The sequence below is a fragment of the Pseudomonas sp. 2995-3 genome, assembly GCF_002742565.1.
GTDB classification, from domain to species: Bacteria; Pseudomonadota; Gammaproteobacteria; order Pseudomonadales; family Pseudomonadaceae; genus Aquipseudomonas; species Aquipseudomonas edaphica.
The window spans coordinates 115,344-171,848 of sequence record NZ_LJSB01000204.1; the positions used below are offsets into that span (position 1 = coordinate 115,344).

At 59.6% G+C, this 56,505-nt stretch carries 53 protein-coding genes and 1 tRNA gene (1 of these 54 cut by a window edge); 33 read left to right on the forward strand and 21 right to left on the reverse strand.

What is annotated here, in order from left to right; translation table 11 throughout:
• Positions 1-131: 131 nt before the first annotated feature.
• Positions 132-1,655 carry a fumarate hydratase gene (locus AOA62_RS18445; RefSeq protein WP_010208051.1) on the reverse strand — a complete coding sequence of 508 codons (1,524 nt, stop codon included), beginning with the start codon at positions 1,653-1,655 and terminating at the stop codon, positions 132-134.
• Positions 1,656-1,872: 217 nt separating this feature from the next.
• On the opposite strand from AOA62_RS18445, the gene AOA62_RS18450 reads away from it, so the two are divergent.
• Both AOA62_RS18450 and AOA62_RS18455 read left to right on the forward strand, forming a co-directional pair.
• Positions 1,873-2,805, forward strand: coding sequence for an iron-sulfur-binding ferredoxin reductase (locus AOA62_RS18450; protein ID WP_099549378.1), 933 nt, complete (start codon positions 1,873-1,875; stop codon positions 2,803-2,805).
• A gap of 30 nt (positions 2,806-2,835) precedes the next feature.
• Complete coding sequence (locus AOA62_RS18455) at positions 2,836-3,585, forward strand: enoyl-CoA hydratase-related protein (RefSeq protein ID WP_099549379.1); 750 nt, start codon at positions 2,836-2,838, stop codon at positions 3,583-3,585.
• Between the two features lie 161 nt (positions 3,586-3,746).
• Here the strand turns inward: AOA62_RS18455 and pyk are convergent, their stop codons facing one another.
• Positions 3,747-5,198: a pyruvate kinase gene (gene pyk / locus AOA62_RS18460; protein ID WP_017139781.1), complete on the reverse strand. Its 1,452-nt coding sequence runs from the start codon at positions 5,196-5,198 to the stop codon at positions 3,747-3,749.
• A 175-nt stretch (positions 5,199-5,373) separates the two neighbouring features.
• On the opposite strand from pyk, the gene AOA62_RS18465 reads away from it, so the two are divergent.
• Together AOA62_RS18465 and AOA62_RS18470 are read left to right on the forward strand one after the other, a co-directional pair.
• Positions 5,374-5,748, forward strand: coding sequence for a tol-pal system YbgF family protein (locus AOA62_RS18465; RefSeq protein ID WP_017139782.1), 375 nt, complete (start codon positions 5,374-5,376; stop codon positions 5,746-5,748).
• A 226-nt stretch (positions 5,749-5,974) separates the two neighbouring features.
• Complete coding sequence (locus AOA62_RS18470; RefSeq protein ID WP_026013902.1) at positions 5,975-6,334, forward strand: PilZ domain-containing protein; 360 nt, start codon at positions 5,975-5,977, stop codon at positions 6,332-6,334.
• A 62-nt stretch (positions 6,335-6,396) separates the two neighbouring features.
• Here the strand turns inward: AOA62_RS18470 and AOA62_RS18475 are convergent, their stop codons facing one another.
• The 6 genes from AOA62_RS18475 to AOA62_RS18500 are packed head-to-tail and all read right to left on the reverse strand — an operon-like array spanning position 6,397 to position 13,064.
• Positions 6,397-7,728 (reverse strand): DUF58 domain-containing protein, encoded by a 1,332-nt coding sequence (locus AOA62_RS18475; protein WP_099549380.1) that lies wholly within the window; start codon positions 7,726-7,728, stop codon positions 6,397-6,399.
• Positions 7,729-7,735: 7 nt separating this feature from the next.
• Complete coding sequence (locus AOA62_RS18480) at positions 7,736-8,731, reverse strand: MoxR family ATPase (protein WP_099549381.1); 996 nt, start codon at positions 8,729-8,731, stop codon at positions 7,736-7,738.
• Positions 8,728-9,885, reverse strand: a complete 1,158-nt coding sequence (locus AOA62_RS18485) for a DUF4350 domain-containing protein (protein ID WP_099549382.1) — start codon at positions 9,883-9,885, stop codon at positions 8,728-8,730. The genes AOA62_RS18480 and AOA62_RS18485 overlap by 4 nt, the downstream gene beginning before the upstream one ends.
• Positions 9,882-11,408 (reverse strand): DUF4129 domain-containing protein, encoded by a 1,527-nt coding sequence (locus tag AOA62_RS18490; RefSeq protein ID WP_099549383.1) that lies wholly within the window; start codon positions 11,406-11,408, stop codon positions 9,882-9,884. The genes AOA62_RS18485 and AOA62_RS18490 overlap by 4 nt, the downstream gene beginning before the upstream one ends.
• Entirely contained in the window at positions 11,395-12,375 is a 981-nt protein-coding gene (locus tag AOA62_RS18495) for a stage II sporulation protein M (protein ID WP_099549384.1), read from the reverse strand. Before AOA62_RS18495 ends, AOA62_RS18490 begins: the two co-directional genes overlap by 14 nt.
• On the reverse strand, positions 12,372-13,064 hold the full coding sequence (locus tag AOA62_RS18500) for an RDD family protein (RefSeq protein ID WP_017139789.1): 693 nt from the start codon (positions 13,062-13,064) through the stop codon (positions 12,372-12,374). Before AOA62_RS18500 ends, AOA62_RS18495 begins: the two co-directional genes overlap by 4 nt.
• A gap of 165 nt (positions 13,065-13,229) precedes the next feature.
• Between AOA62_RS18500 and sbcB the strand changes: the two genes are divergently transcribed.
• Positions 13,230-14,657, forward strand: a complete 1,428-nt coding sequence (gene sbcB, locus AOA62_RS18505; RefSeq protein WP_099549385.1) for an exodeoxyribonuclease I — start codon at positions 13,230-13,232, stop codon at positions 14,655-14,657.
• Positions 14,658-14,747: 90 nt separating this feature from the next.
• Here the strand turns inward: sbcB and mvaT are convergent, their stop codons facing one another.
• Positions 14,748-15,122, reverse strand: coding sequence for a histone-like nucleoid-structuring protein MvaT (mvaT, locus tag AOA62_RS18510; protein ID WP_005790963.1), 375 nt, complete (start codon positions 15,120-15,122; stop codon positions 14,748-14,750).
• Positions 15,123-15,468: 346 nt separating this feature from the next.
• Between mvaT and purU the strand changes: the two genes are divergently transcribed.
• Both purU and AOA62_RS32050 read left to right on the forward strand, forming a co-directional pair.
• Positions 15,469-16,317: a formyltetrahydrofolate deformylase gene (gene purU, locus AOA62_RS18520; RefSeq protein WP_099549387.1), complete on the forward strand. Its 849-nt coding sequence runs from the start codon at positions 15,469-15,471 to the stop codon at positions 16,315-16,317.
• 84 nt (positions 16,318-16,401) lie between these two features.
• The gene (locus AOA62_RS32050) at positions 16,402-16,572 is read left to right on the forward strand and encodes a hypothetical protein (RefSeq protein WP_176991499.1); all 171 of its coding nucleotides are present in this window, start codon (positions 16,402-16,404) and stop codon (positions 16,570-16,572) included.
• A gap of 35 nt (positions 16,573-16,607) precedes the next feature.
• Here AOA62_RS32050 and AOA62_RS18525 read toward each other — a convergent pair whose 3' ends face one another.
• Positions 16,608-18,497 carry a methyl-accepting chemotaxis protein gene (locus AOA62_RS18525; RefSeq protein WP_017139793.1) on the reverse strand — a complete coding sequence of 630 codons (1,890 nt, stop codon included), beginning with the start codon at positions 18,495-18,497 and terminating at the stop codon, positions 16,608-16,610.
• Between the two features lie 204 nt (positions 18,498-18,701).
• Here AOA62_RS18525 and AOA62_RS18530 point away from each other — a divergent pair, with 204 nt between their 5' ends.
• Positions 18,702-20,180: a helicase HerA-like domain-containing protein gene (locus AOA62_RS18530; RefSeq protein WP_017139794.1), complete on the forward strand. Its 1,479-nt coding sequence runs from the start codon at positions 18,702-18,704 to the stop codon at positions 20,178-20,180.
• Between the two features lie 4 nt (positions 20,181-20,184).
• Here AOA62_RS18530 and AOA62_RS18535 read toward each other — a convergent pair whose 3' ends face one another.
• Complete coding sequence (locus tag AOA62_RS18535) at positions 20,185-20,640, reverse strand: DUF721 domain-containing protein (protein WP_017139795.1); 456 nt, start codon at positions 20,638-20,640, stop codon at positions 20,185-20,187.
• A gap of 305 nt (positions 20,641-20,945) precedes the next feature.
• Here AOA62_RS18535 and secA point away from each other — a divergent pair, with 305 nt between their 5' ends.
• From secA to AOA62_RS18550, 3 genes are all read left to right on the forward strand, one after another.
• A complete protein-coding gene (gene secA / locus AOA62_RS18540) occupies positions 20,946-23,681 on the forward strand; it encodes a preprotein translocase subunit SecA (protein WP_017139796.1) in 2,736 nt (911 codons plus the stop codon).
• A gap of 124 nt (positions 23,682-23,805) precedes the next feature.
• Positions 23,806-25,023, forward strand: a complete 1,218-nt coding sequence (argJ, locus tag AOA62_RS18545; RefSeq protein ID WP_099549388.1) for a bifunctional glutamate N-acetyltransferase/amino-acid acetyltransferase ArgJ — start codon at positions 23,806-23,808, stop codon at positions 25,021-25,023.
• A gap of 19 nt (positions 25,024-25,042) precedes the next feature.
• Positions 25,043-25,987 (forward strand): Nudix family hydrolase, encoded by a 945-nt coding sequence (locus tag AOA62_RS18550; RefSeq protein WP_099549389.1) that lies wholly within the window; start codon positions 25,043-25,045, stop codon positions 25,985-25,987.
• Between the two features lie 108 nt (positions 25,988-26,095).
• Here the strand turns inward: AOA62_RS18550 and AOA62_RS18560 are convergent, their stop codons facing one another.
• From AOA62_RS18560 to AOA62_RS18570, 3 genes are read right to left on the reverse strand one after another with little or no spacing between them, the layout of a single operon-like run.
• Positions 26,096-26,674, reverse strand: a complete 579-nt coding sequence (locus AOA62_RS18560) for a cob(I)yrinic acid a,c-diamide adenosyltransferase (protein ID WP_017139799.1) — start codon at positions 26,672-26,674, stop codon at positions 26,096-26,098.
• A gap of 2 nt (positions 26,675-26,676) precedes the next feature.
• Complete coding sequence (locus AOA62_RS18565; protein ID WP_017139800.1) at positions 26,677-28,713, reverse strand: ATP-binding protein; 2,037 nt, start codon at positions 28,711-28,713, stop codon at positions 26,677-26,679.
• Positions 28,714-28,759: 46 nt separating this feature from the next.
• A complete protein-coding gene (locus tag AOA62_RS18570) occupies positions 28,760-29,677 on the reverse strand; it encodes a putative 2-dehydropantoate 2-reductase (protein ID WP_099549391.1) in 918 nt (305 codons plus the stop codon).
• Positions 29,678-29,800: 123 nt separating this feature from the next.
• Here AOA62_RS18570 and AOA62_RS18575 point away from each other — a divergent pair, with 123 nt between their 5' ends.
• Positions 29,801-30,286 (forward strand): YajQ family cyclic di-GMP-binding protein, encoded by a 486-nt coding sequence (locus AOA62_RS18575; protein WP_003209785.1) that lies wholly within the window; start codon positions 29,801-29,803, stop codon positions 30,284-30,286.
• Between the two features lie 136 nt (positions 30,287-30,422).
• Positions 30,423-31,265: a mechanosensitive ion channel family protein gene (locus AOA62_RS18580; protein ID WP_099549392.1), complete on the forward strand. Its 843-nt coding sequence runs from the start codon at positions 30,423-30,425 to the stop codon at positions 31,263-31,265.
• Positions 31,266-31,455: 190 nt separating this feature from the next.
• Here the strand turns inward: AOA62_RS18580 and AOA62_RS18585 are convergent, their stop codons facing one another.
• Positions 31,456-32,727 (reverse strand): OprD family porin, encoded by a 1,272-nt coding sequence (locus AOA62_RS18585; protein ID WP_099549393.1) that lies wholly within the window; start codon positions 32,725-32,727, stop codon positions 31,456-31,458.
• Between the two features lie 741 nt (positions 32,728-33,468).
• Between AOA62_RS18585 and AOA62_RS18590 the strand changes: the two genes are divergently transcribed.
• On the forward strand, positions 33,469-33,894 hold the full coding sequence (locus tag AOA62_RS18590) for an HIT domain-containing protein (RefSeq protein ID WP_017139804.1): 426 nt from the start codon (positions 33,469-33,471) through the stop codon (positions 33,892-33,894).
• Between the two features lie 3 nt (positions 33,895-33,897).
• Positions 33,898-34,104, forward strand: a complete 207-nt coding sequence (locus AOA62_RS18595) for a SlyX family protein (RefSeq protein ID WP_017139805.1) — start codon at positions 33,898-33,900, stop codon at positions 34,102-34,104.
• A gap of 85 nt (positions 34,105-34,189) precedes the next feature.
• Here AOA62_RS18595 and AOA62_RS32590 read toward each other — a convergent pair whose 3' ends face one another.
• Positions 34,190-34,792 (reverse strand): cold-shock protein, encoded by a 603-nt coding sequence (locus AOA62_RS32590; protein WP_003193875.1) that lies wholly within the window; start codon positions 34,790-34,792, stop codon positions 34,190-34,192.
• Between the two features lie 432 nt (positions 34,793-35,224).
• Here AOA62_RS32590 and AOA62_RS18605 point away from each other — a divergent pair, with 432 nt between their 5' ends.
• From AOA62_RS18605 to AOA62_RS18690, 18 genes are all read left to right on the forward strand, one after another.
• Positions 35,225-35,698, forward strand: coding sequence for a Dps family protein (locus AOA62_RS18605; RefSeq protein WP_003193874.1), 474 nt, complete (start codon positions 35,225-35,227; stop codon positions 35,696-35,698).
• A gap of 181 nt (positions 35,699-35,879) precedes the next feature.
• The gene (locus AOA62_RS18610; protein WP_099549394.1) at positions 35,880-36,221 is read left to right on the forward strand and encodes a ribbon-helix-helix domain-containing protein; all 342 of its coding nucleotides are present in this window, start codon (positions 35,880-35,882) and stop codon (positions 36,219-36,221) included.
• A gap of 168 nt (positions 36,222-36,389) precedes the next feature.
• Positions 36,390-36,611: an FmdB family zinc ribbon protein gene (locus AOA62_RS18615; protein WP_017139808.1), complete on the forward strand. Its 222-nt coding sequence runs from the start codon at positions 36,390-36,392 to the stop codon at positions 36,609-36,611.
• 107 nt (positions 36,612-36,718) lie between these two features.
• Positions 36,719-38,494, forward strand: coding sequence for an aspartate--tRNA ligase (aspS, locus tag AOA62_RS18620; RefSeq protein WP_099549395.1), 1,776 nt, complete (start codon positions 36,719-36,721; stop codon positions 38,492-38,494).
• 136 nt (positions 38,495-38,630) lie between these two features.
• Complete coding sequence (locus AOA62_RS18625; RefSeq protein ID WP_017139810.1) at positions 38,631-39,377, forward strand: YebC/PmpR family DNA-binding transcriptional regulator; 747 nt, start codon at positions 38,631-38,633, stop codon at positions 39,375-39,377.
• Positions 39,378-39,532: 155 nt separating this feature from the next.
• Positions 39,533-40,057, forward strand: a complete 525-nt coding sequence (ruvC, locus tag AOA62_RS18630) for a crossover junction endodeoxyribonuclease RuvC (protein WP_024077147.1) — start codon at positions 39,533-39,535, stop codon at positions 40,055-40,057.
• A 67-nt stretch (positions 40,058-40,124) separates the two neighbouring features.
• A complete protein-coding gene (ruvA, locus tag AOA62_RS18635; protein WP_017139813.1) occupies positions 40,125-40,736 on the forward strand; it encodes a Holliday junction branch migration protein RuvA in 612 nt (203 codons plus the stop codon).
• Positions 40,737-41,795 carry a Holliday junction branch migration DNA helicase RuvB gene (gene ruvB, locus AOA62_RS18640; protein WP_017139814.1) on the forward strand — a complete coding sequence of 353 codons (1,059 nt, stop codon included), beginning with the start codon at positions 40,737-40,739 and terminating at the stop codon, positions 41,793-41,795.
• Between the two features lie 139 nt (positions 41,796-41,934).
• Positions 41,935-42,390, forward strand: a complete 456-nt coding sequence (gene ybgC, locus AOA62_RS18645; RefSeq protein WP_015885610.1) for a tol-pal system-associated acyl-CoA thioesterase — start codon at positions 41,935-41,937, stop codon at positions 42,388-42,390.
• A 1-nt stretch (position 42,391) separates the two neighbouring features.
• Entirely contained in the window at positions 42,392-43,087 is a 696-nt protein-coding gene (gene tolQ / locus AOA62_RS18650; protein ID WP_003209819.1) for a protein TolQ, read from the forward strand.
• A 23-nt stretch (positions 43,088-43,110) separates the two neighbouring features.
• Entirely contained in the window at positions 43,111-43,563 is a 453-nt protein-coding gene (gene tolR, locus AOA62_RS18655) for a protein TolR (RefSeq protein WP_161630238.1), read from the forward strand.
• On the forward strand, positions 43,563-44,636 hold the full coding sequence (gene tolA, locus AOA62_RS18660; protein ID WP_017139816.1) for a cell envelope integrity protein TolA: 1,074 nt from the start codon (positions 43,563-43,565) through the stop codon (positions 44,634-44,636). The genes tolR and tolA overlap by 1 nt, the downstream gene beginning before the upstream one ends.
• A gap of 17 nt (positions 44,637-44,653) precedes the next feature.
• Entirely contained in the window at positions 44,654-45,934 is a 1,281-nt protein-coding gene (gene tolB / locus AOA62_RS18665; RefSeq protein ID WP_032865998.1) for a Tol-Pal system beta propeller repeat protein TolB, read from the forward strand.
• Between the two features lie 55 nt (positions 45,935-45,989).
• A complete protein-coding gene (gene pal / locus AOA62_RS18670; protein ID WP_003193861.1) occupies positions 45,990-46,490 on the forward strand; it encodes a peptidoglycan-associated lipoprotein Pal in 501 nt (166 codons plus the stop codon).
• A gap of 6 nt (positions 46,491-46,496) precedes the next feature.
• Complete coding sequence (gene ybgF, locus AOA62_RS18675; protein WP_017139818.1) at positions 46,497-47,330, forward strand: tol-pal system protein YbgF; 834 nt, start codon at positions 46,497-46,499, stop codon at positions 47,328-47,330.
• A 164-nt stretch (positions 47,331-47,494) separates the two neighbouring features.
• The gene (gene queE / locus AOA62_RS18680; protein WP_017139819.1) at positions 47,495-48,142 is read left to right on the forward strand and encodes a 7-carboxy-7-deazaguanine synthase QueE; all 648 of its coding nucleotides are present in this window, start codon (positions 47,495-47,497) and stop codon (positions 48,140-48,142) included.
• Position 48,143: 1 nt separating this feature from the next.
• Positions 48,144-48,821 (forward strand): 7-cyano-7-deazaguanine synthase QueC, encoded by a 678-nt coding sequence (gene queC, locus AOA62_RS18685; protein WP_099549396.1) that lies wholly within the window; start codon positions 48,144-48,146, stop codon positions 48,819-48,821.
• 63 nt (positions 48,822-48,884) lie between these two features.
• A tRNA-Lys gene (locus AOA62_RS18690) sits at positions 48,885-48,960 on the forward strand.
• 118 nt (positions 48,961-49,078) lie between these two features.
• On the opposite strand, the gene pstB is transcribed toward AOA62_RS18690, so the two are convergent.
• From pstB to AOA62_RS18715, 5 genes are all read right to left on the reverse strand, one after another.
• Positions 49,079-49,858 carry a phosphate ABC transporter ATP-binding protein PstB gene (gene pstB / locus AOA62_RS18695; RefSeq protein WP_017139133.1) on the reverse strand — a complete coding sequence of 260 codons (780 nt, stop codon included), beginning with the start codon at positions 49,856-49,858 and terminating at the stop codon, positions 49,079-49,081.
• Positions 49,858-50,730: a phosphate ABC transporter permease PstA gene (pstA, locus tag AOA62_RS18700; RefSeq protein WP_017139134.1), complete on the reverse strand. Its 873-nt coding sequence runs from the start codon at positions 50,728-50,730 to the stop codon at positions 49,858-49,860. Before pstA ends, pstB begins: the two co-directional genes overlap by 1 nt.
• Positions 50,727-51,722 (reverse strand): phosphate ABC transporter permease subunit PstC, encoded by a 996-nt coding sequence (gene pstC / locus AOA62_RS18705; RefSeq protein WP_017139135.1) that lies wholly within the window; start codon positions 51,720-51,722, stop codon positions 50,727-50,729. Before pstC ends, pstA begins: the two co-directional genes overlap by 4 nt.
• Positions 51,723-51,777: 55 nt before the next feature.
• Positions 51,778-52,794: a phosphate ABC transporter substrate-binding protein PstS gene (pstS, locus tag AOA62_RS18710; protein ID WP_017139136.1), complete on the reverse strand. Its 1,017-nt coding sequence runs from the start codon at positions 52,792-52,794 to the stop codon at positions 51,778-51,780.
• Between the two features lie 172 nt (positions 52,795-52,966).
• Positions 52,967-56,505 carry the 3' portion of a hemagglutinin repeat-containing protein gene (locus tag AOA62_RS18715; protein WP_099549397.1) on the reverse strand. The gene runs 1,381 nt beyond the window's last position, so the window shows 3,539 of its 4,920 coding nt (coding positions 1,382-4,920); its start codon lies beyond the right edge, outside the window; it ends in the stop codon at positions 52,967-52,969.

Sequence of the window (56,505 nt, forward strand, 5' to 3'; positions counted from 1 at the left end):
GCCGCCGCAAACTTGTGGCACGTGGAATTTCTGTGGGAGCAGGCAAGCCAGCTCCCACATGACCGAGTTCGCCATAAAAAAGGCGACTGGGCCGTGGGGCCGCAGTCGCCTTTTTCCTTGCGGGGAAGTGCTTACTGCACTTCGACCGCCAGGCTTTCACTGATCTTCTTCTGCCAGATGGCAGGACCGGTGATGTGTACGGATTCGCCCTTGCTGTCCACCGCAACGGTGACCGGCATGTCTTTGACGTCGAACTCGTAGATCGCTTCCATGCCCAGTTCGGCAAATGCGACAACGCGCGACTTCTTGATGGCTTGCGCCACCAGGTAAGCAGCGCCGCCCACGGCCATCAGGTATACGGCCTTGTGGTCCTTGATCGCTTCGATCGCAGTCGGGCCGCGCTCGGATTTGCCGATCATACCCAACAGGCCGGTTTGCTCGAGGATCTGACGGGTGAACTTGTCCATCCGCGTGGCCGTGGTCGGGCCAGCCGGGCCAACCACTTCTTCGCGCACCGGATCAACCGGGCCGACGTAGTAGATGAAGCGACCCTTGAGGTCCACCGGCAGGGTTTCGCCCTTGTTGAGCATCTCGACCATACGCTTGTGAGCTGCGTCGCGGCCGGTGAGCATCTTGCCGTTGAGCAACACGGTTTCGCCCGGCTTCCAGCTTTGTACTTCTTCCGGGGTCAGGGTGTCGAGGTTGACGCGGCGGGCCGACGGGCCGGCTTCCCAGACGATTTCCGGGTAGGCGTCCAGCGGTGGTGCCTCCAGCGACGCCGGGCCTGAACCATCGAGCACAAAGTGTGCATGACGGGTGGCGGCGCAGTTGGGGATCATGCACACCGGCAGCGAGGCTGCGTGGGTCGGGTAGTCCATGATTTTCACGTCGAGCACGGTGGTCAGGCCACCCAGGCCCTGGGCGCCGATGCCCAGTTGGTTGACCTTCTCGAACAGCTCCAGGCGCATCTCTTCGATACGGTTCTGCGGGCCGCGCTTTTTCAGCTCGTGAATGTCGATGGACTCCATCAACACTTCCTTGGCCATTACCGCAGCTTTCTCGGCGGTGCCGCCGATGCCGATGCCGAGCATGCCCGGTGGGCACCAGCCGGCGCCCATGGTCGGAACGGTCTTGAGCACCCAGTCGACGATCGAGTCGGACGGGTTGAGCATGGCCATTTTCGACTTGTTCTCGGAACCGCCGCCCTTGGCTGCCACGTCCACTTCCACGGTGTTACCCGGGACGATGGAGTAGTGGATTACGGCCGGAGTGTTGTCCTTGGTGTTTTTACGCGCACCGGCCGGGTCGGCCAGGATGGAAGCACGCAGGACGTTTTCCGGCAGGTTGTAGGCGCGACGCACGCCTTCGTTGATCATGTCGTCCAGGCCCATGGTGGCGCCGTCCCAACGCACGTCCATGCCCACGCGCACGAACACGGTAACAATACCGGTGTCCTGGCAGATTGGGCGATGGCCGGTGGCGCACATGCGCGAGTTGATCAGGATCTGGGCGATGGAGTCACGGGCTGCCGGCGATTCTTCACGCAGGTAGGCTTCGTGCATGGCCTGGATGAAGTCAACGGGGTGGTAGTAGGAAATGAATTGCAGGGCGTCGGCAACGCTCTGAATCAGGTCGTCTTGCTTGATCACGGTCATGAGTCGCGCTCCTCTATAAGGGAACATTCAATAAAGGTGGCTTCAGTGTTGCATCGGTCGGCTGAAACCACCTTTCCAAGGCACGCCACAGTGGTGCAAGGCGCGACGCTAAAAAGGCGCGGCAGTATAACCCGACGCGGTGGCCGATACACCCGACTATGGTCAAACTGTCGCAGGCATGATTCCCTGTGCCGGTCCCTTCTGATTGAGCCTTTATATGCCTGAACTGCACGTCGGCGAACGCCACTGGTCGGTAGCCACCGGCAGCAACCTGCTGGATGCCTTGAATCTGGCGGGTGTGGCTGTGCCCTACAGTTGCCGGGCGGGCAGTTGCCATGCGTGCCTGGTGCGTTGCCGGGGTGAGGTCGATGATAAGCAACCCGATGCCCTGAGCCCGGCGCAGCGCCAGGACGGTTGGCGTTTGGCTTGCCAGTGTGAAGTTGTCGCAGATTTACAGGTTGAAGCATTTGACCCACTGCACGATGGTTTGCCCGCGCAAGTGGTGGGCGTCGACTGGTTGAGCCCCGAGGTACTGCGCCTGCGCCTGCAACCCGAACGTGGCTTGCGTTATCGGGCCGGGCAACATCTGGTGCTGTGGGCAGGTCAGGTAGCGCGCCCGTATTCGTTGGCCAGCTTGCCGCAGGAAGACCCGTTTTTGGAGTTTCACCTCGATTGCCGCCTGCCCGGCGAATTCAGCGATATTGCTCGGCAATTACAGGTGGGCGACAGCCTGCGCCTCGGCGAATTACGTGGCGGGGCACTGCAATACGATCCTGACTGGCAATCGCGGCCGCTGTGGCTGCTGGCATCCGGCACGGGGCTTGGGCCGTTATGGGGCGTGCTGCGCGAGGCACTGCGCCAGGATCACCAAGGCGCCATCCGCCTGATTCACCTGGCCCATGATGCCGATGGGCATTATCTGGCCGAACCCTTGGCGCAATTGGCCGCGCTGTACGCGAACCTGACTGTGGAGCTGTGGACGGCGGCTGAGTCGGCCCAGGCATTGGCGCAACTGCGGCTTGTTTCGCGGCAAACTCTGGCCTTACTCTGCGGGCACCCCGCCAATGTCGAAGCGTTTTCCAAACGCCTGTTCCTGGCGGGGTTGCCGCGCAATCAACTGCTGGCTGATATGTTCCTGCCGCGTGGTTGAGCGCTGACTTTTCCAGCCGCGAGATTCGCCATGACCGACGCCATCCTGCTGCAACGCGAAGGCGGGCTGCTGACCCTGCAGCTCAATCGCCCCGACAAGAAAAACGCCCTGACCCGCGCCATGTACACCCAACTGGCCGAGGCGTTGGAGCAGGCTGATGCGGACTCAGGTATCCGTGCGGTGCTGATCCAGGGCAGCAATGAGTGTTTTACCGCCGGCAACGACATCGCCGACTTCCTCGAACAGCCGCCCAGTGATCTGGACAGCCCGCCGTTTCACTTCATGAAAAGCCTGCTCAACTGCCGCAAGCCGGTGATCGCGGCGGTGGCGGGTGCGGCGGTCGGCATCGGTACGACCCTGTTGCTGCATTGCGATCTCGTCTATATCAGTCGCGATGCGCGCTTGCGCATGCCTTTCGTCAACCTGGGGCTGTGCCCGGAGTTTGGCTCCAGCCTGATCCTGCCTCGGCTGCTGGGGCATGCGAAAGCGGCTGAACTGTTGCTGTTGGGCGAAGGCTTTACTGGCGAGCAGGCGGCGGCGTGGGGCATTGCTACTGAGGCGATGGGTAGCGGTGAAGCGGCGCTGGTCAAGGCGCGGGAAGTTGCGCAGCGCTTTGAAACCCTGGCGCCGGGAGCGGTGCAGGTCAGCAAACAGTTGATGAAAAGTGTCGACCGTGAACAGTTGCGGCAGGTGATTGAGGTCGAGGGGGCGTTGTTTGTGCAGCGTTTGAAGTCACCGGAGGCGATTGCGGCGTTGTCGGGGTTTATTGCCCGGCGTTGATGACGCCATCGCAGGCAAGCCAGCTCCCACATTGGAATGCGGTCAACTGTGGGAGCTGGCTTGCCTGCGATGAGGCCCTTTAATTCAACAGATCTCCAGGCCTTTAAATACAAAAAACCCCGCCATTCACATGGCGGGGCTTTTGTTTTTCAGCGTGTCACTCAGAACTGCGGGTCGCCCACGTGCAGGATCTTCATGCCATTGGTGCCACCGGTGGTGTGGTAGCTGTCGCCCTTGGTCAGGATGACCCAGTCACCTTTCTCTACGACGCCACGCTTGACCAGTTCGTCGATTGCCTTCTGGCTCACTTCGTTAGGGGCCAACGAAGCTGGATCGAACGGAATGGTGTACACGCCACGGAACAATGCCGCACGGGCCTGGGCTTCGCGGTGTGGGGTGAACGCGTAGATCGGTACCGACGAACGGATACGCGACATGATCAGCGGGGTGTAGCCACTTTCGGTCAGGGCAATGATCGCCTTGACGCCCGGGAAGTGGTTGGCGGTGTACATGGCCGCCAGGGCGATGCTCTGGTCGCAGCTTTCGAACACTTTGCCGATGCGGTGGCTGGAGGTCTTGCTGGTCGGGTGCTTTTCGGCACCGACGCAGATACGCGCCATGGCCTGTACGGCTTCCAGCGGGTAAGGGCCGGCAGCACTTTCAGCCGAGAGCATCACGGCGTCGGTGTAGTCGAGCACGGCGTTGGCCACGTCGGACACTTCGGCACGGGTTGGCATCGGGTTCTGGATCATCGACTCCATCATCTGGGTCGCTACGATCACGGCCTTGTTGTGACGGCGTGCGTGCAGGATGATCTTCTTCTGGATACCGATCAGCTCGGCGTCACCGATTTCCACGCCCAGGTCGCCACGGGCAACCATCACAGCGTCGGATGCATTGATCAGGGCATCGAGGGTTTCGTCATCGGCCACGGCTTCGGCACGTTCGATCTTCGCCACCAGCCAGGCAGTACCGCCGGCTTCGTCGCGCAGCTTACGGGCATATTCCATGTCGGCAGCGTCGCGTGGGAAGGACACGGCGAGGTAGTCCACTTCCATTTCGGCGGCGAGCTTGATGTCGGCCTTGTCTTTCTCAGTCAGGGCCGGCGCCGTCAGGCCACCGCCGCGACGGTTGATGCCTTTGTGATCGGACAACGGGCCACCGATGATCACGGTGCAGTTCAGCTCCGTCGAGGTGGCCGTGTCGACGCGCATCACCACGCGGCCGTCGTCCAGCAGCAGTTCGTCGCCGACGCCACAGTCCTTGACCAGATCCGGGTAGTCGATACCGACGACTTCCTGGTTGCCTTCGGTCAGCGAATGGCTGGTGGAGAAGGTGAACTTGTCACCGATCTTCAGCTCAATGCGCTTGTTGGCGAATTTGGCGATACGAATTTTCGGGCCTTGCAGGTCACCCAGCAGTGCCACAAAGCGGCCGTGCTTGGCGGCCAGGTCACGCACCAGCTTGGCGCGAGCCTTGTGCTCGTCCGGGGTGCCGTGGGAGAAGTTCAGACGGGCAACGTCCAAACCAGCCAGAATCAGCTGTTCGAGGACTTCCGGCGAGTTACTGGCCGGGCCAAGGGTGGCGACGATTTTGGTACGACGGACGGACATGCACAGACTCCTGAGTTCAAGCGCTGGGGAAGGCTACTATGCTCTTTGGTTGTAGTCATTGTTCGTTTGCACTACTTATCGAAGATTCGCTTGTTTTCGCTCCAATTGAATAGATGAACATCCTTGAAGATTTTCGACGCGGGGTCGATACACTGCTCAAGACAGGAGAACCCCCATGCGAATTTTGCTCATTGCTGCCCTGGCCGTCAGTGTTGTCGGCTGTACCCGCTGGTCGATGGACCATCATTTGAACAACGCTTACCGCGCCTATGGGGTGGGTGACTGCGAGCGTGTCACCCTGGAGTTGTCCCAGGTAGACCGCGAGAGCCGTACCCGTCGGTATGTGCAACCGGAAGTTTCGATGCTGCGCGGGCAATGCCTGGAGCGCCAGAAGCTGTTCGTCGATGCGGTGCAAACCTACCAGTTCATCATCAATCAGTACCCGTCCAGCGAGTACGCCTATCGTGCCCGTGCTCGGCTCGACACCCTGCAGCAACTGGGCCATTACTCCGGCGCGAGTGTCGCGCAGCCACGGCCCGCATCACTTTGATGATATTTGTCATTCCATAGCTGGCCCGTCGCCAGTCTTAAGCTATTCTTTGAATGTCTGTTTGTACAAGTTTATGTTCAATCGGATGGATTGCTTGGGATTGGCAGTTGTAAGGCGATCAAGCGCACGCTGGATTCGCACCAATTTCCAGGGAGAGCGAACATTCAGTGTTCGTTCCGAATAACTGGCGCGGCCACTGATCTGGCCAATGGATGGCGATTTCATCATGTTTACCGACCGAAGGATTGAGCGGCATCAGCTGTCTGGTTTCTTGAAAGTGTTCAACCGGCTGACGGATAAGCCTATTGGCTACTTGGGGAACGTGTCCGAAGATGGGCTGATGTTGATCAGCCAATTACCCATGATGGTTGACGTGGCGTTTGAACTGCGTTTGAAAATCCCTCTGGCAGACGGTGATTTCCAGGCAATTGACCTCACAGCGATGTGCTTGTGGAGCCACGAAGATGTTAACCCGCAGCACTATGACTCAGGGTTTCGCGTGGTCGAAGCGCCTGAGGCATACGGGCACTTGATAAGTGCCTTGTATCATTACTTCACCTTTGATCCTCTGCAGGCTTCCGCCTAGGCGTTGCGCGCTGTCGACCCGGCTCGGACGTGGTTAGCCGAGCTTGTGGTCGTGTGCTTGAGTCATAAAACACCGGCCTTTTTCCAGCCCAGATAGCGCGTCACCAGTGCAGCCCCCAGCCCCGAAGGTGGCGTATCCAGCACCGACAAACCGTGGGCACTCAAGCGCTCATGCAGATCGTTTCTCTTGTTGAGATAGTCGACAGTCCCGCTGTAGGCCAGCGCTTCAGGCAAGGTTTGTACCGGGGCCTGGCGCAGTTGGTCGAGTATGTCTTCGCGCAGGCTGGCGACCAGCACCCGATGTTGCCGGCTGATGCGCTTAACGGCTGCGAGTAACTCCTCATCATCTTCATCGCGAAGATTGGTCACCACGATCACTAATGCCCGACGTTTCTGTCGGGCCAGTAATTGGCTGGCGGCGGCTGCATAATCGGCAGTGCGTCGGGTGGTGTCGAGGTCGTAAACGGCATTGAGTAATACGTTCAGTTGGCCGCTGCCTTTGACGGGTGCCAGGTAGCGTGGCTGGTCACAGGCAAAGGTGCACAGACCCACCGCATCGCCTTGGCGCAAGGCGACGTAACTGAGTAACAGGCAGGCATTGAGGGCGTGGTCGAAGTGAGCGAGCTCCGCGTCCTGGCTGCGCATGCGCCGGCCGCAATCGAGCATGAGCACTATCTGCTGGTCGCGTTCGTCCTGATATTCCCGGGCGATGGGCGTGCGCTGGCGCGCGGTGGCCTTCCAGTCGATCTGTCGCAGGCTGTCGCCTTCGCGAAACTCGCGCAACTGATGAAACTCCAGCCCCAACCCGCGTCGTGGGTGCTGGCGAACCCCTAATTGGCTCAACCAACTGTCCACGCCCAGCAGTTGTGCGCCGTACAAACGGGCAAAGTCAGGGTAGACCCGCGTTGTATCCCGGGCTGCAACAAAACGCCTCGCAGACCACAACCCGAAAGGGCTGGGCAGGTGAATCTCACTGCGACAGAAACTGAAGTGGCCGCGCCGCAAGGGCCGCACTCGATAGCCCAGTTCGCTTCGCTGGCCCGGGAGAAGCTCGACGGACTGCGGCATATTCTCCACGCTCAGGCCGTCAGGTGCGTGGTCAAATACTTGCACGGTCAGCGGCTGCGGGTAGTCATGTTCAAGGGTCAGGCGTACCTCACCCCAGCGGCCCAGGGCCAGGCTGCCGGGCATCTGCCGTTGCACCCGTGGGCAGGGAAGGCGCCGCAGGCGCAGGGCGTCCAGCAGTGCCAATAGAAACAGCGCCAGCAGCAGGCCCCACGCCTCTGAATGCAGCGTGTCGGGCACTTTGAGCTGGAGCGCCGTAGCCGCGCCCAAGAGGATGTTCAAACCCGAGAGGACGCCGAGCCAGATCAGCAGCAGACGAGTTGGCTTCATGGTCGGGTCATTGCCGAGGTGCCGAAATCTGGTCCAGCAGTTGCTTGAGCACCTGATCCACTTCCAGCCCGTCAATGTCCAATTCGGGGGCAATACGCACGCGATGGCGCAGCACCGCCAAGGCGCAGCCCTTGATATCGTCCGGGGTAACAAACTCGCCGCCGCGTAGCAAGGCCCGGGCGCGGGCGCCGCGAACCAGGGCGATGGAGGCACGCGGGCCTGCACCGATGGTCAGCCCCGGCCAACTGCGAGTGGCGCGGGCCAGGCGCACGGCGTAGTCGAGTACTTGCTCATCCAGCGGCAGTTCGCTGGCAATTTGCTGCAACTGCAACACGTCCTCTGCCTGCAGCACCGTGCGCAGTGGCTGCACATCCAGCATGTCGGCCCTGGAGGAGCGGGTGACTTCGCGGACCATCTCCAGCTCCTGCTGCGCATCGGGGTAGTCCATGCGTACTTTGAGCATGAACCGGTCCAGCTCGGCCTCGGGCAGGGGGTACGTGCCTTCCTGTTCGATGGGGTTCTGGGTCGCGAGCACCATGAACGGTTGGCCAATGGGCAGCGCTTCGCCCTCGAGGGTGACTTGGCGTTCCTGCATGGCCTCAAGCAGGGCGGCCTGGGTCTTGGCGGGGGCGCGATTGATTTCATCGGCCAGCAACAGGTGGGTGAACAGCGGCCCCTTGCGCAGCTTGAACTGCTCACTGTGCAGGTCGTACACCGCGTGGCCGGTGACATCGCTGGGCATCAGGTCCGGGGTGAACTGAATACGTGCAAAGTCGCCACCAAAACAGCGTGCCAACGCGCGAACCAACAGGGTTTTGCCTAGGCCCGGTACACCTTCGAGCAGTATGTGGCCACCTGCGATCAATGCGGTCAGCACATCGTCGATCACCTGGTCCTGGCCAATCACCGCCTTACGCAGTTCAACACGCAGAGCCTGTGCCTGCTGGCTGGCCTTTTGAAGGCTTTCGGCAGTCGGGGCGGTGGCTGATGGAAATTCGCTCATAGGGCATTCCTGAGGGTTTGCAGGCTCGCCACCTGACGGCTGAAATCGGCGCTGGTGAGCCGTTTTGCCGGGAGTGGGTCGAGGGCCTGGCGGATGACGTGGGAGGGTTGGCGCGTCAGGCGTTCGAGGACCTGCCATTGTTCGTCGCTGTCGAGGTGTTCAAAGCCTGGGTGGCGTCGTCGTGCAGCCCGCTGGATATCACGCTGCAAGGCGTGCAGCAGCGTGCCTTGGCCACTGCGGCGCAGCAGGAAGTCGGCACTGGCCTTCAAATGTTCCTGTAACTGGCGACGTGCCTTTGGCGCGGGCGCCTGGGTCGGCCCCTGGCGCATGCCGGCGTGCCAGAGTGCCAGGGCAATCAGTGCGCAGAGCGCCACTAACGCCTGGGGGAAGTTGCGCATTAGCAGGGTGAGCAGATCGTCTACGTCGCTGTTGAACAGCAGTGTTACATCCGTCCCCCGGTTGAGATACCACAACAGCCAGGCGTTATCGTGTTTGCCGATGCCTGGGGTTTTCCACAAGTCGCTGTCGGTTACAACCGTTACGGTGCCTTGACCGAAGTTGCGTTGCATCAAATGGCTGGACTTGCCGCTGTTGGCGGAGAACTGCGCCAGGTGTCTGGGGTCGGTGAGGTTGAAGTCGGTATCGAAGCTGAAATAGGCCGGGGCGGTCTCATTGTCGACGTAGAGCTTGGTCAGGTCCGGTACTTTCTTTTTGCGTGGGGAAGCAGGCTCGTCAAGGCCCTCGCTGAGTGTCTGGTGGAAGCCCAGCTGATCCAGCAGCAGGTCGCCGCTTTTACCGGTTTCCTCATCCCAAAGCGCTTCGGCAACCAGCAGCAAATGGCCACCGGATTTTGCCCAGTCCAGCAGTTGCTCAGCCTGGCGCGGGGTCATGTTGCTGCGCTCGCCCAGCAATACCAGGCTATGCCCCTTGGCTGGCTGGTCGGCCAGGTGCTCAAGGCTGTTGGCGTGTTCCACGGCCAGGCCCTGCTGGCGCAGGAAGTATTCAGCCGCCAGGTAGGGGTTGGCGATGGCTTGTGGCGATGGGCCGCGATCGACTATTTCGTCGTAGGGGATCGCCTTGTGCCAAACATAAAGCCCACCTGCTCCAAGCACACAGGCCAGCAGCAGGCCGACCCACAGCATGGGGCGGTTCATTGGGCGGCTCCCGTACTGAACAGGGCGCGCCAATCGCGGCACAGTTGCTGTTGTACCAAAGCCGGCGGCAGGCGGTGGCCATAGGCGAGGTTTTGCCAGTGGTGTGTCAGTGCATCACTGAAGGCCAGCAGTTGTGGCTGTTGCAGTTGGTGGATGCGCTCCAGGACCTGGCCTTCGGTATCGGCGCTTTTCAGGGGCAGGTTGAAGTCGTGCAGCAGTCGGTTGAGCAGGCCGCGATACAGCAGGCCGAGAGCTTCCCTGGGGTGGGTGGACCACAGCTGTTCGGCGGTGTTGGCAATGTCGTCAGGCAAGGTCTCGCTGCCCAACGCCAGGCCGAACAATTGTGCAGGGGCCGCTTTGGCGGTTTTGGCTTTGGCTGGCCCGCGTCGACTGACGAAGGTGTGCAGCCACTCCCGATAGCGCCAGACAACTAGCGCGAGGCCAGTCGCCAGCAGGCCCCAGAGCAGTACCTCCAGGCCGAGGGCGGCGTTTTTGAAGGTATTGCTGTTGAATCTGTCCAGTAGCGCCTGAAGCCAGGCCGGAAGTTTACCGTCACCCTTTACCTTGTGTTGCGCGGCGTTTTTTTCGTCGCCAAAACGGTAGCGAGTGACGGTTTCCGGGTGCTTGAACGGGGGGCTGTCCAGCAGCGCCTTGATCGATTGGCTGGCGGCCTGGGTGGTGACTTGTTTGGCCGGTCCGGGCTCGTCCGCCATGACGGGGCGGCTGAATGGCACGAGCATCAGCCCAGCCACCAGCAGCAACGTTGCGACGCTGCTCAGGCGTTGGCGTAACCGGCGGAACACCAGTTCAAGGTCCCAGGCTTCCAGCACGGTGCGGCGGTTGAGGTACAGGCTGAAGCCGCAAGCGACATAAATGGGCTCCCAGAACACCAGAATCAGTGCGTAGAAGGCGTTACTCAAATGCTCCAGCCACAACCCTTCCGAGCCGCTTGCCAGTGCCAGCCGTTGCCAGTCCCAATCGAGTTCCAGTTGCTGCGGGATGAACAGGTAAAACAGTGCCATGCAACCGAACCACAGGCCGATTTCCATATGCACGCCAATGGTGGTCAGCCAGCGTGCGGCGCCGGCGTTGCGTTGCAGCAGCACCCCCAGGCGTATTTGACGGGCATTGCCATCCAGGCCTTCAAGCTGGCTCACCGGCATCACAAAGCTGCGGCTCAGGCTCAGTCGCCTCCAGGTCAGGCTGGCCAGCAGTTGGCCTTTGAGCAGGCGCGGCCACTGGCGCACAGCCTGCTTGAGGCTGGGTGTCTCGCCAAACAAGGCCTTGGAGAGGATGTACAGTGGCAAGCGGTCAAAGGCCGGTTTTAACCACCAGAACACAAACATGGCCATGGACGGGTATCGCCACAGCAGCACGGTCAGCAAAATGAATATCGGCAACGTCACCATTGCCCAACTGCTCATTAACAGCAGTCGATGTTCCTGGGCCATCAGTACGCCCAGGTCCATGGCTTCCCAGGAGGTGCGGGGCCGAATTACCACGCTGGCCTCACTCAGGCGCATGGTGAGTACGTCCAGCAAGCGTGAGGTAGGCGGCAACCAGCAGCCACAGCCCGGCGCCCGTTGAGTATTTGATCCAGGGCGCGATCGTGGTGGAGGAAGACCAATAGGCTTCAATAAACGCCGCGATCAGCAGCAATAGCATGACGCCGCAGAGCATCCGCACGCTTGTGCGTGCCGCCAGCCCCAGGGATTCGCCGCGTGTCAGGTGCCCCGGAGCAATCACCGCCCAGCCCAATTGCAAGCCGGCAGCCCCGGCCAGGGCGATGGCCGTGAGTTCGAAAGCACCGTGGCCGATGACAAACGACCAGAAGGTCTGGCCATAGCCGATCTCGGTGAGGTGGCCGGAGATGGCGCCGATGATCAGGCCGTTGAAAATCAGAAAGAACACGCTGCCCAAACCAAATAGCAAACCGGCGGCAAAGGTCTGGAAGGCAATCCCGATGTTGTGCATCACGTAGTAGCCGAACATCATCCAGTCTTCACTGGAAGCGCGGTCGGCGGCACGCCCCAGGTGGCCAGCATCCGGGTCATACATGCTGTGCATTTCGGCGACCTGCGCGGGGCTCACGATGCTGTAGATAAGGTCTGGAAACAGGTAGACCAGCAACGCAACGCCCACCAGGCTGCCGAAGAACAGCACGCCGGCGATTAACACGAAACGCCATTGTTCGCGCACCAGGCGCGGGAAGCCCGCCAGGATGAAACCCAGTACATTCGCGCCCAATTGGCTGCGGTGGCGATACAACTGCTGGTGGCCCCGCAGCGCCAGTTGTTGCAGGGGATCTATCAGATAGCTGCTGTAGCCACGCTCCTGGGCCAGGGCGAGGTGCTGGCACAGGCGTCGATAATGGTGGGGGAAGTCAGACATATCGCTGGCCTTGGCCTTGCCTTGCTCCAACTGTATGAGTTGTGCGGTGAAGGCTTGCCACTGCGGCTGATGGCGGCTCTCGAACAGGCTCTGCTTCATGCTGGCCCCACTAAGCCGCGCGCCACGCCATTGAGTTGTTCTACCGCGCGAGCCGGCGATACGTGTAACGGCGTTGCCAGGATGGACGCCAGTTCGTGCACCCGATCGGCGGACAACTCACTTTGGCGTTCAGCGAAACCCAGTATGGCGCGTTGTTCGCTCAGCTCCAGCGTGAAGGGCAGGCGCAGGGCGGCGGCTTGAGGCACCTTGGGGCGCGCCAGTGGCTGTTCGCGGTAGACCACCAGGGTGCCCGCAGCGAGGTCGCCGAGCCGTTTGAAGTGAGGGTGTTGCAGGCAACTGATGGCGCCGAGGAAGTAGCCCAAAGGCAGCATGTCGACAAAGCGCAGCAGGTTGCGGATGAGTGAAGCTGGCCAGCCAATGGGGGTGCCGTCGTCCTGAATGACGCGCAAGCCCATGACCTGCTTGCCCGGAGAGCAGCCCTGGTTAAGGACTTCGAACAGCACCATGTACCACCAACTGATCAGGAACAGCAGCAGCGAGCCCAAGCCAATACCGATATTGCCAAGCAACGCCAGCGGCACGAGCAGGATACCCATGATCAGGCCGCGCAGTCCCAGGTCGAAAGCAAAAGCCAGTGCGCGTGGCATCAGGCCGGCCGGGCGCAAGGGCAAGTCTATGCCCTCGGGGGTCTCGATCGGGTAGTGGGTATCCAATGGAACTGATGGCATCGCGATCCTTGGCAGTGCGGGCGGCTTGAAGACACGGATGCTAGCAGTGTCGACGGTGGAAGCAACCTTTCAAGGTTTTGCTGGATGTTTGTACAGTAATCTATCGCTGGCCCCGAGTGCCTTGCAGCGCCTAGACTTTGTCGATCTTCAGCACAGGAACAGCCCGTGACTACCATTTTCTGGTACGACTATGAAACTACCGGCATCAACCCCCGCAGCGATCGCCCGTTGCAGGTTGCCGGTATTCGTACCGACCTCGAGCTCAACGAGGTCGGCCCGCCGGTCAACCTTTATTGCCAGCCAAGCGACGATATCCTGCCGCACCCGGCTGCCTGCGCCATAACCGGTATCACCCCTGGCATTCTGGCGGAAAAAGGCCTGGCCGAAGCCGACTTCATGACCCGCGTGCACGCCGAGCTGGCTGCGCCTGGAACCTGTGGTGCCGGTTACAACACGTTGCGCTTTGACGATGAAATGACGCGCTACAGCCTGTACCGCAACTTTTTTGATCCGTATGCCCGTGAGTGGCAGGGGGGCAATAGTCGTTGGGACTTGATCGATGTGGTTCGTACGGCTTACGCACTGCGCCCCGAAGGCATTGAGTGGCCGCAGCAGGACGGGCGTGTCACCCTCAAGCTGGAGCGTTTGACCCAAGCCAATGGCATCGACCATGGCCATGCTCACGATGCCCTGTCGGACGTGCGAGCCACCATAGCCCTGGCGCGGCTGATCCGCGACAAGCAGCCAAAGTTGTATGACTGGCTGTTTCAACTGCGCAGCAAGCAGCGGGTGATGGATCAGATCCGCCTGTTGCAGCCCATGGTGCATATTTCCGGGCGTTTCTCCGCCGAGCGTCATTACCTGGGTGTGGTACTGCCCCTGGCCTGGCACCCGCGCAATCGCAATGCGTTGATTGTCTGTGACCTTGGTCTCGACCCGCAGGGTTTGCTCGACCTGGACGCCGAAACCTTACGCCAGCGGCTTTACACGCGCCGTGATGAGTTGGCGCAAGGTGAGTTGCCAGTGCCGCTCAAGTTGTTGCATATCAACCGCTGCCCGGTGGTCGCGCCATTGAATGTGCTGCGCGCACAGGATCGCGAACGCCTGAACTTCGATATGGACGTGTGCCAGGCGCGGGCGCTGCGACTAACTGACGCACAGGAAGTTTGGCGCGACAAGTTGGCAGCCATTTATGCCGAGGAAGACTTTGCACCGAGCACAGACCCGGAGCAGCAGCTCTATGACGGTTTTATCGGTGACCGCGACCGACGGTTATGCGAACAAGTCCGTGTGGCTGAACCGTCACAGTTGGCACGTCAGCAGTGGCCTTTCGATGATCATCGATTGCCGGAATTATTATTCCGTTACCGTGCGCGTAACTTTCCTGACACCTTGGACAACGATGAGCAACAACGCTGGAAACTTTTCTGTCAGCAACGTTTGTCGAGCCCGGAGTGGGGCGCACCCAATACCCTGTTGGCATTTAAGCAGGCACGTGAGGAGTTGGCTGTTAGTGCTACAGCGTTTCAGCGCCAGGTGCTCGATGAATGGCAAGAGTATGCCGACTCTTTAGCCGCTCGCCTGGGCTTGTAGTCAGGCACTTGCAAAATATTCGGACAATAAAAAACGCCAGCAAGCTGGCGTTTTTATTGTGTTGCATATCAGGCAGAAGCCCGATCAGGCTTAGCCCAGCAGGGTAGCCCAACCTTCTACCACGTCGCCGCCCCACTTGGCTTTCCACTCTTTCAGAGTCTTGTGGTTGCCACCTTTGGTTTCAATCACTTCGCCGTTGTGCGGGTTTTTGTACTGCTTGACCTTGCGAGCACGCTTGGTGCCGGTAGTTTTCACAGCGCCACGTGGTGCTTTAACTTTGGATTCCGGATCCAGCAGCGCGATGATGTCACGCAGGGATTTGGAGTACTCACCCATCAGGGTGCGCAGTTTGCCTTCGAATTCCAGCTCGGTTTGCAGCTTGTCGTCTTGTGACAGGTTCTTCAAACGGGCTTGCAGTTCTTTGATAGCTTCTTCGGTGGCGCGGTATTCGTTGATCAGGGACATGTGGACTACCTTATGTAGAGCGCTGATTGACAGTGAGTGGCCTAATAATAGTCAGGCAATTTCCCCAAGTAAACATTTAAGAAGGCATTTATGTGAATTACGTTGAATGTTTGTGGCAATGCTATGCAATCGAGTTAATTAATAGGTGGTAGGTGTAAAAATAATTCTGTTTATTTTGCATAACTGTCTGAGCCTCGGAAGGGCGTTCATATAGCGGCGGTAAAACCTTACGCTATTAAGGGGTGTCGCCAGGACCGGGCGACAGAATAAGGTGCAAGGAGTACTGCAGTTTTTCTGCGTAATCGCTAGAATGGCGGCCTTTGCGAAGTTCTGGAGTTTCCCCCTAATGCGCACTTTTCGGCTGGTGATTGCTTGCCCGGACCGGGTTGGTATCGTTGCCAAAGTCAGTAACTTTCTGGCCTCCCACAACGGCTGGATCACCGAGGCGAGCCATCACTCGGACGATCTCAGTGGTTGGTTTTTCATGCGTCATGAGATACGTGCCGACACGCTGCCCTTCGGCCTCGAAGCGTTTCGCGAGGCGTTTGCGCCGATCGCTGAAGAGTTTTCGATGACCTGGCATATCACCGACACCGAGCAGAAAAAACGTGTCGTGCTGATGGCCAGCCGTGAATCCCACTGCCTGGCCGACTTGCTGCACCGTTGGCACAGCGATGAGCTGGACTGTGAGATCGCCTGTGTGATTTCCAACCATGATGACCTGCGCAGCATGGTCGAATGGCATGGCATCCCGTACTACCACGTGCCGGTCAACCCACAGGACAAGGAACCGGCATTCGCCGAAGTCTCCCGCCTGGTCAAGCAGCACGAAGCCGATGTAGTCGTGCTGGCGCGTTACATGCAAATCCTGCCGCCGGAACTGTGCAGCGAATATGCCGGTCGAGTGATCAACATTCACCACAGCTTCCTGCCATCGTTTGTGGGTGCCAAGCCGTATCACCAGGCCTCCCTGCGCGGTGTGAAGTTGATTGGCGCAACGTGCCACTATGTCACCGAGGAACTCGACGCCGGCCCGATCATCGAGCAGGACGTAGTGCGCGTCAGCCACCGCGACAGCATTGAAGACATGGTGCGTTTCGGCCGTGACGTCGAGAAGATGGTGCTGGCCCGTGGCCTGCGTTACCACTTGGAAGATCGCGTGCTGGTACACGGCAACAAGACTGTGGTGTTCTGACAGCCGCGTTTAAGTTGAAGAAAAAAGGGCCTGGGCGTTAAATCGTCCCAGGCCCTTTTTTTGTCCGCCATGAAGGATTAAGCGATGAGCGATCCACTCGATAAAGCCACCTCCAAGGCCCCAGCGACGCTGGGCGAAGGGTGTTTGAGCCGTTTTGACCCGGATGACCTGGACGCGGAGGATGGCACCGAGTTTCCCGGTGCCGCCGAGCTGTGGCGGCAGGAGCACACTAAAAACGATCCCGAGCAAGCCTAGCGGTCCGCCGCCTTAACGCTCGGCGGGCGCAGGGATCAGATCCGGAAGCTGCCCACCAGCTGTTTCAAGCGTGCGGCCTGTTGTTCCAGGTCGGTACAGGCGCGCAGGGTTGATTGCAGGTTTTCCACACCTTCCTGGTTGAGGGTGTTGATCTCGGTGATGTCCATGTTGATCGACTCCACCACCGAAGTCTGTTCCTCGGTGGCGGTGGCCACGGACTGGTTCATCCCGTCGATCTCGCCAATGCGTTGGGTCACGCTGTTGAGACGCTCGCCGGCCAGGTTGGCGATCTCGACGCTCTCCAGGCTATGGCGTTGGCTTTCACTCATGGTGCTGACCGAATCCCGGGCGCCGACCTGCAACTCTTCAATCATCTTTTGCACTTGTTGCGCCGATTCCTGAGTGCGATGTGCCAGGTTGCGCACCTCATCGGCCACCACCGCAAACCCGCGACCAGCTTCACCTGCACGTGCCGCTTCGATGGCGGCGTTCAGCGCCAGCAGGTTGGTTTGCTGGGAGATGCTGGTGATCACTTCCAGAATCTGCCCGATGTTCACGGTCTTGCTGTTGAGCGCTTCGATATTGCTGCTGGAGGCGCTGATCATCTCGGACAGTTGGTTCATTGCCTTGATATTACGCTCGACCACTTGCTGGCCGTCCTCGGCCAAGTGCCGGGCATCGCTGGCCTGATGGGAAGCCTGCGCGGCGTTACGTGCAATTTCTTGCGCAGCAGCGCCCAGTTCGTTGATGGCGGCGGCCACGCTGTTGGTGCGGTTGGCCTGCTCGTCAGAGTTGACCATCGACGAGTTGGAAGCGCTGACCACTCGCAGGGCCACTTCATTGACCTGCTCGGTGGCCGAGGACACTTCGCGAATCGAGGTGTGAATGCGCTCCACGAAGCGATTGAAAGCATTACCCAGCGTGCCGAACTCGTCGTGATTCTGGATGTTCAGGCGGCGGGTCAGGTCACCTTCGCCATCGGCGATGTCCTGCATGGCGCGGGTCATCACGTGCAGGGGTTGCAGCAGTACTCGGATCAGCATGCCGAGCAGCGCGATGATGATCACAACCGCAATGATCGTGGCGATAACGGCCGAGGTGCGAAATTTGCTGAGCATGGCGAAGGATTTATCTTTATCCACCGAAATACCCAGGTACCAGTTCACCGACGGCAGGCCTTTGATGGGGGTGAAGGTCACGATGTTGTCTTTGCCATTGGCTTCGACTTCGCTGAAATCACCACTGATCTTCGGGGTGTTTTTCGGGTACATGTCGGCCAGCGTCTTCATCACCAGGTTCTTGTCCGGGTGCACCAGCACTTTGCCGTCAGCGCTGACCAGGAACGCGTAGCCCATGCCGCCGAAGTTCAGCGCGCCGATGTTATCCACCAGCGTTTGCAGGCTCAGGTCGCCGCCGACCACGCCGATGCTTTGCCCCGCCTTGGCGCTGGGGGTAGCGACGGAAATGATCAACTGGCCGGTCGCTGCGTCGATGTAAGGTTCGGTCAGGGTTGAGCCGTTACTGCTTTGGGCGCCTTTGTACCAAGGGCGCACCCGTGGGTCGAAACCGTCCGGCATCTTGGTGTCGGGGCGGATGGTGAAGGCGCCTTTGCTGTCGCCCACGTAGGTGGCCATGAACGAGGATGTCAGGGTTTTCTGCTCGAGCAGGCCAGCAACTACGGCGGGTTCAGGGTTGATCGCGATGTTCTGTGCAGCGTTTTCGACCAGGGCAATACGCCCGGTGAGCCAGGTTTGAATGTTGCTGGCGGTGACATCGCCCATTTCATGCAGGTAATTATTGAGGTCGTCGCGAATCGCGTTGCGTTGCAGGTAGTCGTTGTAGAGGGTAAACAGTGCAAAAGCGGCGATGACGATAAGGGAGGCTGCAAGCAGGATTTTGTGGCTGAAGCGCAGGTTTTTATTCATGGCTTGTAGGGTCCGCTAAGGTCTTAATATCCGAAGCGCGTCCTTGTAGGATGCGCAAAATGACAGCGTCAAAAAAGGTGTGATACTGCTTGTGATAATTCCGGTGGTCCCTGTGAGAACTATCTGACCTATTTTTAGACTTTGTGGGTCTTACCTCTGTCTGTATCGACCTGACGGCACTAAAGATTAACCAAAGGTGACGAAATGCCTGATTCCTCGCAACTCCTTATCGGCGCCGGCCTGGACGGCCAGCCCATCGCCCAGGCCATGCGCTTGGCCAACCGTCACGGGTTGATTGCCGGCGCGACCGGCACAGGTAAAACCGTCACGTTGCAGCGCTTGGCGGAAGCCTTCAGCGATGCGGGTGTGGCCGTGTTTGCCGCTGATATCAAGGGTGACTTGTGCGGCCTTGGCGCTGCGGCCAACCCTCAAGGCAAGGTGGCCGAGCGCATTGCGGGCATGCCCTTCCTCAATTACAGCGCGAAGGCGTATCCGGTAACACTGTGGGATATCCACGGGCAGTCCGGTCATCCGCTTCGCACCACCATCAGCGAAATGGGGCCGTTGCTGCTTGGCAGCCTGCTGGAACTCACTGACAGCCAGCAATCGGCGCTCTATGCGACTTTCAAGGTGGCCGACCGCGAAGGCCTGTTGCTGCTGGACCTCAAAGACCTCAAGGCCTTGCTCAACCACTTGCGTTATCACCCGGAACTGCTGGGCGACGACGCGGCGCTGATGACCACCGGTTCCAGCCAGGCGCTGTTGCGGCGTTTGGCGGTGCTGGAGCAGCAGGGCGCCGAAGCCTTGTTTGGCGAGCCTGCCCTGCAGCTTGAAGATATCTTGCAGCCTGCCGGCGATGGTCGTGGGCGCATTCACCTGCTGGACGCGAGCCGCTTGGTGCACGAGGCGCCCAAGGTCTATGCGACCTTCCTGCTGTGGCTGTTGGCCGAGTTGTTCGAACAACTGCCGGAGCGTGGCGATGCCGATAAACCGTTGCTGGCGCTGTTTTTCGACGAGGCGCATTTATTGTTCGCCGATACGCCCAAGGCATTGCAGGATCGCCTGGAACAAGTGGTGCGTTTGATCCGTTCCAAGGGCGTGGGTGTGTACTTTGTCACTCAATCCCCAGGGGATTTGCCTGACACGGTATTGGCGCAACTGGGCTTGCGTATCCAGCATGGCTTGCGGGCGTTCACCACCAAAGAGCAGAAATCCCTGCGTGCGGTGGCGGACGGTTTTCGCCCCAACCCGGCGTTCGATACCTTGTCGGTACTGACTGAGTTGGGCACCGGTGAGGCATTGGTGGGGGCGTTGCAGGAAAAGGGCACGCCGGAAGTGGTCCAGCGCGTGCTGGTGGCGCCGCCGCAATCGCGGATCGGGCCGCTCAGCGAAGCCGAGCGTGCTGCGATCATCGCCAGTTCGCCTTTATTGGGGCGCTACGACAAGCCAATTGACCGTGAGTCGGCCTACGAGGTGCTGATGGCGCGCAAGGAGCTTGGCCCGACCGAGGAGGCCAAACCGGCCGCCGAAGAGCCGAGCTTTACCGACAAGGCCGGAGCGTTCCTGGGGACTACAGCAGGTAAGGCGCTCAAATCCGCCATGCAACAGGCGGCCAATCAAATGGGACGGCAGTTGGTGCGCGGGTTGTTGGGCTCGTTGCTGGGCGGCAGTAAACGCAAGTAGCGGTTCAGGGCTTGGGCCTGGCGTGGGCGGCCAACCGCTCCAACGCTGCGCGCAGGCCCGGATCGCTGATGCCGTCGGCCGTGGCTTGAATGGTTTCGGCCGCGTTCTGCGACAGGTCCATGGTGTGGCCCACTGCACCTTGCTGCACGGTGGGCGGCTGCACCTTGAACTGGATGCGGGTCAGGCTGGCAAACTCTTCAAATGCCATTAATTGCCGCTGCAAGCGTTTTTGCTGGTAGCGCAGGCGGGTGGCCCAATGCCCGTCGGTGACAATTAACAGTAAATTGCCTTCGCGCCACGACGCCACATGACAATGTTCGCGGGCGGCAGGTTGCAGTTGGCTTTCTACAAGGCGTTGCAAATGGCCCAAGCGTTGCGCGTGGCCGAAGATGGCTTTCAACGGTTTGGCTTCGCGGAGCAACACGCTGGGCGCGCGGGCTGTAAGTGGGCGAAACGCCATGTTTAGACACCTTAAGTAACAGAGCCGCCATGTTAGCAGAAAGCGCCTGTGCGGCCCCAGGCAAAGCGATAGCAGGGCAATGCGAGTGAAATCAATAGGTAACTTCTGCGCTTGATGGGTTGAAGTTCCAGCAAAAGCCCTTATTTTAAACAGGCCCTCTCACAGCGCCATGCCAGCATCGGGGAATAACGCCACTTTCCTCACCCACGATTCCGGGTAGAATGCGCGTTCGCATGCGGCCGTGAGGGCTGCTCGGGCCACTCACGGTGCGCCCTCCATCCCTATGTGTGGAAGAACCTGCCGATATGTTTGCGCCTTTGTTAAAGAAACTTTTTGGAAGCAAGAATGAGCGCGAAGTCAAACGCATGCTCAAGACGGTGCAGCTGGTCAATGCCTTCGAAGAGCAGATGGTTGCCCTGTCGGACGAGCAATTGCGCGCCAAGACCCAAGAGTTCAAGGCCCGCATAGCCAAAGGTGAAACCCTCGACAAGCTGTTGCCTGAAGCCTTTGCGGTCGCCCGTGAAGCCGGTAAGCGTGTCATGGGCATGCGCCACTTCGACGTGCAGTTGATCGGCGGCATGACCTTGCATGAAGGCATGATTGCCGAGATGCGTACCGGTGAAGGCAAGACCCTGGTGGCAACCCTGGGCGTTTACCTCAACGCACTGTCCGGCAAGGGCGTGCACGTTGTGACGGTGAACGACTACCTGGCCCGCCGGGACGCCAACTGGATGCGCCCGCTGTATGAATACCTCGGCCTGACCGTCGGCGTAGTCACGCCGTTCCAGCCGCCGGAAGAAAAGCGCGCCGCCTATGCGTGTGACATTACCTACGGCACCAACAACGAATTCGGTTTCGATTACCTGCGCGACAACATGGCGTTCAGCATGGAAGAAAAATTCCAGCGCGAACTCAACTTTGCCGTGATCGACGAAGTCGACTCCATCCTCATCGACGAAGCGCGTACCCCGCTGATCATCTCCGGCCAGGCCGAAGACAGTTCGCGCCTGTACACCGAGATCAACAAGTTGATCCCGCGCCTGGTGCAGCACGTTGAGGAAGTGGAAGGCGTGGTGACCAAAGAAGGTCACTTCACCATCGACGAGAAGACCCGCCAGGTTGAACTCAACGAAGCCGGTCACCAGTTTGTCGAAGAGATGCTGACCCAGATCGGCGAGCTGGCCGAGGGCGAAAGCCTCTACTCGGCGCACAACCTGGGCCTGTTGACCCACGTGTACGCCGGCCTGCGCGCCCACAAGCTGTTCCATCGCAACGTCGAATACATTGTCCAGGACGGCCAGGTCGTACTGGTTGACGAACACACCGGCCGTACCATGCCGGGTCGCCGTCTGTCCGAAGGCCTGCACCAGGCCATCGAAGCCAAGGAAATGCTCAACATCCAGGCCGAAAGCCAGACGTTGGCGTCGACTACCTTCCAGAACTACTTCCGTCTGTACAACAAACTGTCCGGCATGACCGGTACAGCTGACACCGAAGCGTTCGAATTCCATCAGATCTACAACCTGGCTGTGATGGTGATTCCACCGAACAAGCCGCTGGCGCGTAAAGACTTCAACGACCTGGTGTTCCTGACGGCCGAAGAGAAATACGCGGCAATCATCAACGACATCAAGGACGGCATGGCGCAGGGGCGTCCGATCCTGGTGGGTACTGCCACCATCGAGACTTCCGAGCACGTGTCCAACCTGCTCAACAAGGAAGGCATCGAGCACAAGGTTCTCAACGCCAAGTTCCACGAAAAAGAAGCCGAGATCATTGCCCAGGCCGGTCGCCCAGGCGCGCTGACCATCGCTACCAACATGGCCGGTCGTGGTACCGACATCCTGTTGGGCGGCAACTGGGAAGTGGAAGTTGCGGCACTGGAAAACCCAAGCCCTGAGCAAATCGCCCAGATCAAGGCCGACTGGCAGAAACGCCACCAGGCTGTGCTGGAATCCGGTGGTTTGCAGGTAATCGCCTCCGAGCGTCATGAATCGCGCCGTATCGACAATCAGCTGCGTGGTCGTGCCGGCCGTCAGGGTGACGCCGGTTCCAGCCGCTTCTACCTGTCGCTGGAAGACAGCCTGATGCGTATCTTCGCCTCGGATCGGGTGAAGAACTTCATGAAAGCCCTGGGCATGCAGTCCGGTGAAGCGATCGAGCACCGCATGGTGACCAACGCCATCGAGAAGGCCCAACGCAAGGTAGAAGGCCGTAACTTCGACATTCGTAAGCAACTGCTCGAGTTCGATGACGTTAACAACGAACAGCGTAAAGTGATTTATCACATGCGTAACACGTTGCTGGCCGCCGACAACATTGGCGAGACGATTGCCGATTTCCGTCAGGACGTGCTCAACGCTACCGTCAGCGCACACATCCCGCCACAGTCCCTGCCTGAGCAGTGGGATGTTGCCGGCCTGGAAGCCGCGTTGAAGAGCGACTTCGGTGTGGACTTGCCGGTTCAGCAGTGGCTGGACGAAGACGACCACCTGTACGAAGAAACCCTGCGCGAGAAGCTGATGACCGAGCTTTTGGCCGCGTACAACGAGAAAGAAGAGCAGGCGAGTGCCGAAGCACTGCGCACCTTCGAGAAACAAATCGTACTGCGCGTGCTGGACGACCTGTGGAAAGACCACCTGTCGACCATGGACCACCTGCGTCACGGTATCCACCTGCGTGGCTACGCCCAGAAGAACCCGAAGCAGGAGTACAAGCGCGAGTCGTTCACGCTGTTCTCCGAGCTGCTGGATTCGATCAAGCGCGATTCGATCCGTGTGCTCTCCCACGTTCAGGTGCGTCGCGAAGACCCGATCGAGGAAGAAGCCCGCCTGCGTCAGGAAGCCGAGGCACTCGCTGCGCGCATGCAGTTCCAGCATGACGAAGCACCGGGGCTGGAAGCGCCGGAAGCCTTGGGCGAAGAGGTCGATGTGGCCTTGGCTCAAGCCCCGGTCCGCAATGACCAGAAGCTGGGCCGCAACGAGCTGTGCTGGTGCGGTTCGGGCAAGAAGTTCAAACACTGCCACGGCGAAATCAACTAAGATTTTTGCCTGACGCTGCAACACCCTGCGCCGCGACCGGCCTTTGCCGTCGCGGCGTTTTGCCATTAATTTCACCGTTGATCGCGACGGTACAGACATCACCTATTCTTTAAGGAGCGCATTCATGGCTGTTGGTCTTGGTCCTTTGCCCACTTTGCACCCGGTCGCCGGTTTTGAACTCGGTATCGCTTCGGCCGGCATCAAGCGCCCGGGGCGCAAAGATGTAGTGGTGATGCGCTGTGCCGAAGGCTCGACGGTTGTGGGCGTGTTCACGCTCAACGCGTTTTGCGCCGCACCGGTCATCCTGGCCAAGCAACGCGTGGCAGGTTCGATCCGTTACCTGCTGACCAACACCGGCAATGCCAACGCCGGTACCGGCGAGCCAGGCCTGGTTGCCGCTGCGCGCACCTGCGCCAAGCTGGCCCAGTTGACCGGCGTGGATGCCAGCCAAGTGCTGCCGTACTCCACCGGCGTGATCGGTGAGCCGCTGCCGGTGGAAAAAATCGAAGGCGCGCTGCAAGCCGCACTGGATGACCTGTCTGTGGATAACTGGGCGGCTGCGGCCACCGGCATCATGACCACCGACACCCTGCCCAAAGGCGCTAGCCGCCAGTTTGTACACGATGGCGTGACCGTTACCGTGACCGGCATCAGCAAGGGCGCGGGCATGATCCGCCCGAACATGGCCACCATGCTCGGCTACATTGCCACCGACGCCAAAGTCTCCCGCGACGTGCTGCAGCGCCTGATGCTCGACGGCGCCAACAAGTCGTTCAACCGCATCACCATCGATGGCGACACCTCGACCAACGACTGCTGCATGCTGATCGCCACCGGCCAGGCCAACCTGCCGGAAATCACCTCCACCGAGGGCGCGCTGTTCGCCGCATTGAAGCAGGCGGTGTTCGAAGTGTGCATGGACGTGGCCCAGGCCATCGTGCGTGACGGTGAGGGCGCAACCAAGTTCGTCACTGTTGAAGTGAACGGCGGCGCTAACCACCAGGAATGCCTGGATGTCGGTTACACCGTGGCCCACTCGCCCCTGATCAAGACTGCACTGTTTGCTTCCGACCCGAACTGGGGCCGCATCCTCGCTGCCGTCGGCCGTGCCGGTGTGCCGGACCTGGACGTCAGCAAGATCGACGTATTCCTTGGTGACGTGTGCATTGCCAGCCGTGGCGCTCGCGCTGAAACCTACACCGAAGCCCAGGGCTCGGCGGTGATGCAGCAAGAAGAAATCACTATCCGCATCGAGTTGGGTCGCGGCGAGTGCAGCGAAACCATCTGGACCACCGACCTGTCCCACGAGTACGTGAAGATCAACGCGGAATACCGCACCTGACAGCCAAGAGGAAAGCGTGGTGAAACGAGTGCATGTAGCAGCAGCGGTGATCCGTGGCGTCGACGGCAGGATCCTGCTGGCACGCCGTGCCGATACCCAGCACCAAGGCGGCCTCTGGGAGTTTCCCGGCGGCAAGGTGGAGGCTGATGAGTCGGTCGCAAGCGCTTTGTCCCGCGAGTTGCAGGAAGAACTGGGCATCCAGGTCACCACGGCGCGCCCGCTGATCAAGGTGCAGCATGACTACCCGGACAAGCAGGTGTTGCTGGATGTCTGGGAAGTCTCGGCCTTTACCGGCGAGCCCCATGGTGCCGAAGGGCAGCCGTTGGAATGGGTGACGCCGCGGGACTTGCTCAACTATGAGTTCCCGGCGGCGAATGCACCGATTGTTGCGGCTGCCCGTTTGCCCGCTGAATACTTGATCACACCAGGCGAACTGGAAGCCCCCACCTTGTTGCGAGGTGTCCAGAAAGCCATTGCCGGTGGCATCAAGCTGGTTCAACTGCGCGCGCCCAACGGTTACGACCCTAAATACCGTGACTTGGCGGTGGACGCGGTGGGCCTGTGTGCCGGCAAGGCGCAACTGATGCTTAAAGGGCCGTTCGAATGGCTGGGGGATTTCCCTGCCGCCGGCTGGCACATGACCTCGGCGCAGTTGCGTAAATACGCGAGCAAAGGCCGCCCGCTGCCGAAGGATCGCTGGTTGGCGGCTTCTTGCCACAACGCCGAAGAGCTGGCACTGGCAGAGATGATGGACGTGGATTTTGTCACGCTGTCGCCGGTGCAGCGGACCCAGACTCATCCCGATGCCCAGCCTTTGGGTTGGGAGCAGGCGGTAGAGTTGATCCGTGGGTTCAGTAAACCGGTGTTTCTGCTGGGCGGGCTTGGGCCGGCTGAGCGGGAACAGGCTTGGGAAGCCGGGGCTCAGGGTGTGGCAGGCATTCGCGCGTTCTGGCCTGAGGCATGATGATCGTTCCCACGCTCTGCGTGGGAATGCCTCTTGTGACGCTCCGCGTCACGCTTTGGGACGCGGAGCGTCCAGGGCTGCATTCCCACGCAGAGCGTGGGAACGATCTTAGTGAGGCTTGGCCGCCGCCTGCCACAACACTTCCACTACACCCTGACGCTTGGCAATCACCCGCGCCGCCACAAACAGCACATCCGACAACCGATTGATATACGCAAGCCCCACGCCTTCCAACGGCTCAATCGCATTCAACTGCTGACACCGCCGCTCCGCACTGCGCGCCAGGCTGCGGCACACATGGGCCTGGGCAATCAGCGCTGAACCGCCGGGCAAGATGAAGTTTTCCAGCGGCCCGACTTCCTCATTCCAACGGTCAATCGCCGCTTCCAGCCGGTCGACTTCTGCGGCATTCAACGCTTTGTACACGGGCATCGCCAACTCACCGCCCAAGTCGAACAAGCGGTGCTGGCACGGCGTAAGCACCTCGATCACCTCCTTGAGTTGCGGGTGCTGGCCGCTCTGTTCTTCAAGGTTGGCCAGCAGCAAACCCAACTGGCTGTTCAGCGTATCCACCTCGCCAATGGCTTCCACGCGAGGGTGGTCCTTGGGCACGCGACGGCCATCACCCAGGCCCGTCTCGCCCTTGTCGCCGGTGCGGGTGTAGATCTTCGACAGGCGAAAGCCCATGGTCATTGCTCCAGTTGAGTCAGTTCATAGGGTGGCATCTGGCTGCCGGCCAACGGCAGGCGCAGGGTAAAACAGGTGCCTTGGCCGAGGGTGGAATGCACTTCCATCTGGCCTTTATGGTTGTTGGTGATGATGAAGTACGACACCGACAGCCCAAGCCCGGTGCCTTGGCCGATTTCCTTGGTGGTGAAGAACGGCTCGAACGTGCGTTTGCGCACGTTTTCGCTCATGCCGATGCCATTGTCTTCCACCTGGATCTCCGCCCACGGCGGGTTGAGGCGGGTGCGCAAGATGATGCGCCCCGGCTCGCTGTCGTCTTCACGCAGGTGAATGGCTTGCGCAGCGTTTTTCAGCAGATTGAGCAGCACCTGTTCCAGCTCGTTGGCGGTACCGGGCACCGGGCCCAGTTGCGGGTCGAACTGGCGGATGATCGCCTGGCCCTTGAAGTCGAAGCCGATGGTCAGGTCGAAGTCGTTACCGGCAATTTCCACGGCCTGGTCGATCAGTGCCGGTAAGTCGCACGGCGCCATCTGGCGGTTACTGCGGCGGCTGAAGCTGAGCATATGGGTGACGATTTTCGCCGCCCGCGCGCCGGCTTGCTGGATGCCATCGAGCAATTGCGGGACTTCGCGGCTTTGCAGGTAGTGGTTGACCGTCTCCAGCTCGATACCCGCCTGTTCGGCGTGTTCCAGGTTCTTCGGCAGGTCGGGGGACAGGCGCCGGCGGATGTTCTGCACGTTATGCAGGATCGCCCCCAGCGGGTTGTTGATTTCATGGGCCATGCCCGCAGCCAGGCCGCCCACGGAGAGCATTTTTTCCGACTGCACCATCATTTCTTCCAGGGACAAACGCTGGGTGATGTCGTCGATACGGATCACTACGCCGCGCCCGGCACCGCCCATCAACGGGTAGAAGGTCAGGGCATAATGCTTGGGTTCGTCATCCTTGATCCAGGTGACACGCTCAATGCGCTCCACCGTGTGCTGCTCCACCGTGGCTTTTATCTGCGGCAGGTACGGTTTGAGCGGCTGGAAGGCGAGGAAGATCGGCTGGTTCAGCGCTTCATCCAGGCGCGTGCCGGAAAGCGCCGTGGCTTCCTGGTTCCATTGGGTGACGTAAAGCTGTTCATCCAGGGCGATCAGCGCCGACGGCATCGAGTCGATGATGCTGTTGAGGTAGTTCTGGAAGCCGGTGAGCTTTTTCTCGATCTTGCTGCGCACCTGCACTTCGAGTTCGAGCTTGCGGTTGGTGTGGCGTGTTTCTTCGGCCAGGCCCTGGGCTTGGTCGTAGGCGGCCTGAGAGTCGTCTCGCGCACGTTTGAGCTGCTGCTCGCGGGCTTCGATGCGCGACAACATGGTGTTGAAGGCTTCGGCCAGGCTGCCGATTTCATCATGGTTGCCGCGCCCGGCGCGCAGGGCGTAGTTCTCTTCGCGCGTCACCTGGCGTGAGAGCTCTTCCAGCTCATGGATCGGGCGGGTGATCAGGCGTTTGATCTGGCGGGCGATGATCAGCCACAGCAATACGCTGAAAATCAGGATGCCGAGGCTGGCGGTCAATGTGCCGGTATAGAACGCCATAGGCAGCTCACTGCTGGCCACCAACAGCAAATGCCCGGACGGCTGGCCGGCGCGGGGCAGGGTGATGACCTGGTTGCTGCGAAACTCAGTGAGGCGCCAGGCTTCGATATGCCGGTAGTTTTCCGGCAGGTGCAGGCGGTTGCCGTGCTGCATCTGCGCGAGCAAGGTGCCGTCGCCGTCGTACAGCGCGGCGGCGCGTAATGGCGAATAGCTGGTCAGCTCATTGAGCAGGGCGTCGGCCTTGGCCGGGGATTCAAGGGCTTCGGCGGCCAGCGACGGGTTGGACACCAATCGACCGATGGCCTGCAACGCCTGGGGCGCCATGCTTTCCTGGGAGATCCAATAGGCGGCACTGATAAACGTCAGGTTGGCCACCAGTAATACCGTGGTCAACAGCACCAGCAGGGCGGCCAGCAGTTTCTGCCCTACCGGTAGATTTTCTAGACGCTGGCGCAGTGGCATCAGGTTTTTTCCAGGTGATAGACAGGTAGGCAGGGTAGCGCGTGCCTCAGTCGCTGGCCAATCCGCGTGTGTGCAAGTAGTCGACCAGGCGCGCCCGCAACTGTTGCAGATGCGGCAGCACCAATTGATGGCGCTCTGCCGCCTGGCACGCATAACCGAGCAGGTAGCTGATTTCGGTGCGACGGCTGGAGGCTACGTCCTGATACATGGACGAATAATTGGCCGCGGTGGCTTGGATCACCCGTTGCACTTCGCTGTGCAGGTCCTGGGCGGCGGCGGGTTGGCCGCAGCATTCGAGCAACTCGCTGAGTTCGGCGCACAAGGTCGCGACTTCGCATTGGTGGGCTTGCAGGCCGCCGTTGCGGCACTGGTAAAGCACGGTCAATGGGTTAATGGCGCAATTGAGCGCCAGCTTGCGCCATAAACGCGTCAGGATGTCGGTGCTCCACTCATGGGGAATGCTGGCGGCGTGCAGGTCGTCCAGCCACAGCGCGGGAGTGGGGTGCCGCGCGTCTCCCAGCCAGGTGTAGCCGTGGCCGGCGAAGACCACGCGCCAATCGCCGTCGCGAAACGCGCCTTCGGTGCTGGAGGCAAAGATACAGCGGGCCTGGGGCAGTTGCGCGGCCACCGCATCCTGGCTGCCAAGGCCGTTTTGCAGCAGGATCAGCTCAGCGTCGGGTGCCAATCGGTGTTGCAGCTGTGCGATGGCTCTTTGGGCGTCGTAGGCTTTGCACGCCACCAGCAGGCGATGAATCGGCTCGGGGCTGTCGGGTGTTTCGCCGATCACCGGGTAAGTATTTTCTATGCCGTGTTCCACCAGGGTCAGGCCGCTCGCCTTCTCATAGCTGGTCAGGCGTGCTGCATCGCGCACTATCAGCCGCACGGGCAGGCCCGCGCGCGACAATCGCGTGGCCCAGAGGGTACCCAGGCTGCCGGCGCCGAGAATATGCCAGGTGGTCGACATCAGTTTGTGCTCCGTAGGGTCGCCTGCGATGAATGGTGCGAAAGAACCGCTATAATGCCTCGGCATTTTAGCTTGGGCGCGCTCCATCTCTACTGAGCCCGCCCCTTATATTGGAGAAATGACATGCCTTCGTTCGACGTGGTATCCGAACTGGACAAACACGAAGTCACCAACGCCGTCGAAAACGCCGTCAAGGAGCTGGACCGTCGCTACGACTTGAAGGGCAAGGGCAGCTTCGAGTTCAAGGAAAAGGAATTGACCGTCAACCTGACCGCTGAAGCCGATTTCCAGCTGGAAGCGATGATCGAGATCCTCAAGCTGTCGTTGGTCAAGCGCAAGATCGACGCACAGTGCCTTGAAATCAAGGACGCCTACGCCTCCGGCAAGCTGATGAAGCAGGAAGCCGTGCTGAAGGAAGGCATCGACAAGGAGCTGGCGAAGAAGATCGTCGCTCACGTCAAAGATGCCAAGCTAAAGGTCCAGGCCGCCATCCAGGGCGAGCAGGTACGTATCACCGGCAAGAAGCGTGACGACCTGCAGGAAGCCATTGCTGCCCTGCGCGCCAAGACCTTCGACATGCCGCTGCAGTTCAATAACTTCCGCGACTGATGGCACATTGGGGAACCTGTGAGCGTTTTTGACGTCCCACGCCCCAGAAACAGTGCCTACACTTGAGCCCTTCGGGGCTCATTTGCGTTTTAAGGCAGTCAATTAAGCCGCACATCCGCGCAACAGGAGAAGATAGATGGATTTAAACGTTGAAATGGATCACCTGATCAAGACCTCTGAGTCTTGGCTCCCGATGATTATGGAATACGGCAGCCGGTTTTTGCTGGCCGTGGTCACCCTGGCCATCGGTTGGTGGCTGATTAACGTGTTGACCCACCGCGTGGGGCGTTTGCTGGCGCTGCGTAATGCCGACCTGGCGCTGCAACATTTCATCACTAACCTTGCCAACATCGCGCTCAAAGTCATGCTGGTGGTCAACGTGGCCTCGATGATCGGCGTGGCCACGACCTCGTTCGTGGCCGCGATTGGTGCCGCTACTCTGGCCATCGGCCTGGCATTGCAAGGCAGCCTGGCGAACTTCGCCGGTGGCGTACTGATCCTGTTGTTCCGTCCGTTTCGCATTGGTGACTGGATCGAAGCACAAGGCACTTCCGGTACCGTCGACAGCATCCAGATCTTCCACACTGTGTTGCGCACCGGCGACAACAAAACCGTGATCATCCCTAACGGTAGCCTGTCCAACGGCCTCATCACCAACACCAACCGTCAGCCGACCCGCAAGGTGGTGTTTGATGTGGGGGTCGACTACGAAGCCGATTTGCAGAAAGCCCGTGAAGTGCTGTTGGAGCTGGCCAAAGACCCACGCGTGCTGGCTGACCCTGCGCCTGTGGCAGTGGTGTCGACCTTGGGAGACAGTTCGATCACTGTCTCCCTGCGTTGCTGGACCAATACCCCGGATTATTGGGATGTGGTGTTTATGCTCAATGAACTGGCGCGTGATCGTTTGAAAGGGGCGGGTATTGATATTCCGTTTCCACAGCGAGTTATTCGCGTGATGCAAGAACCGCTTGCCAAATAACTAAGCGCGGGTTGTCGAACTTGGCCGATAGGTCAAGTTTGATGCGTAAGGCCAATGTAGTTACTTAGCTTGCTAGTTATTTTTCTTGTGTAATAAAACTGAAATAAAAAAGCCGCTCCCTTGCAAAGCAGGGGAGCGGCTTTTTAGTTAAGGCTTACGCCTTAAGTCATCATTGTAATTAAACAGCTAATTACAAGATGTTCAGCGGGTATTGCGCGATCAGACGCAGTTCGTCGATCGACGCCGAACCGTAGTACACGCCATCAGACGAACGATAGGTCGCTTGACGAACGCGAAGGCTCAGGTCTTTTGCCGGGCCGCTCTGAACCACGTACTTGGCTTCGATGTCGCGTTCCCACTCTTTGCCGTTCGAAGTGGTGCCAGTGTTGGCGCCGCTACCGCTGACATAACGAGTCATGAAGCTCAGGCCTGGCACGCCGAAAGTGGCCATGTTCAGGTCGTAGCGAGCTTGCCAGGATTTTTCGTCTTCAGCGTTGAAGTCGGAACGGGCGATGGAGTTGGCCAGGAAAATCGTGCCGCCGCCGTCTACGCCGTAGCCGTAGTCACCGTCACCGCTGACTTTCTGGTAGGCCAGGGTGAACGTGTGAGCCTGGATGGTGTACGCGCCTTGCAAGCTGTACGCACGGTTATCCAGTTTGGTGGTGTTGTCTTTTTCTGCGCGCTGCAGGCCGGCGCCATCGCTTTTGGTGCTGTAGATGTTGAAGTCAACGGCCAGGGACTGATCGTTGCTCAGCGCGTGAGTCCAGTTCAGGTTGGCGTAGGTCTTCTTCCAGTAGTCTTCGGTCTTCGCGTAGTAGAGGCTGGCGCTGACTTCCGGCGTCAGGGCGTAGACACCACCGATAAAGTCGGTTTTAGTCAGACCCAGGCTGTCACGGTATGTCTGTGCTTGTGCCACGCTCGAGGTGAAGTGACCGCCTTCGAGTTTCAGGCCCTTGATCTCGTTGCTGGTGATCGAGATACCTTGCGGCAGCTCTGGCAGCAAGCGGCTGTCGTCGGACGCGAACACAGGCGCGGTGGTGTACTGGTCGCCGACTTTAAGCACGGTGTCGGAGATGCGGAACTTAACGGCGCCGCCGCCTTTGGAGTAGTCGTCTTGCGAGCGACCGTCGGCACCGGTAGGGAACAGGCCAGTGCCCGAGCGACCCTTGCCGCTGTCCAGTTTCACGCCCAGCAGGCCGATCACGTCAACACCGACACCGATGGTGCCTTGGGTGTAGCCAGACTGGAACAGACCGTTGAAGCCCAGGCCGGTTTCATTGGTGTAGCTCTTGCCGGAATCGTTATTACGGAAGTCCCGACGGAAGTTCAGCAAACGGGTATTGATGCTGAAAGTGCTGTCTTCAACAAAGCCCTTGGAATCGTCCTGGGCGGACGCCATTGCGAACTGCGAGGTGCCTGCTGATACAGCCAGGGCGATCATGCTCCACTTCATCACGCGCATCGTGATTTGCTCCTTTGGTTTTAGGAAGAGTACTGCCGTCCCACCTGTATTTTTATCTGGGCGGCTCTTTCTTTTTTGTGTCGGCGCAAAGTTATATCACGCAGACCCTATTGACGATACTTACTCATCTATCCTTTCAGCTTCTTTACGAGGCTGTCGTAAATTGCTATTTCCCTGTCGCAAATTCACAGCCCGAGTGTGACCAGGCTGACAACTAAAATGCAGTATTCATACCCCTTGCGAAGTTTGAACTCATCCTTGAAATGCACCTGAACGCTACTGTTTCTTATCGCGTAACACCTGTATCCATACGGGTGCCGTTGCCGACGATACGGGTGTGAATGCAACAAGCGTGCACAAAGCGGTAACCGAATGTCATTTTTTCGTGAAAAACGTTACGGCCGTGTAAAAACCGCATAAGCACGGGCTTTTTACGTCGTTTGGTTTGGGCTTGACGCCCCGCTGAAACACCTGTTGGGAGGTACAAAAATCCTGTGCCAGGGCAAAGCGTTACCGGTTCACCCCTTGAGTGGGTAATTGGCGGATCCCTTTGAGGCACGGGTGGGTCATTTTGGTGCATCCCGCTGAGGCCCGATTTAGCGTAGCTCAAATATTTGCCTGCCTCGAAAGGGTGCGTGCTTTTTTGCCCTGTTGCCTGAACGCTCCCGCATTCGCCGTGAAGCCTCGGGCATTCGAAGGTATGCTGGGCACCTGAAATTGACCTGCCGAACGGAGTGCCGCGTGTTCGCCTTAGACCAACGCCTGCAACAAGACACACTGGCCATTGGGGACTTCCCGCTCTGCCGCCTGCTGCTGTCCAACGACGCCAATTACCCCTGGTTCATCCTGGTGCCGCGCATCAACGGTATCAGCGAAGTGTTTCAACTGGATGTCGCAGATCAACAGATACTGTGGCAAGAAACGACAGTCTTGGCGCAACAGCTCAACACGGGCTTTGCCGCCGACAAAATGAACATCGGCGCGCTGGGGAATGTCGTCAGTCAGTTGCACGTGCATGTGATTGTGCGCAAACGTGACGATGCGGCCTGGCCGGCACCGGTCTGGGGCAAGCACCCGGCCCGGCCTTATACCGAAGAGCAAGTGGCGGCGATTCGCAGCCAATTGCGCGGGCTATTGCCTGCCGACTTCATCTTTAGCCAGGACTGAATCATGGACCTGCAAGACCGCGTTACCGATCTGGAAAGCCGCCTGGCCTTCCAGGACGACACCATCGAGACCCTCAATGACATCCTGGTCACTCAGCAGCGTGCGGTTGAACGCCTGCAAATGCAGATGACGGCGCTGCTCAAGCGCCAGGAGGAAATGGGCGGGCAGTTCGAGACCTCCGAAGAAGAAGCGCCGCCGCCACATTATTAATCGGCCCTTCGTTAAACAGCCGCGCATAAAAAACCGCGATCCAGCTCAGCCGGATCGCGGTTTTTTTATGCGCTGCGGGTAGGAATCAGCGACGCGGCAAGGCCGCAATCACGTCTTCGGCTTGCAGGCCTTTGTCGCGGTTCATGACGGAGAACTCCACGCGCTGGCCTTCGACCAGGACGCGATGGCCTTCGCCACGGATGGCCCGGAAGTGGACGAAGATATCGTCGCCCGAATCGCGGGAAATAAAGCCGAAGCCTTTGGAGGTGTTGAACCACTTGACGGTCCCGGTATCCCGGTTGGTCATGTCGTAGTTTTGCGACGCCGCGGCAGGCGACGAACGGTAGAAGCTGATGGCCAGGTGAAGAACGATGGCGACCACAGCAATCACCAGGCTGAGCAGGATGGCCGGGTGGCCGCCCACTTCAGGCATAGGTGCCAGGAGGGTGAGGGTTTGCACGACAACGGTCAGTACCAACAGCGCGCTGACCAGGTTTTGCAGTTGATGACGCGTGCCTTTGTTCCAGTAAGGGATTACCGGTGCGAGCGTCAGGTTAAGAAGGCCGAACAAGGCCAGGTACAGGGCGTCGTGTTGTTCCAGGTACGGCAGGCTTTCAGGCTGCAGACTCGGAATAAAGGACAGCAGCAACGCTGCAACGCCCGTCAGGAGGTGGACGATTTTCAACATTTTGATTAACTCACGTTAAGACGGATCACAAGGAAGAGCTGACTGGCACGGTTCGCTTCTGAACAATGGGAGGCGTTGAGCACGTGCGCGGGTATCAGCCTATGTGGCGTACCGCAGAAATGAACGGTAACCACACGCCGCCTATTTAACAGCAAAGGCTGTGCCTACTCAAATCAAGCATTTCGGGGCGTTGCAAGGGCAAAGGCATTTCTGCGTCAAACCCTTGTCCTAGACAGTGGCAGGGTTTGCGAGCGGTAATTTTAAAGTTTTCCGACTCGTTACAAAGGTTGGCCCGTCGCTCATAGGCACCGCCGTGGAGAGGGGCGATATGTCGCACGCTGTCTGCCTGTGTCGGGCTGCACACCGCCGGCACTCTTGCTAGAGTGGTCCTGCACCTGATCAATGAATGTTCGTCAATTGAAGGGGAAAAACATGGCAATCGATATTGGTATCAGTGAAGAAGATCGTAAATCCATCGTCGATGGGCTTTCACGGCTGCTGTCCGATACCTATGTACTGTATTTGAAAACCCACAACTTCCACTGGAACGTCACGGGTCCCATGTTTCGTACGCTGCACTTGATGTTCGAGGAGCAGTACAACGAACTCGCGCTGGCGGTGGACTCCATTGCCGAGCGTATCCGCGCCCTGGGCTTCCCGGCGCCGGGTGCCTATTCGATCTATGCCCGGCTGTCTTCGATCAAGGAAGAAGAGGGCGTGCCCAGCGCCGAAGAGATGATCAAGCAACTGGTGGCCGGCCAGGAAGCCGTCACCCGCACCGCGCGCGGTATTTTCCCACTGCTCGACAAGGTGAGCGATGAGCCGACCGCCGACCTGTTGACCCAGCGCATGCAGGTTCACGAGAAAACCGCGTGGATGCTGCGTTCGTTGCTTGAAAACCAGTAAAGACACCCCCTGAGCGGCGCCTTCCCGGCGCCGCTCGCTTGTTTCTCCGCATTTCCTGCCGTTGTCCTACAACTTTCCAATCCGCGTCTTCTGGCTGCCCCTCTCGCCCTGCTGTTTTATAGGCCCACTGCCCAATGGGAGAAACCCATGGGCTGCTGTTTGGCAATGGAGTGTCAGGTGTATGTCACGCGGAGTGGGTAATGGAGTGATGGAAACCGCCGGTTTTCACAAGATAAAGGTCGACCCCTTTGCCAAAGGGTTCGACATGGGACTGGCCAAGCCATTGTCCCGGTCGGTCAGGCTCAATGGGTTTTCCACCTGCCTGCGTCTTGAGCAGATCTACTGGAATATCCTCACGGAGATAGCCAGGATCAATGCCTGTTCAGTCAGCGCGTTGCTGTCGTATGTCGATCGGGAAGTGCATTTGCGTTACGGGGGAGTGAAGAACTTCAGCGGGTTGGTACGGGTGGTGTGCGTGGTCCACGTATTAAAAGATCGTGCCAGCGCCACGGGCCAGGATTAAACCGCCGGTTGCGAAGCAGGCCCACCGTCAAGGCGGGCCAGGCTTCGGGCAGAAAGCCGGCTGCGCTGTGTCGATTTACCAGATATAATCCCGCGCTTTGCTGCGCGCCCCTGGCTTATCCACAGGGTGGGCGTGGCGCAGTTACGATCTGATCGCCGAGACATCTCCATGCCCATGTACGATTATCAATGTGCTTCCTGTGGTCATCAGTTGGAAGCCATTCAGAAGATCAGCGCTGCGCCGCTGGTCGATTGCCCTGCCTGCCAGGCACCTGAGCTGAAGAAGATGTTGTCCATGCCGGGCTTCCGCCTGAGCGGCGGCGGCTGGTATGAGACCGACTTCAAGACCGGCGCCAAGAAGAATCTGGCGGGCGGCGACAAAGCAGACTGAGTTGAACTCTACGCGCAGGCTCCTGCATTATCCGTCCCCTGCTTAACTGTACGGTGACAAGGCGAGCCTCCACCGAATTTCGAATTACGAGAAGTGAAACCACTACCATGATGCGCAGCCACTATTGCGGCCAACTGAACGAGACCCTGGATGGTCAGGAAATCACCCTTTGCGGATGGGTTCACCGTCGCCGCGACCACGGCGGGGGGATCTTCCTCGATATCCGTGATCGTGATGGTCTGGCCCAAGTGGTGTTCGACCCGGACCGCGCCGAGAGCTTCGCCGCCGCCGACCGCGTGCGCAGCGAATACGTCGTTAAAATCACCGGCAAGGTGCGTCTACGCCCGGCCGGTGCTGTAAACGCCAACATGGCCTCCGGCGCCATCGAAGTGCTGGGCTATGAGCTGGAAGTGCTGAACGAGTCGGAACCCCCGCCGTTCCCACTCAACGAATACTCCGACGTGGGCGAAGAAACCCGCCTGCGCTACCGTTTCCTGGACCTGCGTCGTCCGGAAATGGCCGAGAAGCTGCGCCTGCGTTCGCGCATGACCACCAGCATCCGCCGCTTCCTCGACGAAAACGGCTTCCTCGACGTCGAAACGCCGATCCTGACCCGGGCCACCCCGGAAGGTGCGCGTGACTACCTGGTGCCGAGCCGTACCCACGCCGGTTCCTTCTTCGCATTGCCGCAATCGCCGCAGCTGTTCAAGCAACTGCTGATGGTCGCCGGCTTTGACCGCTACTACCAGATCGCCAAGTGCTTCCGCGACGAAGACCTGCGCGCTGACCGTCAGCCGGAATTCACCCAGATCGACATCGAGACCAGCTTCCTCGATGAAAAAGAGATCATGGGCCTGACCGAGCAAATGATCCGCAACCTGTTCAAGGAAGTGCTGGACCTGGAATTCGGCGAATTCCCGCACATGACCTTCGAAGAAGCCATGCGCCGCTACGGTTCCGACAAGCCAGACCTGCGTAACCCGCTGGAACTGGTGGACGTGGCCGACCAGCTCAAGGAAGTCGACTTCAAGGTGTTCAGCGGCCCGGCCAACGACCCGAAATGCCGTATCGCCGCCTTGCGCGTGCCTGGCGGCGCGAGCATGCCGCGCAAGCAGATCGACGACTACACCAAGTTCGTCGGCATCTACGGTGCCAAAGGCCTGGCGTACATCAAGGTTAACGAGCGCGCCAATGGCGTTGACGGCCTGCAATCGCCGATCGTGAAAAACATCCCGCTGGACAACCTGAACGCGATCCTCGACCGCGTCGGTGCAGTCGATGGCGACATCGTGTTCTTCGGTGCCGACAAGGCCAAGATCGTCAGCGAAGCCTTGGGCGCGCTGCGCATCAAGCTCGGTCACGACCTGGACCTGCTGACCTGCAAGTGGGCGCCGATGTGGGTCGTCGACTTCCCGATGTTCGAAGAAAACGAAGACGGCAGCTTCAGCGCCTTGCACCACCCGTTCACCGCGCCGAAGTGCTCGCCTGAAGAGCTGGAAGCCAACCCGGCGGGCGCTCTGTCGCGCGCCTACGACATGGTGCTCAACGGCACCGAGCTGGGTGGCGGTTCGATCCGTATCCACCGCAAAGAGATGCAACAAGCGGTGTTCCGCCTGTTGGGCATCAACGAAGCGGAACAGGAAGAGAAGTTCGGCTTCCTGCTCGACGCCCTGAAGTACGGCGCACCGCCGCACGGTGGCTTGGCGTTTGGCCTGGACCGTCTGGTGATGCTGATGACCGGCGCCCAGTCGATCCGCGAAGTGATCGCCTTCCCGAAAACCCAGAGTGCTGCGGACGTCATGACCCAGGCTCCGGGCGTGGTCGATGCCAAGGCGCTGCGCGAACTGCACATCCGTCTGCGCGAGACGCCGAAGGCTGAGTAAGGCTGCGGCGTGAAAGCGCAATAAGGTTTTACGCAGTCAAAAAGGCGCATCTTCGGATGCGCCTTTGCGTTTAAAAGAGGGAATTCCTGCCTGGGGCGGGATTGATAAGGTTTCTAGAGAATTTCGGAGTTGTGTTATGGCTGGCCATTCCAAGTGGGCGAACATCAAGCACCGCAAAGAGCGTCAGGATGCCAAGAAAGGCAAGATCTTCACCAAGTGGATTCGCGAACTGACCGTCGCCGCCCGTCAAGGCGGTGGTGACCCAGGTTCCAACCCGCGTCTGCGCCTGGCGCTGGACAAGGCCTTGGGCGCGAACATGAGCCGCGACATCATTGATCGCGCGGTGGCCCGTGGTGCCGGCGCTGCCGATACCGACGACATGGTCGAGCTGAGCTACGAAGGCTACGGCCCAGGCGGCGTGGCGGTGATGGTTGAGTGCATGACCGACAACCGCAACCGCACCGCGGCTGCTGTGCGCCATGCCTTCAGCAAGTGCGGCGGCAACCTGGGTACTGATGGCTCGGTGGCTTACCTGTTCGAGCGCAAGGGGCAGATCACGTTCGCCCCCGGCACCGATGAAGACGCCCTGATGGAAGCGGCCATGGAGGCAGACGCCGACGATGTGGTGACCAACGAAGACGGCTCCATCGACGTATTCACCTCGTTTGCCGGCTTCTACGCCGTGCGTAACGCGCTGGAAGCGGCGGGTTTCAAAGGCACCGACGCAGAAATCGTGATGTTGCCGACCACCAGCGCCGAGCTGGACCTGGACGGCGCGCAGAAAGTGCTGAAGATGCTGGATATGCTCGAAGACCTGGATGATGTGCAGAACGTCTACTCGAATGCCGACATCCCGGAATCCGTAGCCGAACAACTCACCTGAGCACCATGAAAATCGCGTGTGGGAGCTGGCTTGCCTGCGATAGCATCACCTCGGTTTGACGGAAATACCGAAGTGTCTGCATCGCAGGCAAGCCAGCTCCCACATTTGATTGTTGTTGGCCGCAAGAATCATGTTTTTCCCAACCCGCAGGCGTTATGACTTTAATCCTTGGTATCGACCCCGGTTCGCGCATCACCGGTTTTGGCGTGGTGCAACACACCCCGCGTGGCTGCGTCTATGTCGCTTCGGGCTGCATCCGTACCGGCGCGGGCGAACTGGCCGAGCGTCTGCAGATTGTGTACCGCGGCGTGCGTGAAGTGATCCAGACCTACGGGCCGGTCACCATGGGCATCGAAAAGGTCTTCATGGCCAAAAACGCCGATTCTGCCTTAAAGCTCGGCCAGGCCCGTGGCGCTGCTATTGTGGCCGGTGCGGAGGAGGGCATGGAAATCGCCGAATACACCGCGACCCAGGTCAAACAGGCCGTGGTCGGCACCGGCGCGGCGAATAAAGAGCAGGTGCAGATGATGGTCATGCACATGCTCAAGCTCACCTCAAAGCCGCAAATCGACGCCTCCGACGCCCTGGCCATTGCCATTTGCCATGCACACACGCGTTCCAGCCTCTTGCCGCATGGCCTGGGCACCGCACGCAGTCGTGGCGGGCGGCTGCGTCTCTGATAGCATCAGCGCAATCGTTATTTCCGGTCAGGCCGTGCTCTGACCCCAAGCTTTAAGGATCTGAACCGTGATTGGACGCTTGCGCGGCACCCTGGCTGAGAAACAGCCGCCGCACCTGATTCTGGATGTAAATGGGTTGGGGTATGAGCTGGAAGTGCCCATGACCACCTTGTATCGCTTGCCGTCGATCGGTGAGCCGATAACATTGCACACGCATTTGGTGGTGCGCGAAGACGCGCAATTGCTCTATGGTTTCATTGGCAAGCGCGACCGCGACTTCTTCCGTGAGCTGATTCGCCTCAATGGCGTGGGACCAAAGCTGGCGCTGGCGTTGATGTCGAGCCTGGAAGTGGACGAGTTGGTACGCGCAGTTTCGGCCCAGGACACGTCAGCGTTAACCAAGGTGCCTGGTGTCGGCAAGAAAACCGCCGAGCGCCTGCTGGTCGAACTCAAGGACCGTTTCAAGGCCTGGGAAGTGGTGCCGAACATGTTCGCGCTGGTACCGAATCAGCCGGACATGCCGGCCGGCCAGGTCGCCAGTGCCGAAAGCGATGCCGTGAGCGCGCTGATCTCCCTGGGCTACAAGCCCCAGGAGGCGAGCAAAGCCGTATCGGCCATCAATGACAAGAACCTGAGCAGCGAAGACATGATCCGCCGAGCCCTGAAGGGAATGATTTAAGTGATTGAAGCTGATCGTCTGATCGCGGCCACCGGCCCGCGCGACCGTGAAGAAGTCCAGGACCGCGCCATCCGCCCCGTCAGCCTTGCCGACTATATCGGCCAGCCGACCGTGCGCGAGCAGATGGAGCTGTTTATCCAGGCTGCGCGTGGGCGCAACGAGTCCCTCGATCACACGTTGATCTTCGGCCCGCCAGGCCTGGGCAAGACCACCCTGGCGATGATCATCGCCCAGGAGATGGGCGTGTCGATCAAGTCCACCTCCGGCCCGGTGCTGGAGCGTCCGGGTGACCTGGCCGCGCTGTTGACCAACCTTGAACCGCACGACGTGCTGTTTATCGACGAGATTCACCGGCTGTCGCCGATCGTCGAGGAAGTGCTGTACCCGGCCATGGAAGACTTCCAGCTCGACATCATGATCGGTGAAGGCCCGGCGGCCCGCTCGATCAAGCTCGACCTGCCGCCGTTCACGCTGGTCGGCGCCACCACACGCGCCGGGATGCTGACCAATCCGCTGCGAGACCGTTTCGGCATTGTTCAACGTCTAGAGTTCTATAGCACTGCCGATCTTGCGACGATTGTCAGCCGTTCGGCGGGCATCCTGGGGTTGCCACTGGACCCGGAAGGCGCGTTCGAAATCGCCCGCCGCGCCCGTGGTACGCCGCGTATCGCCAATCGCTTGCTGCGTCGTGTGCGCGATTTTGCCGAAGTGCGGGCCAAGGGGCATATCACCAAGGCCGTGGCGGATTTGGCCTTGAACCTGCTGGATGTGGACGAGCACGGCTTCGACCACCAGGATCGACGTCTACTCTTGACCATGATCGAGAAGTTCGACGGCGGCCCGGTCGGTGTGGACAGCCTGGCCGCGGCGATCAGTGAGGAGCGCCATACCATTGAGGATGTGCTGGAGCCGTACCTGATCCAACAGGGTTACATCATGCGTACGCCAAGGGGCCGCGTGGTCACGCGCCACGCCTATTTGCACTTCGGGTTAAACATTCCGTCACGATTGGGCGAGATGCCTGTAGTAGACGAATTCCTCGATGCAGTGGACGATTAAAAACACCACGCCAGACGATTTATCTGAAGTTTGTGCTGTCCTAGTGGCTGGTGTCGTCATTCAGTCGTTATAAATGCTGAATAGAATGCAAAAACAGTTGCCCAGCCGGATTGGCAACCTGAGGAGTAAGCACTAGAGTATGCGCGCGCAAAACGGGGATCAGTCGTTCGCACATCGCTGTCGCGTTTATTACGAGGACACCGATGCCGGCGGCATCGTTTATTACGTTAACTACCTCAAGTTCATGGAGCGGGCTCGAACCGAGCGGCTACGGGAGCTGGGCTTTGCCCAATCCCAGCTGGCAGGGGAGGACCTGTTATTCGTCGTGCATTCCAGCGAGGCGCGCTACCACGCACCGGCGCGACTGGACGACGAATTGCTGGTCAGCGCTGAAGTTATCGAATTGAACCGTGTCAGCCTGCGCTTTAAACAGCAGGTCAGGCGGGCAACGGATGCAACGCTGCTCTGTGAGGGGCAGTTCCTGGTGGCTTGTGTGCGCACCAATAGTTTGAAACCCCGGGCCATTCCCGAAGCTCTACGTGCGGCCTTTGCCGACGTAAGCGGCGCGGGTAAACAATCAAAGCAGGAGATTTAGCGTGGAACCTACCGTCGTCGACCATTCCTCCATGTGGAGCCTGGTCAGCAATGCCAGTGTTGTGGTTCAACTGGTGATGCTGGTCCTGGTAGCCGCATCGGTTACCTCTTGGGTCATGATTTTTCAGCGCAGCAACCTGCTGCGTGCCGGTCGACGTGCCCTGGAGAGCTTCGAGGAGCGCTTCTGGTCGGGTATCGACCTGTCCAAGCTGTACCGTCAGGCCGGTAGCAACCCGGACCCGGATTCGGGCGTAGAGCAGATCTTCCGCGCCGGTTTCAAGGAATTCTCGCGCCTGCGCCAGCAACCGGGTGTTGACCCGGAAGCGGTCATGGAAGGCGTGGCCCGTGCCATGCGCGTTGCCATCTCCCGCGAAGAAGAAAAGCTTGAACAAAGCTTGCCGTTCCTCGCCACCGTCGGTTCCGTGAGCCCGTACATCGGCCTGTTCGGTACCGTGTGGGGCATCATGAACTCCTTCCGTGGCCTGGCCCAGGCGCAACAAGCGACCCTGGCCACCGTGGCCCCGGGTATCGCCGAGGCCTTGATCGCCACCGCGATCGGCCTGTTCGCCGCTATTCCCGCAGTAATTGCCTACAACCGTTTTGCCGCTCGTGGCGAAACCTTGATCAGCCGTTACTACACCTTCGCCGATGAATTCCAGGCGATCCTGCACCGTAAAGTGCACACCAGCGAAGAATAAGCAGGTAATTTCCAATGGCTTTAATCGCTCGAGCTCGCAAAAAGCGCAAGCCGGTCGCCGAGATGAACGTAGTGCCTTACATCGACGTGATGCTGGTGCTGCTGGTTATCTTCATGGTGACCGCGCCGATGCTCAATCAGGGCGTGAAGGTTGATCTGCCCAAGGTTTCCAGCGAAGCCTTGCCGCAAGACAACAACACCCAGGTCCTGACCATTTCGATCAAGGCTGACAAGACCTATTACTGGAACCTTGGCAGCGAAGTCGACACCCAGAAACAGCAGGACAAGGCCATGACCTTGCCGCAGATGACGGACGCCGTGACCAAGATCATCCGGTCCGGCAACGAAGGCGGCAAGCACACGCAAGTGTTCATTCGCGGCGACAAAGTGGTCGACTATGGTTCCGTCATGGGCGCCATGGGCGGGCTGCAGAAGGCCGGCGTGGGTAACGTTGGCTTGATTACCGAGGCGCCCTGATGCAGCAACAGCGAGAGCCGTCCGCCTCGGAAAGCTACTTCTGGCCTAGCGTCTGGGCAATTGCCCTGCACGTCCTGGTGTTTGGCATGCTGTTCGTCAGCTTTGCCATGACCCCGGACCTGCCGCCAGCCAAGCCGATCGTGCAGGCGACCCTGTATCAGCTGAAATCGAAAAGTCAGGCCACCACCCAGACCAATCAAAAGATTGCGGGTGAGGCCCAGAAGTCGGCTGCGCGCCAGACCGAAGTCGAGCAGATGGAACAGAAGAAGGTCGAGCAGGAAGCGGTGAAGGCTGCTGCGGAACAAAAGAAAGAAGAGGCGGCTCAAAAGGCCGAGGAATCGAAAAAGGCTGACGAAGCCAAGAAAGCTGACGAGGCCAAAAAGGCTGATGAAGCCAAAAAAGCCGATAAAGCTGCCGAAGCTAAAAAGGCTGAAGAGAAACAATTGGCTGATATAGCCAAGAAGAAGTCTGAAGAAGAAGCCAAAAAAGCTGCCGAAGAAGAGGCCAAGAAAAAGGCCGCTGAAGACGCCAAGAAGAAGATAGTCGAAGACGCGAAGAAGAAAGCCGCCGAAGACGCCAAGAAAAAAGCTGAAGCAGACGAGGCGAAGAAGAAAGTCGCCGACGACGCGAAGAAGAAAGCTGCCGCCGACGCCAGCAAGAAAAAGGCCCAGGAAGCAGCGCGTAAATCCGCCGAAGAGAAAAAGGCCCAGGCCTTGGCAGATTTGCTCTCCGACACGCCGCAGCGTCAGCAAGCCTTGGCCGATGAACGTGGCGATGAAGTCGCGGGCAGTTTCGACGACCTGATTCGGGCACGGGCAGCGGAAGGTTGGACACGTCCACCTTCGGCACGTAAAGGCATGACAGTAGTGCTGCAGATCGGCATGTTGCCGGACGGTACGGTGACTTCGGTCAGCGTGTCCAAGTCCAGTGGTGACGGTTCGTTCGACAGTTCGGCGGTTGCCGCGGTCAAGAACATTGGCCGGTTGACCGAGATGCAGGGAATGAAACCAAGCGACTTCGCTCCCTATCGTTCATTCAAGATGACATTCACACCTGAGGATCTAGCCTTGTGAGAAACCTTCTTCGAGGAATGCTTGTCGTTATTTGCTGTATGGCAGGGATAGCGGCGGCGGATGAAAAGAACATTCTGGTCACCAGCGGTAGCGATCGGGCCACCCCGATCGCGGTAGTGCCGTTCGGTTGGCAGGGCGGCAGCGTGCTGCCGGACGACATGGCCCAGATCGTCAGCGACGACCTGCGCAACTCCGGCTACTACGCGCCTATTCCAAAAGGCAACATGATCAGCCAGCCGACCCAGGCCAGCGAAGTCATTTTCCGTGACTGGAAAGCGGTAGGCGCCCAGTACCTGATGGTCGGCAGCATTACGCCGGCCGGCGGTCGCCTGCAAATCCAGTACACGTTGTTCAACGTGGCCACCGAGCAGCAGGTCTTGACCGGCAGCGTATCGGGCACCGCCGAACAACTGCGGGACATGGCGCACTACATCTCGGACCAGTCGTTTGAAAAACTCACCGGTATCAAGGGTGCGTTCTCGACACGTCTGCTTTATGTAACGGCTGAGCGTTTCTCCGTAGACAACACGCGTTACACCTTGCAGCGTTCGGACTACGACGGTGCCCGCGCCGTGACCTTGCTGCAGTCGCGTGAGCCAATCCTGTCGCCGCGCTTCGCGCCGGACGGCAAGCGTATTGCCTATGTGTCGTTCGAACAGCGCCGCCCGCGCATTTTCGTGCAGCACATCGACACCGGTCGTCGTGAGCAGATCACCAACTTTGAAGGCCTCAACGGTGCCCCTGCGTGGTCGCCGGATGGTTCGCGCCTGGCGTTCGTACTGTCCAAGGACGGCAACCCGGACATTTACGTGATGAACATGGCTTCGCGGCAGATCAGCCGTGTAACCAGTGGCCCGGGCATCAATACCGAACCGTTCTGGGGTAAGGATGGCTCGACCATCTACTTCACCTCCGACCGTGGCGGCAAGCCTCAAATCTACAAAACAAGCGTAGGTGGCGGTGGCGCGGAACGCGTGACCTTTATTGGTAACTACAATGCCAACCCTAAGCTTTCGGCCGATGAAAAGACGTTGGTGATGATTCACCGTCAGGATGGTTTCACTAATTTCCGGGTTGCGGCCCAGGATTTGCAGCGTGGAACGGTAAAAATCCTCACAGATACCAACCTTGATGAGTCAGCCACTGTTGCGCCCAACGGCACCATGGTAATCTACGCCACCCGCCAGCAGGGCCGGGGAGTCTTGATGCTCGTGTCCATTAATGGACGCGTAAGGCTCCCGCTTCCTACCGCACAAGGCGAAGTCAGAGAACCATCCTGGTCCCCTTACCTGAACTGACGCGGCGCTACAAAAAGAATTGCTTAACACACTGGGGTTCATTAGGAGTTTCACGATGGAAATGCTGAAGTTTGGTAAGTTTGCTGCTCTGGCTCTGGCTCTGTCCGTAGCCGTTGGTTGCTCGTCTAAAGGCGGCGACAATGCCGGTGAAGGCGCAGCTGTTGATCCAAACGCTGGTTACGGCGCTAACACTGGTGCAGTTGACGGCTCCCTGAGCGAAGAAGCTGCTCTGCGCGCTATCACCACTTTCTACTTCGAATACGACAGTTCTGACCTGAAGCCAGAAGCCATGCGCGCTCTGGACGTTCACGCGAAGGACCTGAAAGCTAACGGCGCTCGCGTTGTTCTGGAAGGTAACACTGACGCCCGTGGTACTCGTGAGTACAACATGGCACTGGGCGAGCGTCGTGCGAAAGCCGTTCAACGCTACCTGGTACTGCAAGGTGTTGCTCCAGGCCAACTGGAACTGGTTTCCTACGGTAAAGAGCGTCCAGTTGCAACTGGCAACGACGAACAGTCGTGGGCTCAAAACCGTCGCGTCGAACTGCGTAAGTAATTCGTCATGCGAACGTGCCGTCGTGCTCTAACTGTATTGGCTCTCAGCCTCGCACCGCTTGCGGTGTGGGCTGCGGTTCCTGTGGAAGATAGCAACTCTGGCTATAACAATAGCGGGAGCAGTTATCCGCCAGCGGGTTATGGCACGAACGGCGCCTATGCTGGGGGACCGGCAACTGCCGCTCCCTCGGCACAGGGCGAACTGTTCAACCAGCTGCAACGTATGCAGGATCAATTGTCGCAGCAACAAGGCACCATTGAGATCTTGCAGAACCAAGTGAACCAGCTGAAGCAAGAAGGCCTGGAACGTTACCAGGATCTTGATCGACGCATTGGAGCCGGTGTTACACCTGCCGCAACTCCTGATAATTCTTCTGCCGGTGGCGCGCCAAGCGCTGCCGCCGGTGGTGCAGCAGCAGGCGCAGCGGCTAGCCAAGCGCCTGCTGCCAGCAGCGAACCGGGTGATCCGGCCAAGGAAAAGCTGTATTACGACGCAGCTTTTGACCTGATCAAAGCCAAGGATTTCGATAAGGCCAGCCAGGCCTTTACCGCATTCCTGCGCAAATACCCTAACAGCCAATACGCGGGCAATGCCCAGTACTGGCTGGGTGAGGTGAACCTGGCAAAGGGTGATTTGCAAGCGGCAGGCCAGGCATTTGCCAAGGTCAGCCAGCTGTACCCAAAGCATGCCAAGGTGCCTGACTCGCTGTATAAACTGGCTGATGTAGAACGCCGCCTGGGTCACACCGACAAGGTCAAAGGCATTTTGCAACAGGTGGTTGCCCAATATCCGGGTACCTCCGCAGCCCAGTTGGCCCAGCGGGATCTGCAGCGCTTGTAAGCGATGCAACCCGTTTAGAAGAAACCCGCGCCTGGCGCGGGTTTTTTCGTTAGAATCCACGCCCTTTTATGAAACACGCTTTTTGGGGCCTACGCGTTGGCGGGGTTCCTTGAAGTGCCTGACGGAGGCGGACAGCCTGTTTAGCTGTTACGCCCGTGGCGACTATGCAAGACACATTACGTATTACCGAAGTTTTTTACTCGTTACAGGGTGAAACGCGTACCGCTGGCCTGCCTACCGTATTTGTACGGTTGACCGGCTGCCCGTTGCGTTGCCAATACTGTGACAGCGCCTACGCCTTCAGTGGCGGCACCGTGCGCACCCTCGACGACATCATCGAGCAGGTTGCCGGCTTCAAGCCGCGCTACGTCTGTGTGACCGGTGGTGAGCCCCTGGCCCAGCCGAATGCCATCCCGTTGCTCAAGCGGCTGTGTGACGCTGGCTATGAGGTTTCACTGGAAACCAGCGGCGCCCTGGATATCTCCGCGGTCGACGCGCGCGTGAGTCGGGTGGTCGACCTCAAGACCCCAGGTTCCAAGGAAGCGCACCGCAACCTCTACGACAACATGGATTTGCTGACGGCCAACGATCAGGTCAAGTTCGTGATTTGTTCGCGGGATGACTATGACTGGGCGGCCTCCAAGCTGATCCAGTACAACCTCGACCGCCGTGCCGGTGAGGTGTTGTTCTCGCCGAGCCACCATGACCTCAACGCCCGCGACCTGGCCGATTGGGTCGTGGCGGACAACCTGCCGGTGCGCCTGCAATTGCAGTTGCACAAATACCTGTGGAACGACGAGCCGGGGCGCTGACATGACCGAGCAAAAGCGCGCGGTCATTCTGCTCTCTGGCGGTCTCGATTCCGCCACGCTGGTGGCCATGGTCCGCGCCCAAGGCTACAGCTGCTACACCCTGAGTTTCGACTACGGCCAACGCCACCGCGCCGAGCTGCACGCCGCCGAGCGTGTTGCCCGTGAGCTGGGCGTGGTCGAGCACAAGGTGATCGGCCTCAACCTCAACGGCATCGGCGGCTCGGCCCTGACGGACAGCAGCATCAATGTGCCTGAAGCGCCCAGCGAAGGCATTCCGTTGACCTACGTGCCGGCGCGCAACACCGTATTCCTGTCCCTCGCGCTTGGCTGGGCCGAAGTATTGAAAGCCCGCGACATCTTCATTGGTGTTAATGCCCTCGACTACAACGGCTACCCGGACTGCCGTCCGGAATACGTCGAGGCATTCGAACGCATGGCCAACCTGGCGACCAAGGCCGGAGTGGAAGGGCAGGGATTCCGCATTCAGGCGCCGCTGCAGAACATGAGCAAGGCAGACATCGTGAAGGCTGGCGTAGGACTGGGCGTCGATTACGCGCTGACAGTTTCCTGCTACCAGGCAGACGATTCCGGTCGTGCCTGTGGGAAATGTGACGCTTGCAGACTGCGAGCAGAAGGCTTCAAAAACGCCGCAATTGCGGACCCAACGCGTTATTTCTGATTTATTTAAAATAAGGTGTTGAATAATCCTTAGAAATCAGTATTATACGCGCCACCACACAGCGGGTCGTTAGCTCAGTTGGTAGAGCAGTTGGCTTTTAACCAATTGGTCGTAGGTTCGAATCCCACACGACCCACCATTTTTGGCGGTTTAGAAAATCCGGAAGGCCCACGTAAGTGAGGATTTCCGGGTTTTTTTTTGCCTGCAATTTGGCGCTGGTAAAAAACCGCCTCCAAGAGACGGCTCGTTGCCCGGCCTTAGCCAAACCGCCCCGTAATATAGTCCTCCGTCTGCTTCATCTTCGGCGTGGTAAAGATCTGATCGGTCTTGCCATGCTCAATCAATTCCCCCATGAACATAAACGCGGTGCTGTCCGAAACCCGCGCGGCCTGTTGCATGTTGTGGGTCACGATGATCACCGTGTACTGCGCCTTCAATTCCGTAATCAACTGTTCGATACGCCCGGTGGAAATCGGGTCGAGGGCGGAGGTTGGTTCGTCCAGTAGCAGCACCTGCGGGCGCAGCGCGATGGTGCGGGCGATGCACAGCCGTTGTTGCTGGCCGCCGGAGAGGCTCTGGGCGCTCTGGTTGAGTTTGTCTTTGACTTCATCCCACAGCGCACCGCCGCGCAGGGCCTGTTCGACGCGGTCGTTCATTTCGCGGCGCGAGAGTTTTTCGTGGTGACGCACTGCGTAGGCGATGTTGTCGTAGATCGACATCGGAAACGGCACCGGCTTCTGGAACACCATGCCTACGTGGCTGCGCAGGCGGTTCATCGAGTAGCCGGGGGCGAGGATGTTTTCGCCGTTGAGCAGCACTTCGCCGCGCGCTTCCTGCTTGGGGTACATCGAGTAGATGCGGTTGAACACCCGCAGCATGGTGGACTTGCCGCAGCCCGAAGGCCCGATGATGGCGGTAATGCGCTTTTCCGGAATATCCATGTTGATGGATTTGAGCGAGCGTTGGTTGTTGTAGAAGAACTCCAACCCACGCACCTGGATTTTGGTTTTGTCGGGAGCAATGCCGGTGGCGTCCATCAGTGAGACCTATTGCGTAAAAGAATCAGGCGGGATGCCAGGCTGAGTACCAGCACGAACAATGTCAGGACCAGGGCGCCAGCCCAGGCGAGTGCATGCCAGTCGTCGAACGGGCTCATGGCGTATTGAAAAATAACCACGGGCACGCTGGCGATCGGCTTGAGCAGGTTGCTGCTCCAGAACTGATTGCCAAAGGCGGTGAACAGCAGCGGCGCGGTTTCCCCGGTGATGCGCGCCAGGGCAAGCAGGATGCCGGTGACTACGCCGGCCTTGGCCGCCCGCAGCACGATTTGCAGCGTCAGCTTCCACTGCGGTACACCGAGTGCCAGGGCCGCCTCGCGCATGGTGGAGGGTTGTAGCTGGAGCATTTCATCGGTGGTGCGCACCACCACCGGAATCACCAGCAGCGCTAGCGCCAGCGCACCGGCGATGGCAGAGAAGCCGACCTGATGATTGGTCAGCAGGTTCAGCGGCAGGATGACCCCGGTGTAGATGAACAAACCCAGCACAATCGAGGGGGCGGACAGCAGGATGTCATTGATGAAACGCACCGTAGTCCCCAGGCGCGAGTGGCGTGCGAACTCTGCCAGCCAGATGCCGGCCATCAGCCCGATGGGCGTACCGATCAGCAACGCGATACCCGACATCAACGCGCTGCCATAAAACGCATTGGCCAGGCCGCCCTCGGTGCCGGGCGGTGGGGTCATCTGGGTAAACAGGCGCAGGTTCAGGGCCTGGAACCCGTTGATAATGGTGGTCAGCAGAATCCACGTCAGCCACAGCAAGCCAAAGGCGGTGGCGCCGCAACTGAGGAACATGGCCACGCCATTTTTAAATGCGCGTTTGCGATACAGGCGTTCGTTGGCGTTCATAACCCTTCCTTGCGCGACAGGCGCATCAGCAGCAGTCGCGCGAGCGCGAGCACGACGAAGGTCACGATAAACAGCAGGAAACCCAAGGCAATCAGCGCAGAGCGATGCAGGTCGGTGTAGGCCTCGCTGAATTCGTTGGCGATGACCGAGGCGATGGAACTGCTGGGCATCAGCAACGAGGCGGAAAACTGTTGTGCGTTACCCAATACGAAGGTCACCGCCATGGTCTCGCCAAGGGCGCGGCCCAGGCCGAGGAAGATACCGCCGACCACCGCCGAGCGGGTGTAAGGCAGAACAATGTCCCACACCACTTCCCACGTCGTGCTGCCCAAGGCGTAGGCGGATTCTTTCAACTGCGTGGGCACGCTGCGAAACACCTCATGCATCACCGAGGTGATAAACGGCATGATCATCACCGCCAGCACAATGCCGGCGGTGAGCATGCCGATTCCCAGTGGCGGCCCCTGGAACAGCGAGCCAACAAAGGGCAGGGCGCCCAGGTAGTCATTGATCAACGGCGACAGGTGTTCGGCCATGAAAGGCCCGAACACAAACAAACCCCACATGCCATAGATGATCGACGGGATACCGGCCAGCAGCTCAATCGCCGAGGCCACCGGCATTTTCAGCCAGGGCGGTGCAACTTCAGTCAGAAAAATCGCGATGCCGAAACTCACCGGAACGGCAATCAGCAAGGCGAGAAAGGAGGTGACCAAGGTGCCGTAAATCGGCACCACGGCACCAAAGTGGTTATTGACGGCATCCCACTCGGTGCTGGTGATGAAACCGAAACCAAACGTCTTGAACGCCAGCCCGCCGCCCCACAGGGTCGAGGCGGCAATGGCGCCCAGCAGCGCCAGTACCAGCATGGCGGCACCGAACATCGAGCGTTTGAACCACAGGTCGTGGCGTTGATCGCGGGCGGCGCGGCGGTCGCCCCCGGTGTCGCTCGCGTGAGTAGTCATAACCAGGGTGTGGACCGTGTCGTTCATATCAGAGGTGCTCAGCGCCTTCCTCAGTTATCGAGGAAGGCGGTCGTAGGGCGAATCAGTGGGCGAAGTCAGACTTCCAGTAATCTTCGATTCGCGACACCAGGGAGCCCGGCAATGCGACGTAGTCCAGGGCCGCAGCCTGTTCCTGGCCTTTTTCCAGCGACCACTTGAAGAAGTTGAACGCCGCCTGGCTTTGCTCGGCATTCTTGGGCTGCTTGTACATGATGATCCAGGTGGTGGCCGTGATCGGCCATGCGCCTTCACCTGGGGCGTTGGTCATGATCAGGTTGAAGTCTTTGGCACTGGCCCAGTCGGCGGTGTCGGCGGCGGCCTGGAACGCCTTGGCGTTAGGCTCGACGAACTTGCCGGACGCGTTCTTCAGTGAGGCAAAGGTCATTTTGTTCTGCAGGGCGTAGGCGTATTCCACAAAGCCGATCGAGTTCTTGATCTGCTTCACGTAGGCCGAAACGCCCTCGTTGCCCTTGCCGCCCACACCGACCGGCCACGGTACGGTAGTGCCGAAACCAATCTTGGTTTTCCAGCTGTCGCTGACTTTGGCCAGGTAGTTGGTGAAGTTATACGAGGTGCCGGAGCCGTCCGAACGGTGCACCACGGTGATGTTTGCGCTTGGCAACTTCACACCAGGGTTGAGCGCGGCGATGGCGGGGTCGTTCCAGGCCTTGATGTCACCGAGGAAGATCTTTGCCAGGGTGTCGCCGTCGAGTTTCAGCTGGCCTGCGGCCACGCCTTCGACATTCATCACCGGCACGATGCCGCCGATCACGCTGGGAAACTGACCCAGGCCGCCGGCTTTGAGATCGTCGGCCGACAGTGGTGCGTCAGAGGCGCCGAAGTCAACGGTGGCTGCCTTGATCTGGGCGATGCCGCCGCCGGAGCCGATCGACTGATAGTTGATGCGGTTGCTGGAGTTCTTGCTGTAGTCCTGCGACCACTTGGACAGCACCGGGTAGACGAAGCTGGAGCCGGCACCGGTAACGTCGGTGGCGTGGGCCATGCCGCTCAGGCACAGGGCGCTCAACAATACAGACAGACTTTTTTTAGTCGGCAACATCACGACAACACCTCAAGGTAAGGGGTAAGTGGGTAGGCCCACCTGTCTAAGACGTGACGATTTAATTCCTGATATGTTGCTGTTTAATGACGGTTTGGCTTTATGAAGAAACATTTAGAAATGTTTGCCTGGGTGGCAGCGAGCATGGCTGCTGTCACCCAGGCGATGCTACTTAGCTGCCTTTCTGGTCAATCCCCGCCTGTAATTCCTGCTGGTCACTGTGCCCGCCGACCCGCAGCGGCCCAAGGTTGAAAGCCTGATCCTTGCGTGTGGCGTCGTCCTGTTTCTGGGTCAGTTCGTCCTTGGCGCCCAGCGCCAGGTTGACCGGCGATTTCGACAGGTTCAGCCCGACATCGGCGCGATAGTCGCTGCCTGCCAACGTCGTCGCCGTCACTTTGGAACCGCCCAACTCAACCTTGCCGCTTTCGGCGCTGATCCGCGCGCCAGTCAGCCGTGTGTCGCCAGCCACTTCAAGGTTTACGCCCTGAGCACCGCGAATGCCCGAGGCCTGATTAACGCTGTCTTTCACCACGTGGCTGACGTCCAGGTTCAGCGTCGGCGTGTAGCTGGTGTTGCCGCTCTTGTCACCGAACAGTACGTTTTGCGCGGTATCGGCCACCTTGCTGCCGGCGGTGTCCTTGCCGCTGACGGTGTAGCTGTCGCTGGTTTTTGGCCAGACTTTGTCCTTGAAGCTGGACAGGCGCGTGCCCAGTGCATCTTTCTTGTCCGCGAGGTAGGTCTTGGCCTGGTCCACGCGGGTGCCAAAGGCGCCACGGGGTTCAGGATTCACCTCGTAGCTGCCACTGCGGCTGAGCTTTTCGCCCAGGCGCTCCTTGGCGTTGATCACGCTGTCCTTGGCCGAAGCGAGGTGCTCGGTGCCTTTGTCGACGGCGTTTTCCAACTTCTCCCGATGCTTGTCGAACGCGCCCTCGGCCTTGGCTTGCACCTTGTCCTTGAGCGGGCCGGTGGTCTTGGCGAGCTTGTTGACCACGCCGGGTTGGTTTTTTTCGACATCAAGCTTGGCGTCGACGTTGACCTTAGTGCTGCTGACGTGATCTTTGCGGCTCTCGACCACAAGATCCCCGCCGACGTTGCCGCTGACCTGATCCGCCTCTATCCGCGCACCCGCCAGATGGGTATCACCGGCACTGTTGATGGCTACGCTATCGGCCTTGATCAGGCTGTCGTGCTGGGTGGTGCCTTGCACGTGGTCCACATCGACCTTGGCGCGGGCATTGATGCCCAGCTGGGTCTTGGGTGTGTCGTGTTCACCGGCGTCGACCCGTGTTGTTTTACCGCCGCTGCCACCCGCGCCGAGGGTCACGCCCCAGCTGTTGTGAGCCTGGGTGGATTGCGCCGACTCTTGCAGGATGCCGCCGTTTTGCGCATCGAGGGTGACCGTTTTGGCGGCAATCTGCGTACCTTGCAGATGGAGATCATCGGCGCTGGAGAGGCTCACGTTGCCCTTGCTGTGCAACTGCCCGACAACCACGCCCTGATCGTTTTCCGCCACCTTGCCGATATTGAAGTTGGCACTCAGGCTGCCAGTCTTGGCGCTGCTGTCGGCGCCACTGGTTTTTCCGGCACCGACGCTCAGGCCGCCGCCGAGGTTGCTGCCATTGCTGACATGCGTATTGGTGGCCGCTTGCAGGTCCAGCTTGCCGCCGGCATTCAGGCTGATATCACCGTTGCTGGCGATCTGCGTGCCTTGCAGGGTCATGTCGGCGCCGCTGCTGAGCTGGATCGGCCCGCTGCCTTGAAGCGTCGCGACCCGCGCCTGGCTGTCTTGGGTGGCCAGCTGCTTGTTATCCAGTTGCACACCAGCACCGAGGTTGACGTTGGTACCGTTGGTGCCCGGTGCGGTGCCCACGGTCAATGAACCATTACCGCGCAGGCTGTTGCTGGATGTGCTTTGCGTGTCGCTGGCCTGATCAAGCGCCAACTCGCCACCGGCCTTGAGGTTGACGCCCGCCTGGCCACCGTTGAACTGGCTGCCCGCGTAACGCGCATCGGACTTGGCCGTGATGTTCACGCCCTGAGTGCCCGCGTAGCTGCCGACCACCGCCGTGCTGCTGGCTTCGCGCACATCGCTGCTGCCGCCTGCGCCGCTGCCGCGCACGTTCACGTCTTCACCGGTGGTGGTGTAGACCCGCACGCCTGCCTTGGCGTCCACGCTTTGTTCGCTGCTGCTGTGGGTGTTGGCTGCGGCGCTGGCGATATGCTCGCCGGCATCGATCTTCAGCCCGCCATCGGTGGCGCGGTACTGAGTGCCTTCATCCTGCAACTTACCGGCGACATCGACCTGCACCGTGGCGCCACTGAACTGGCTGACCACCGCCGTGCTGTCCTGCTGGGTGCGGGTCTTGTTGGTGTGACCGACTTCCACGTCCAGCCCGACATTCGGCTGCTCGAAAGCATCGAGCAAACCGGGTTGATGGAATTTGGCCTGGGCCACACCTTCGACGGCTTTTTCGATTGGTCGGGTGATGCCTTTGTATTCGACATTGACGCCGACATCGGCGGTCCAACCGTTTTCCTTGTGGGTACTGGTCTGGCTGTTGTGCGCCGCCTGGTTATCGACGGTGCCGGCGTTGACCTGCAATTCGGAGCCTGCCTTGACCTGCGCGCCCTGGCTGGTGAGGGTGTTGCCGGCGTTGATGGTCAGTTTGCCAGCCGCTGCCACGTTGCTGGTTTGCGCGGTGGTGTTGCTGCTGTTGTCGTGGCTGCTTTGATGGCTGAACTGTGCGCCGTTGCCAGCCTTGTCCAGACCGCCGGTGTAGTACACGCCACCGCCGGTGGTGGTTTTGTCGGTGGTGTTGCGCGTGCTGTTATCGGTCGCCAGCAACTCGACGTTTTTGCCGCTCAAAATTGCATCGCCCCGGGTGGCTTGGACGCCGGAACCCTTGATGCTCACATTGCCATCGGCGGTGACCGCCACGCTGGCGCCGCTGAGGCTGGAAGCTTGTTGTTTTGTGGTGTCGGTCTTGCTGGTTTGCTGCTGGTCCTCAAAGCTCACGCCAGCGCGGTACTGGCGGGTGCCTTCGGCGTTTTCCTTGGCGTAGCCATCGAAACCACGGGTGTGAGTGGTGGTGGTGTCGTGTGTGGTGTTGTCAGCCGAAGCGATCTTGATATCACCCTTGGCGTCCGCCTGTAAATTACCGGCGGCCGACACCTGAGAGCCACTGACTTGAATGTCCTTGGCGCTTTGCAGCTTGAGGTTGCTGTCCGAGCGCAGGTTGCTGGCCACGACAGTGCTGTCCTTGAGTTGCTTGCGGCTTTCATCCTTGGAAATGCCGAAGAACTTGCTGTCGTTGCTGTAGCTATTGTCGTGGGAGGTGTCTTTTACGCCGTCGATCACCAGCGAGCCTTTGTCGCTGATCACGCTGGCCTGCTTGCCGCCACGCGCCTGGCTGCCGCTGATGCGCACGTCGTCGGCCTCGACGAGCAGTTTGCCGTCGGCGTTGACCTTGCTGCCGGTGTTCAAGGTTTTGCCCTTGTCGCCGTCGCCGCTCTTGCCAAAGAAGCTGCCGCCGGTCAGGTCGCCGGAGTAAGCGTTGTCGCGGCTTACCTGGGTGCGGCTGGCGCTGCTGATCTCCACTTGGCGGCCGGCCAATTGAATATCGCCGGGTGTTTTCAGTTCGGCGCCTTGCAATTGCAGTTTCTGCTGGCTGGTCAGCTCCAGCGTTTTGCCGGCCTTGAGGCTGCTGGTGA

What these genes read in the sequence shown, in the direction of transcription:
- pstS (WP_017139136.1), bottom strand. Translation starts at nt 52,794, where the DNA reads ATGTTGCCGACTAAAAAAAGTCTGTCTGTATTGTTGAGCGCCCTGTGC.
- AOA62_RS18470 (WP_026013902.1), top strand. Translation starts at nt 5,975, where the DNA reads ATGTTTACCGACCGAAGGATTGAGCGGCATCAGCTGTCTGGTTTCTTG.
- ybgC (WP_015885610.1), top strand. Translation starts at nt 41,935, where the DNA reads ATGCGCGCGCAAAACGGGGATCAGTCGTTCGCACATCGCTGTCGCGTT.
- AOA62_RS18605 (WP_003193874.1), top strand. Translation starts at nt 35,225, where the DNA reads ATGGCAATCGATATTGGTATCAGTGAAGAAGATCGTAAATCCATCGTC.
- AOA62_RS18530 (WP_017139794.1), top strand. Translation starts at nt 18,702, where the DNA reads ATGCCTGATTCCTCGCAACTCCTTATCGGCGCCGGCCTGGACGGCCAG.
- AOA62_RS18585 (WP_099549393.1), bottom strand. Translation starts at nt 32,727, where the DNA reads ATGCGCGTGATGAAGTGGAGCATGATCGCCCTGGCTGTATCAGCAGGC.
- AOA62_RS18475 (WP_099549380.1), bottom strand. Translation starts at nt 7,728, where the DNA reads ATGAAGCCAACTCGTCTGCTGCTGATCTGGCTCGGCGTCCTCTCGGGT.
- AOA62_RS18595 (WP_017139805.1), top strand. Translation starts at nt 33,898, where the DNA reads ATGGACCTGCAAGACCGCGTTACCGATCTGGAAAGCCGCCTGGCCTTC.
- tolA (WP_017139816.1), top strand. Translation starts at nt 43,563, where the DNA reads ATGCAGCAACAGCGAGAGCCGTCCGCCTCGGAAAGCTACTTCTGGCCT.
- mvaT (WP_005790963.1), bottom strand. Translation starts at nt 15,122, where the DNA reads ATGTCCCTGATCAACGAATACCGCGCCACCGAAGAAGCTATCAAAGAA.
- AOA62_RS18625 (WP_017139810.1), top strand. Translation starts at nt 38,631, where the DNA reads ATGGCTGGCCATTCCAAGTGGGCGAACATCAAGCACCGCAAAGAGCGT.
- AOA62_RS18495 (WP_099549384.1), bottom strand. Translation starts at nt 12,375, where the DNA reads ATGAAGCAGAGCCTGTTCGAGAGCCGCCATCAGCCGCAGTGGCAAGCC.
- AOA62_RS18560 (WP_017139799.1), bottom strand. Translation starts at nt 26,674, where the DNA reads ATGGGCTTTCGCCTGTCGAAGATCTACACCCGCACCGGCGACAAGGGC.
- tolB (WP_032865998.1), top strand. Translation starts at nt 44,654, where the DNA reads ATGCTTGTCGTTATTTGCTGTATGGCAGGGATAGCGGCGGCGGATGAA.
- AOA62_RS18575 (WP_003209785.1), top strand. Translation starts at nt 29,801, where the DNA reads ATGCCTTCGTTCGACGTGGTATCCGAACTGGACAAACACGAAGTCACC.
- AOA62_RS18465 (WP_017139782.1), top strand. Translation starts at nt 5,374, where the DNA reads ATGCGAATTTTGCTCATTGCTGCCCTGGCCGTCAGTGTTGTCGGCTGT.
- AOA62_RS18500 (WP_017139789.1), bottom strand. Translation starts at nt 13,064, where the DNA reads ATGCCATCAGTTCCATTGGATACCCACTACCCGATCGAGACCCCCGAG.
- pal (WP_003193861.1), top strand. Translation starts at nt 45,990, where the DNA reads ATGGAAATGCTGAAGTTTGGTAAGTTTGCTGCTCTGGCTCTGGCTCTG.
- secA (WP_017139796.1), top strand. Translation starts at nt 20,946, where the DNA reads ATGTTTGCGCCTTTGTTAAAGAAACTTTTTGGAAGCAAGAATGAGCGC.
- AOA62_RS18445 (WP_010208051.1), bottom strand. Translation starts at nt 1,655, where the DNA reads ATGACCGTGATCAAGCAAGACGACCTGATTCAGAGCGTTGCCGACGCC.
- aspS (WP_099549395.1), top strand. Translation starts at nt 36,719, where the DNA reads ATGATGCGCAGCCACTATTGCGGCCAACTGAACGAGACCCTGGATGGT.
- pstA (WP_017139134.1), bottom strand. Translation starts at nt 50,730, where the DNA reads ATGAACGCCAACGAACGCCTGTATCGCAAACGCGCATTTAAAAATGGC.
- AOA62_RS32050 (WP_176991499.1), top strand. Translation starts at nt 16,402, where the DNA reads ATGAGCGATCCACTCGATAAAGCCACCTCCAAGGCCCCAGCGACGCTG.
- ybgF (WP_017139818.1), top strand. Translation starts at nt 46,497, where the DNA reads ATGCGAACGTGCCGTCGTGCTCTAACTGTATTGGCTCTCAGCCTCGCA.
- AOA62_RS18535 (WP_017139795.1), bottom strand. Translation starts at nt 20,640, where the DNA reads ATGGCGTTTCGCCCACTTACAGCCCGCGCGCCCAGCGTGTTGCTCCGC.
- purU (WP_099549387.1), top strand. Translation starts at nt 15,469, where the DNA reads ATGCGCACTTTTCGGCTGGTGATTGCTTGCCCGGACCGGGTTGGTATC.
- AOA62_RS18615 (WP_017139808.1), top strand. Translation starts at nt 36,390, where the DNA reads ATGCCCATGTACGATTATCAATGTGCTTCCTGTGGTCATCAGTTGGAA.
- argJ (WP_099549388.1), top strand. Translation starts at nt 23,806, where the DNA reads ATGGCTGTTGGTCTTGGTCCTTTGCCCACTTTGCACCCGGTCGCCGGT.
- AOA62_RS18565 (WP_017139800.1), bottom strand. Translation starts at nt 28,713, where the DNA reads ATGCCACTGCGCCAGCGTCTAGAAAATCTACCGGTAGGGCAGAAACTG.
- pstC (WP_017139135.1), bottom strand. Translation starts at nt 51,722, where the DNA reads ATGAACGACACGGTCCACACCCTGGTTATGACTACTCACGCGAGCGAC.
- queC (WP_099549396.1), top strand. Translation starts at nt 48,144, where the DNA reads ATGACCGAGCAAAAGCGCGCGGTCATTCTGCTCTCTGGCGGTCTCGAT.
- AOA62_RS18450 (WP_099549378.1), top strand. Translation starts at nt 1,873, where the DNA reads ATGCCTGAACTGCACGTCGGCGAACGCCACTGGTCGGTAGCCACCGGC.
- queE (WP_017139819.1), top strand. Translation starts at nt 47,495, where the DNA reads ATGCAAGACACATTACGTATTACCGAAGTTTTTTACTCGTTACAGGGT.
- AOA62_RS18485 (WP_099549382.1), bottom strand. Translation starts at nt 9,885, where the DNA reads ATGAACCGCCCCATGCTGTGGGTCGGCCTGCTGCTGGCCTGTGTGCTT.
- AOA62_RS18455 (WP_099549379.1), top strand. Translation starts at nt 2,836, where the DNA reads ATGACCGACGCCATCCTGCTGCAACGCGAAGGCGGGCTGCTGACCCTG.
- pyk (WP_017139781.1), bottom strand. Translation starts at nt 5,198, where the DNA reads ATGTCCGTCCGTCGTACCAAAATCGTCGCCACCCTTGGCCCGGCCAGT.
- AOA62_RS18580 (WP_099549392.1), top strand. Translation starts at nt 30,423, where the DNA reads ATGGATTTAAACGTTGAAATGGATCACCTGATCAAGACCTCTGAGTCT.
- ruvC (WP_024077147.1), top strand. Translation starts at nt 39,533, where the DNA reads ATGACTTTAATCCTTGGTATCGACCCCGGTTCGCGCATCACCGGTTTT.
- AOA62_RS18525 (WP_017139793.1), bottom strand. Translation starts at nt 18,497, where the DNA reads ATGAATAAAAACCTGCGCTTCAGCCACAAAATCCTGCTTGCAGCCTCC.
- AOA62_RS32590 (WP_003193875.1), bottom strand. Translation starts at nt 34,792, where the DNA reads ATGTTGAAAATCGTCCACCTCCTGACGGGCGTTGCAGCGTTGCTGCTG.
- AOA62_RS18570 (WP_099549391.1), bottom strand. Translation starts at nt 29,677, where the DNA reads ATGTCGACCACCTGGCATATTCTCGGCGCCGGCAGCCTGGGTACCCTC.
- AOA62_RS18610 (WP_099549394.1), top strand. Translation starts at nt 35,880, where the DNA reads ATGTCACGCGGAGTGGGTAATGGAGTGATGGAAACCGCCGGTTTTCAC.
- pstB (WP_017139133.1), bottom strand. Translation starts at nt 49,858, where the DNA reads ATGGACGCCACCGGCATTGCTCCCGACAAAACCAAAATCCAGGTGCGT.
- AOA62_RS18480 (WP_099549381.1), bottom strand. Translation starts at nt 8,731, where the DNA reads ATGAGCGAATTTCCATCAGCCACCGCCCCGACTGCCGAAAGCCTTCAA.
- AOA62_RS18490 (WP_099549383.1), bottom strand. Translation starts at nt 11,408, where the DNA reads ATGCGCCTGAGTGAGGCCAGCGTGGTAATTCGGCCCCGCACCTCCTGG.